Source organism: Chitinophaga rhizophila, assembly GCF_019492185.1.
Taxonomy (GTDB): domain Bacteria; phylum Bacteroidota; class Bacteroidia; order Chitinophagales; family Chitinophagaceae; genus Chitinophaga; species Chitinophaga rhizophila.
Map to the genome: position 1 here is coordinate 461,372 of NZ_JAICCF010000004.1, position 57,671 is coordinate 519,042.

A 57,671-nucleotide genomic window follows, 5' to 3' on the forward strand; every position below is an offset into this window, starting at 1 on the left:
CGGTAAAAGGCGTCATATTCATTCAGATCAAGGTCAGTATTAAATGTAATACCGTTATACCCTTTTCTGTTGATTGGATATGCAGACCCTTTCAATGCACACGAACTGATTCCGGCCATTGTAAGACCAAACGGATAATAATGCGTCTCTTCTAATAATGGCCCTGTGATATGCTTAACAGTCAGATTATCAAAATATACATCGTGCGCACTTTCATTATTGGTGTAGATGTAAATATATCCATTCTTTTGGATCCTCATTGCTGTTGAAACGATAACTTGCAACACATCCGGTGATTTAGCTATCTGATTGACACCTGCATTCTGATCCACAATATTAAGTTGCTCATCGAAAGCCGCATAACACAGGTATGCCCTGGGCTTGTTGTCCAGAGTCTGAGAAGCATCTTGTCTCTTCAGCAGTTCAGACAGCCCAGCTGCGAAACCTGATGATACAGGCTCAGTACTCAGGCCAAGAGCATCCTTACCTACACCAGTCGGAAGTCCGAAAGCACTAAATAGCGCCCCTATCATTACATCAGGGGTGACATGAGACAGTTTCGCTGCTCCTTGTTTATAAAATGCGTTTACACCTACACTTATGCTATCTCCTGCCATTACCCGCAGAACAAGCGAAGGCCCTATCTTTTGTCCGTTTTCAGCATTCAGCCTTGCGACGTAGTTATTTGAGTCGTTTTTTGCTCCGGCAGGATATCCGACGGGACGTACGGTACGAGTATTGTCAATATTACTAAAAAGGACTGTTTCCACAGCAGCAGTCGCAGGTTCCATTGTAGCCCTGTAGATAGCAATATCTTTTGATGAGCCTAAGACCATCCGTATATTGCCAAGGTTATCTTTCAGGAAATAGTCGAATGTATAGGTAACAGGTTGGCCTGGTCTATAAATGGGTCTGATACGGCCTTCCTCATGTATAATGAACTGTAAGCTATCGTTGTGATATTGGAAGCCATTAATGTAATGAGTGAGGCTTGAATAATTACGACGGACACTGGTGTCTGCTACCATTTTTGCCAGCAGCTCGCCTTTTCCGGCTGCATACAGGTAATGAATGGATGCTTTCTTACCTTTTGCGAACACTATAGCAGGTAATTGCTGATAGTTATACATCACGGTATCTATAGCCTTATTTTTGTCTTTGGCTATGTTTCCATTGGCATCGTACCAGTAATCCTGCACTGCCCTATTGTCTGCTTCTTTAAAATCGCCTAGTGTGCTGGAGGGATCGTTCCGCTTGTCAGTTACATAATTCAACCTGTTACTGTTAGGGAAGTATCCGTATTGAAGACTGTCTATCGTGCAAATATTAAGCCCGTCCAGCCCCACCTGTGTCATAGAAAGTATATTTCCTCCGAAATCGTAGGCTAGTCCGCCGACAGAAAAGTCAACCTTATCGTTAGTCCATTTAATGCTACCTTCATTCTGTTGTGTAAATCCAGCGTATTTTAACTGGTCCGCCTTGTCATAGCTAAATCCATAGGCACGCGCTACCTGATCTGACGCACTCTTCCACTTTACACCCGCAATATTGCCGGAAAACTCTGCATTGTCAAAACCTTGATCGTAACAATATTCCTGACCGAACCATGCAGACTTGCTATCGGTTTTATTGACATAGCTGCCATTAATTGACTTCAGCCAACCACGTATTGTATACTCATAATCAAGTGTTTCCAATTGTTCAGTGGGACTTGTAACATCCAGCCGCTTTTTATCTAACCGGCCCAGTTCATCATAGGTATTAACGGCTATAAGCCTCTGAAGGGCGGGATTGTCGTTAATACGGATCTTTATTGTATCAATCCTTCCCATGGCATCGTAGTGATTCATGGTCAGAACGGTCGTTTGCGGAGTAAGCTTACTTCTCAGATTAGTATGTCGATGATAAGTACTTAAGACTTTTCCACTGAAATCATACAAGGTATTGATAACATCCCTGCCGCCAGCGATGTTACCCGTATTGGTTTGAATAACCCTCCCTTCTTTATCATAATGCATAGTAGATGTGAGAAACTGATCAGTAGCTTCAACCCGGTAACGACGCCCTGTGATTCTGCCCTGAGTCTGCGAGCTTGCAGTTGCCGGCAATGGAATGGCATAAGGATTTGCGCCGCCTGTTACTTTACTTATGTCTGTCGTTACATAAGATTGGCTTTCGGGGAAAGTATAATTGTCATACCACGTATTTGTCAATACCCTGGTCTGCGAGCTGGGTACCAGGGATAGTACATCCCGCTGCCCCGGCATTAGTTCATTTACCTTAGCCTGCAATGTCGCCCTGCTATCCGTAAGATTGACCAGCGCTGTAACCTGTTCACGATTTACCGCGTCGTAAGAGATCACAAACCATTGACCCATACGTTTCATATTACCATCCCTCCGGGCTACCAATCGATCTCGACGATCATATACCAGTTCAATACTATCAGCGCCGGGCACCTTTTGTACGATGAGCCTCAAGCGACTATCATACGTGTAAATGAAACACAACTCTTCGACAATAGCAGCTGAGATAGCCCAGCTACTTTTAATCAGATCGACTGCTTTAGGTGGAATAATGAACTGTAAGTTTCCCACGTCATCATAAACGTAGTATGTACACAACCATCCCGTATGTGCAGGATCTGGCTTATTGGCAAGCTGCGTCTTCTTCAGTATGATACGCCCGTCCAGATCGCGATAAGTAACGGCTATAACTCCTGATTCAGTGCTTGACACTTCTTTGTATAAGGTACCAGGTGCATAGCTAGTCCTAGTCACGGGTAGCAACTCCTGCGCCGCACTCGTCCAGTAACGGACTGCGTCACCTTCACTATTCGTCGCATATTGCTGTGTTACAGGACGGTTTCCACCTTCTTTTGCCCAGCTGTTACCTACGCTCCACGATTGCAGCACCCGGTCTAATGGAGACGCCTCGTATAACGTTTGCGTGTAATAAATACTGTCAGCACCGGTGCCAGGCATCAACTGCGCATTCCTGTAAAACATCTGCTGCGCTTTAAAGGGAGCCGTCTTGAAGACCCCATTCTGATTCCCTGACTGTTGCGCATAGGGCAGATAATTGAATATCTCCCGGCCAAAATCATCATACACATAAGGCGTTACGACATCTTTACCATTCGGACTTCCCTTCCTGTTTATGGTCTGCAATATCCGCCCCAACCCATCAAAATACTGTGTTTCCAGCTTCACTTCACTGGCAGACCTACTGGGGTTTGTTATCCAATTGGTATCAGTCACAGGAGCTAAAGGCACCCAGGTCCGGATACTATTTATTCGGGAGGTAGTATAAGCAGGCGGTAAAATTACCGGCTTTGCAGAAGGAATGCGAGTATCTGCGGGACGATGTTGCGAGAATACGTTAACATATCCCAATACTAATAGACACGAAATGACGAGTATTGCACGCACTGAATGCGTACCAGGTAGACAAATAATGGTATTTAACTGCATATAGTAAGCAGAATGGTGCTAACAATAATTAAAAGTAAAAACGTAGGATCAATAGTATTGGCTGTTTTATATTTCAGACAATAGCATCCACTATTCCACTCTCCCTTTAAAAGGATTGATATATTGTAAGTATAAGCATTGCGGCTTTTAAGTAAACATGCTCAACCACTATCATAAAATGCACTAAGCACAGCTTATGCACTCCCATAAATGAAAAGCACGTAACAAGTATTGCCACGTGCAGCAACTGGCTGACAGGCAGCCGAACTATAGTCTTTAACAACATAACATATGTAGATTGGCGTTAACAACAAATTGGTGAACCAGTAACGGTATAACCACCACTATTGGATACTTATACAAAATTGCAATTCAATAGTCATCAGTATAGCCATGTCTGAGAACCGGAGCTCTCGTAGCCTGCAGTTCAACAGTTACTGGCTGACTTCATACCCTGGCTAACACACCACATGATCTGGTGCATCTATGCCGCCCGTCATTACCTTTTTACACATCAATCAAGTGAGCTTGAGCGTGGCTAGCGCCATTCCTCAACTCCAGATAAAAAAGTGCATCGTATACTGGAGACATAACATATCGCTAAAAGCATATACGTCTGTCCTCTACCATGGAATGCCAGAAGTTCATTTAATTGCTCTCTACTGGAAGAGCATAGGGGCATTCCTCGCAAGCCATATAAACTTCACGGTAATAAGAAGCAATTAAGATGGCTCAATAACCACCCGACGGTACTTTGAAAGCATCTCATAGCCTGCAAAAAAATTTAGGCAATAAATACTAACATTGCACGCAGGATGAAGGCAAGTAATGAAGCTCCGTTCCCCTAAGCACACGACGGCATTCAAAAACAACCCAAGCCCTGCAAAAACAGTCAGACGACAAACAACTAATATCGCAGGCAGTACAGTCACAAGCGATAAACGCTTTTTTGTTAACAAGCTACCGCTGTTTTAAAAGCACTCCATGCCCTGCAGAATGGATAAACTATAAACAACCAATATCGCACCCAACAGCCGCGAGACAGGTAAACAACTACTGGTACAAAACCGCATTAGGAGCAGATTTATACTAACAATAAATTAAAACAATCTGAAACCGGATTAACCTTATAAGTAATGATGTGGTGTCGTCATGGTAACAAATCAATGGTTTATAACAGTACAAAATTAAACAATCCTTTGAAGTAAACGGTTAATGCAAAGTTAACAAAATTAAAAACACCAATCAATATCCCGCATCATGGACGGAAACACTATTGAGTTATACAGTACATAGTACTCGCACCCACTAAAATTTATTTAAACTACTGACCTAGAGGTATAATAACACGAGATGAAAAGATGCTTGTGAAGGCATTTCAAGATCGCTACCCGCCCAAGACTGCATTGTAGATAGTTGCCTGATAAAGTATTGCCAACAATAAAAATACAGTCACAGGCTGCCTCCCATTTTTATCACCGCACTACTTAAAGAGTCAGCAGCAATAATGTCCTGCCCATCCAACATCTGCCGCGCATCCACCCAATATTACATACATCACAGGCCGCCTCCCATTTTTATCACCGCACTATTTATATAGTCCTAACCAGCACCAATAATATCCTGCCCATCCTACGCCTGCCATGCATACTTGCAATGTCATATCATTATCACCACACTACCTATATAGTCCTACCAGCAGCAATAATATCCTGCCCCTGCAACGCCTGCCGCGCATCCTCGCAATACCACATGCATCGTAGACATCTTCCATCATTATCACCGCACTATTTATATAGTCCTAACCAGCACCAATAATATCCTGCCCATCCTACGCCTGCCATGCATACTTGCAATGTCATATCATTATCACCGCACCACTTATTCCGTCCTACCAGCAGCAATAATATCCTGCCCCTGCAACGCCTGCCGCGCATCCTCGCAATGTCCCCTTATGATCACCGCACCACTTATACCGTCCTACCAGCAGCAATAATGTCCTTACCTTCCAGCACCTGTCGCGCGTATCCCTGCAATGTTACATGTATCATAGCCTGCGCCAACTCTTTCATAGTACAAAAACCTCCAGGAAAAAGCCGCCTCCCTAACGGGAACATCCAATTGATATACTTATAAAACGCATGTACATGCCGCTGCCCTTCTACCTTCCTGATAAATCCCGGCCTGAACGCATATACGGCCTTAAACGGTAACTGCATCAGATCATTCTCTGTCTTCCCTTTTACTCTCGCCCAATGCAGACGGCCACTCTCGCTTGTATCTGTTCCGCCGCCTGACACATAACAAAATGTCATGTCAGGGTTCTCCTCGCTAAGCACGCCCGCTACATGCATCGTCAATGTGTACGTCAGCCGGTAATAGGTATCCTTATTCATTCCAACTGACGATACTCCAAGACAGAAATAGCAGGCATTATACCCTGCCAACTGGCTCCTGATGGGTTCAATATCCTCAAAATCCCGGTGAATGATCTCTTTTAACTTTGAATGTACCACCCCGCATGGCTTGCGATTGATTACTAATACGGATGCTACCTTATCACTCGCAAGGCACTCCAGTAATACACCCTCGCCCACCATACCAGTGGATCCTGTAATTATAGCGTTGATTTTCATTATTAACAATATACTATATTATACGCCTTATCAGACGAATCAGGCCATTAAATATTGCATACAGCAGGAAAATACTCAACATGTCCTGACACGCTCGCGGACATCCATTTCCATATACCTATGTAACCAAAGGACAACAATACATGCTTACCTGTCTATCACCCCGGCAATATCCTCTACCTCCAACTGCCTTACTCGCACCCAATCAGCTATATCGCCCTCGAACATTATCAGCCTTGCAACCAGCACTAAAGTTCGCTAACACCTATTACTTTAACACCACCTCCCGGAAACAACATGTTGCAACTCCTTCTATCACCTGGGCAGAAATCAAACTTATAGCCCTCCCTCTAACAAATTCCCCTACCAACTCCTCCTCCGCACCGCCCATCACCTCTACACCTGCCCATAAGCTGAAACCCCACAATCTTTGTTATATTTGACTATGATCCCTGCCAAAACCACGAAGACTATCCTCTATTTCATCCTGTTCCTCCTCACTATTCCCCTCGGTCTCGCTACCAGGCGCTACACCCACTATTTTCCGTCAATTGTCAGTATATACGGTGGTGATGTATTATATGCCGCCTGCCTCTTCTTCCTCCTTCGTTTCCTTTTCCCCGCTACTGAATTACTGAAGATCGGTGTGATCTGCTACCTGGGCTGTATCGTTATAGAGCTGTTGCAACTATACAAAGCCCCTTGGATAGTAGCCCTCAGACATACCTTCCCCTTCGGCCTGATCCTCGGATTTGACTTCGCCCTTAGCGACTGCATCTGCTACCTGGCCGGATGTATTCTGGCGCTTGCCGTCGGGTGGGTACTGGAACGCCGGCTGCCTGCGCATTAAACGACTTTCATATATTCATCTAAATGCCTATTTTACCTGCTCTTCAACTTTGTTTAACTCATTGTTATGAAACTATTTAAAAGCAGCACGTTATTACTCCTATCGTCCATGGCTCTACTTCCATTACACGGCTGGTGCCAGGGCTTCCTCTCTGCCAAAGGCCCGAAGATCGTTAATGAAAAAGGTGAAAATGTACTATTGAGGGGTATCGGATTAGGTGGCTGGATGCTGCAGGAAGGCTATATGTTGCGCGTAAACGGTGCCGGACAACAACATAAAATCCGCGCGGGCATCGAAAGTCTGGTTGGAACCGCTAAGACAGCCGAATTTTACAACGCCTGGCTGGATAACCACACTACCAAAGCAGACATCGACTCTATGAAGGCATGGGGCTTCAACTCTGTTCGTTTGCCCATGCACTTTAATCTGTATACGTTGCCGTCAGATAAAGAGCCTGTTGCCGGACAAAACACCTGGCTGGAAAAAGGGTTTGCAATGACTGACAGCCTCCTGGCCTGGTGTAAGGCTAATGGCCTGTATCTCATATTGGACCTCCACGCTGCACCCGGCGGACAAGGCAATGACCTCAACATCTCAGACCGGGACGGGACCAAACCTTCCCTCTGGGAAAATGAAGCAGACCAGCAGAAAACAATCGCTCTCTGGCGGAAACTGGCCGACCGTTATAAAGATGAACCCTATATAGGCGCTTACGATATCATCAATGAGCCTAACTATGGCTTTGAAGACCCCGAAGGAGATAAAAACGGTCTTAAAGAACAAAACAACGTTCCCCTGAAGCGCCTGATGCAGGAGATTACCAAGGCGATCCGAGAGGTAGATACCCGTCATATCATCATCATTGAAGGCAACGGCTGGGGTAACAACTACAACGGCATACTGCCGCCCTGGGATAAAAACATGGTGCTTAGCTTCCATAAGTACTGGAACCTGAATGACACTAAATCCATACAGCACATCCTGGACTTCCGGCAGCGCTACAACATTCCCGTATGGCTGGGTGAAACCGGGGAAAACTCAAACGTCTGGTTCACGGAAGCTATCCGGCTGTTTGAGAAAAACAATATCGGATGGTCCTGGTGGCCCCTTAAGAAATTAGGTGCTAACAACCCACTGGAGATCCCTGCCAATGACAAATATATGCGGGTGATCGATTATATCAGTGGTAAAGGCAGTGCTCCCACTGCTGACGTGGCCTTCGACGGACTGATGGAAGTAGCCCTTGCCACTAATATCAGGCGTAATATCCTTCATCGTGATGTGATTGACGCCATGATCCGCCAGCCGTTCAGTAACAAAACACTCCCTTTTAAACCTAACCTGATCAACAATAAAGGCGAAATCAAAGCTGTCGATTATGACCTCGGCGCGTTACGGGCGGCATACTTCGATACAGACACCGCTAACTACCGCATCTCTAATCCTAAATGGACAGGTGGCAACAGCGGCAGGGTTTACCGCAATGATGGTGTCGATATTAAAGCTGATCCTAATGAAACGGATAGCTATTTCGTGACGGATATTGCTACCGGAGAATGGCTGCAATATACTACCAACATCCTGCTGAAAGGCCAATACAACATCTCAGTTATCGCGGCACCTGGAAAAACGGCCGGCAAACTGGCACTAAGCATAGGCGGTAAACCAATCGGGAAAGTGACTGTTACACCGGCAAAAGACAACAGTACTCAGACCTGGCAAACCTATACCATTAACAACATTCCACTGCAGAAAGGGTCGCAGGTAATGAAAGTAGTCGTAGAAAATGGTGGGATGGAACTGAAGAGTATCAGATTTGAAAAGATACCCGGACGCTGATAAGAACCGGGAATAAGGAATGAAGGTAGTGCGGCTCACTATCTCAAATAGCTGTTTATCCCTGAAATACAAATAGCTGTATTTCAGGGATAGATAGCTATTACCCAGGGGAACACCTCCTTATTCCTCATTCCCGACCTTTCATTGTTGCTGTTCCAGCGCCTTCAGTTCTTCCTCTGAGAATATCCGGGAGCGGATGTGAAATCTGACGCCCAGGGGTATCTCCAGGGAAAAACTGCTTCCCCGTCCCTTAATCACATCCAGTATCAGTTGCGTATGTTTCCAGTACGCAAACTGGTCGTTACTCATGTAAAATTTACAGCCGTCTACCTCCCCCAGACAAACATCTGAAGCGCCAACCTTAAATTCCCCTTCAGGGAAACACATAGGTTGAGATCCATCACAACAGCCCCCGCTCTGGTGAAACATCAGGGGGCCGTGTGTGTGACGGAGCTTGTTAATCAAGGATATGGCTTCGGGCGTCGCTACTATTCGATCCATAAGAATATTTGTATGTAACCTCCACTTACTGTACACCAGGGAAACAGCACCCTGTGAGGGCAATGGGCAAAATGAGCATTTGTGATAACCGCAACCGTCGATCCCGCTATCAGAAGAAACCAAGTTTCTGCTTTCCGTAGGAAATCAGCATATTCTTCGTTTGCCGGTAGTGATTCAACATCATCTTGTGTGTTTCCCTTCCAAAACCTGATTTCTTATAACCACCAAAAGGTGCATGGGCCGGATAGGCATGGTAGCAATTCACCCATACCCTGCCCGCTTTAATGGCACGCGGCACCTGATACAGTTCATGGGCGTCTCTTGTCCACACGCCTGCGCCCAGGCCATAAAGCGTGTCATTGGCAATCTCGATTGCTTCTTCAGTTGTTTTAAATGTGGTGACGCAGGCCACCGGACCAAAAATTTCTTCCTGGAAAACCCTCATTTTGTTATGGCCTTTTAGCAAAGTAGGCTGTACATAATAGCCATGCTCCAGGCCACTGTTCTGATGGTAAGCTTCTCCGCCGCATAATACCTGCGCTCCTTCCTGCTTACCAATATCCAGGTAACTCAGGATCTTCTGGTATTGGTCTTCAGATGCCTGTGCCCCCATCATGACTGTCGCGTCCAGCGGATTGCCCATCTTGATAGCTTTGGTACGCTGAATAACACGGTCGATGAAACGCTGATAGATATTTTCATGCACAAGGATACGGCTGGGACAGGTACATACTTCTCCCTGGTTCAGGGCAAATAACACTGCTCCCTCTACCGCTTTATCAAAAAAGTCATCGTCAGCATCGCCAACGCTCTCGAAGAAGATGTTCGGACTCTTACCACCCAGCTCCATGGTCACCGGAATCAGGTTTTCAGAAGCATACTGCATAATAAGCCTGCCGGTAGTTGTTTCTCCGGTGAAGGCCACTTTCTGTACTTTAGGCGAAGAAGCCAGGGGTTTGCCTGCTTCCACACCAAAACCTGTAACAATATTTAATACACCTTTCGGCAATACATGTCCGATCAGCTCCATCAGCACCATGATACTAGTGGGCGTCTGCTCTGCCGGTTTTACCACTACACAGCATCCTGCTGCCAATGCAGGAGCGATCTTCCAGGCGGCCATCAGCAATGGAAAGTTCCAGGGGATGATCTGCCCTACCACACCGATAGGTTCATGCAGGTTAATACTCACTGTATGCTCATCATGTTCACTGATCGTACCTTCTTCACTGCGGATCACGCCTGCAAAATACCGGAAGTGATCTACTACCAATGGCAGATCGGCGGCTTTGGTTTCACGTAGCGGCTTACCATTATCGATTGTCTCGACAACGGCAAGGTTGTCCAGATTATCTTCCACAATCTGTGCAATCTTCAGCAGCAGGTTACTACGGTAGGAAGCGGCTGTTTTACTCCAGGACTCAAAGGCAGCTTGTGCAGCCTCAATCGCCTTGTCAATATCCGCCGCGTTTCCCCGTGCAGCCTGTGTAAACGCCTTACCATCTATCGGAGATATGTTATCAAAGTATTCGCCTCCTGAAGGTGGCGTCCATTCACCGTTGATGAAATGGTCATACCTGGACTTGAATTGAGGGCGTGCTGCCAGCGTAGAAGCTGGAGCAGCAGATGTAGCAATGCTCATAATAGTGGAATTTGGTTTAACGTGAATAATACTGCTAAGGTCATGATCTCAGCACAAGACGCGGATATTTTTGTACTTATTTATAGCACGATCGTACCTTAATTTTGAGAACGGGGGAATTTTGGTTAACTTAATGAAAGCAAACTGATTACTCGTATGCAGATAAAGAATTATTTGCAAGAGATAGACCTCACAGTTCCACGTGAGCTACAGACGTTAGTCGAGAACAGACGCGTGTTCAATCTCCGCAATTGTGAACTCAATATCTTTGAGAGTTACGAGCAGGCCTACCAGGTTCCGCTTACCTTTAATGACCTCGTGATCACCAGTATGATCAGAGGGAAAAAGGTCATGCACCTCTCCGATAAACCCTCCTTTGACTACCTGCCCGGTGAGACGGTTATTGTATCTCCGCAGGAAAGAATGATTATCGACTTCCCGGAGGCCACTGCTGACAATCCCACACAGTGCATTGCGCTGGCCATTGATGAGACTTATATACGGGAAACGGTAGACTACCTCAATAGTTACTACAACAGTGGAGACGGCCACCAGAACTGGCGGCTCTCCTTCCAGCAGTATCATTTCGAGAATAACCATGAGATCACAGAACTCATCAATAAACTGATACGCATCTGCACCAGCCAGGATAAATCCAAGAATATATATGCAGATCTGCAACTAAAAGAACTCCTCATCCGCCTACTCCAAAGCCAGCAACTGGGGCAAGCCATTGAAAACAGTGTTACTGATGCCAATGGTAACCGACTGAGTTTTGTACTGAACTATATCAAAGAGCACCTCACAGAGAAGATACAGGTGGATGCGCTGAGCAGAAAGGCTTATTTAAGCAGAAATCTCTTCTTCAAATGGTTCAGGGAACAGTTTGGGATTACACCGGTGGAATACGTCAATAAAGAGCGCATTAAACTGGCAAAAGAGCTGTTAGTAAAGCCGCAAAGCTCCATCTACGATGTGAGTAAGCTCTGCGGCTTTACAGATGTAAATTATTTTATCCGGGTATTCCGGAAGCTGGAAGGCACTACGCCTAAAGTTTATCAGTCTTCAAGAGGCTGACAGGGCATTATTTCTTCCATTTGTTGTCTGCCGGCGTATAATCCATATAGATTACACCGTCCAATTGTACTGCTGCCAGATTCTTTGCTGCCGGTACATTCACCGTAATCTTCTTATTTCCATCCTTCCACACAGCTGGTGTCTGATGTATCTTGCTGATGCTGCCATCTGCGGCGGTGATCACGACATCAAACGGAATAGCAAAGCCTCCGTTGTTGATGATTGTCAACTCAGCCGTGTTGCCTTTGGTCTTTACATCTGCCAGCTGAAGATCGATGTAGTTGTTGCTGAAGAACCAGTTATTCCAGAACCAGTTCAGATTCTGACCGGAAGCTGTATTGAAAATGTTAAAGAAATCCCAGGGCATAGGATGTTTTCCATGCCAGGCATTCATATAAGCATGCAGTGATTTGCGGAACACCTGATCACCCAGCAGGTCTTTCAGTGCCAGGTAGGCCAGGGAAGGTTTGCCGTAAGCATTATTCCCATAACCAGCCCCACTTACCTGGTGCGATTGTGAGATGATAGGCTGATCTTCCTCTCCGGAAGGGTCGTTGATATAACTTCTCACGCGGAACAGCTGATAGAACTTATCGGCCGCCTCTTTACCCTTTTCGGCAATACCGATCAGGTATTCAAAGGTGGTTGCCCAGCCCTCGTCCATAAATGCGTAGCGGCTTTCGTTGATACCCATATAAAAGGGAAAATACGTGTGTGCAATCTCGTGGTCCTGCACCAGCTGTGCGAAGCCTAACTCATCTCCTACTGTTGCATCATTCACCATCATCGGGTATTCCATGTCTGCAAAGCCCTGGAAGGCGGTCATGGTAGGGAACGGATAAGGTATACCCGGCCAGTTGCGGGAGAACCAGTCCAGCGCATAGCGGGAAAAATCCACAGAATGATGAAAGTCGGCGGCACTATGATCGTAAGCGGCCTGAACACTGGAGCGTCTTCCGGTACTACTATCTACCACCACACTGGCGGCATCCCATACATAATGATTGCTGGTACCAAAGGTGACATCTGCGATATCTGCAGCGGTAAACTTCCAGGTATTCCAGTCTTTTTGCTGTGTTACCTGTCCGCCACTCATCTCCTCTTTCGTGGCGACATGCATTACCTTATCAGCCGTATAGGAGTCCTTCAGGCGTTTTGCAATAGCAGGCTGTAACACTTCCCCTGCATTCTGCAGTACACCGGTACCCCATACCACATAGTTTTTAGGAACGGTAACAGCGACGTTGTAATCATTAAAGTCACTGTAAAATTCTACCCGGTCCATGTGCTCTATTACGTCCCAGCCGTTGTAGTCGTCATACACGGATACTCTCGGGTAGGCGTAAGCCAGGAAGAAAGTGGTACTGTCTATCTTACCTTCTCTGCCACTCTGTTCTGACAGGGTATAGTGCCAGCTCACATGCAGGTCAATACTATCCTTTGCATTGAGCGGCTCAGGCAATTTTACAGCGCCCACAGTACCTATATCATTATCAAAATTCACCTCCGCGCCATTCACCAGGAAGGTATCTATGGTTACGCCTTCCGTCAGGAAATCTCTGCTGACATAACCGGACCGTGGCGCATTTACTTTGTGCAGATTACAGAGCAGGCGGATCACCAGGCTTTTTAACGTATCCGGACTATTGTTGATATAACGGATATTTTCCTGGCCATATACGACGCCGGAAGGTGCGTTAACCTTCAGTTGTATGTCATAGCGGCCTTTGTTCTGCCAGTAGCGCGCGCCCGGCATTCCGTTCCTGTTTCTTGTCTGATTGGTATAGGCTTTTTTAATGTTGCGGGGCATGTACAGCTCCTGTGCTGAAGCCGTACCGGCGTACCCCAGCAGCAGTGTCAGTGCGAGGAAGATCCTGGTCATAAGTCTTGTTTAGATATGCGGCAAATATACATCCCCCTTAGAACAGTAGTATGATTCAGGCATAATGATTGTACCACTCATCATAAAACTAATCCACATGAGTACTTTCACCATTGATCACAACAACGACCAGTTAACGGTAGAACAGGCAGATAAACGTCGTTTTAAAGTGCAGTTACCTGGTAAGACAATCGTATTGTTCCTGAAACAGGATAATGAAGGAGCTAACCACTGGTTCGAAGACGGTACAGATAATGAGACGCCGGAGACCAAAGAAATTGGTATGGCCATCGACAATTACCTGGCGAAAGAGGAAGGAAATTAACCAGTAATGGTTAAATTGCAGTACGAGCCATCTGAAGGTCAATATATTAATGCTATAAAGAATGGATGCTCAAATATAGACGAGCCATCATAATACAGCAAAGTATTATACGAATCAACAGACGTTGCAACCAGACAGGAACTGTTCAAGTCCACCTCTTGTTCGTCGCTAGGTCGTCGCTAGTTCGTCGCTTGTACTACCTGAACAGGAGAAGCCTTTCAATTTACTTTTACTTATAGGATCTTACGGTCATCCCGCGAATAATTCGTGCGATGACCGTAAGATCTTTTTTATGTCCTCTACCAACTCCGCGCCTCTTCCCCGGCGATATCCACTACACGCCTTCTGAGGCCGTGATATCTGAAAACGGCCATACTTTTTCCGCTTTCCAGGGACCATGCAGGTATCTCCATGTTTTCAAACCCGTTGCCTGCATCTCAAAAGGAACAAAGCTGGCCGATAAGTGCTCGTGTAACTGTTGTGCCTTGAAAGCCGTTACTTTGTTCTGCACGGTAATATGCGGACGTAAGGACTGCTTGTCCTGGCGGATCAGCCATGGTTCAAACGCCTGTTGTAAAGCATGATGTAAAGCCTGCAATTCGGGCGATTCAAGCCGGTAGGCCACCCCATTTCCAAAATGTACAACACCTGCTACTTTCAATGTAAATGCAGCGCGTTGCGCAGCTGTTGCCAGTGTCGCTGTGACTTCAGGCACGTCGGCAGGAAGGTGATGGAATAACGTGATATGAGCATCAAGGTAGTTGGCATGTGCAGGGAAATACTGCTGACGTAAATCATTAAAGTGTCGTTGATACACCTCCTCCATTTCCAGTGTTACTATCAGGATATTACTCATGGCCGTTTTTAATTTCTACTCAATATTAAACGATTCTGTGTAACAATTATACGTGCGAATCCGTTTCTGCTACAGCGTCATCAAAAGCCTGCGTGATAACACGTATAAGAAATTAACTTCGGTTACTCAAAAAATGAATATCGAGTTGCAAATTAATATTATTAAACACTTATTTTTGGATTGGCAACAAAGTCAGCAGAGAAAAAACATATCATGAGAAAAACTTACCATTAGCCGGTAAAAATGATCATGTTAACCCAAACCATTAGAGCACAGCAATAGCCGCTATATTTCATTACCTCAGGAACTGAAAATAGGCGCTTTCGCAATATCGCGTGCTGCCTGATAGAGCGCAACAGCGACGCGCATGGTTTGGTACGGCAACTGACCTGAATCACCACGATTGTGTATACACGATCCCCCGGTACTGCCTGTATTGTGCAGCACCGGCTTATGGTACGCTTCAAAAAGGGGGACACATTTAAAACCAGACTGTCCTGTTACCTCTCAACCAGGGTAACAGCTAAAAAACGAAACATGATTATACGCGTTGCCATATTTGACAACAATAAACGCTTTCGCAACAGTATCACGAAAATACTGCGTACTGCGCCTTCCATAGAGGTGACCGGCGTATATAGTGACACCAGCAATTGTGTGAATGATGTGCTGGCGTCTGCACCGGACATTGTGCTGATTGATATTGACATGCCCGAAACAAGTGGGATTGAAGCCATCAGACTGCTGAAAAAAGAAGTACCACATGTTCAGATACTGATACAGACCGTATTTGAAGATGATGACAGGGTGTTTGATTCTATCTGTGCCGGTGCATCCGGTTATATACTGAAAGATCATCTGAGTACAAGGCTGATCAGCGCAATACAGGAACTACAGACAGGCGGCTCGCCTATGAGCCCTTCTATTGCCCGTCGTGTACTTAACCTGCTGCAACGTAGTGTGATGCTGAAACCCGAAAGGAACATCGATAACTATAATCTTACCGCCCGTGAGAAAGAAGTACTGACGTGTATCGTCAATGGCATGAGTTATAAGATGGTCAGCAGTGAACTGAACATCAGCTATGAAACGGTGCGTAGTCACGTAAAAAAGATCTACGAGAAGCTACATGTAGCCTCTCTCACAGAGGCTGTGGCGCTGGCTATACATCAGGGTCTGGTGTGATGATCACTACCCGCGCCTCCCCGTTTTAGGTGATATGCTGACATATGAAGAAGGTCTACCTTTGCACGTGCATTTACAGATAGACCTTCAAACTTATCATAGATAAATACTAACAGGGATATAAAGAAATTAAAGGATCTGTTTACGTTAATTTATCTGGTGTAGCCCTGTTCTCAGGGCTCTTTCTTTTATATCATCTTTCTTAATATATCCTGTCCTCAATTAACGATCCGTTAACGCGCCCATAAAATCAATAACAGCTGCTATCTCTGCCGATGACAACTGTAAAGAGTCAGCAGATAACGTCTGTCCGGGTACCACAATGCCATAGCCGGCAGCGCCGCCTTTGTTATAGAACTCCATGACTTCCTCCAGCGTACGATAAGCCCCATTGTGCATGTACGGAGCAGTCAGGCTGATATTACGCAGCGTGGGCGTTTTAAATGCATACTTCAACTCATCCAGTTTAGTATGGATATACCTTCCCATATCCGGATCCAGTTCTTTCGCACCCGGAGCTTTCAATACACCCAGCACTTCTGACTCAGTAGTGGCAAATGAAGGTGCAGCTGTACCATTGAACAGTGGCATAAAGTGACAGGTGGCACAACGGGCTTTCCCAATGAACAGGTTCAGTCCCTTTTTCTGCTGAGCCGTCAGCGCCGTCTGCTCACCCCGCATATACCGGTCGAAATCTGAACGGAAAGGGTGTAATTCTCTTATATAAGCTGCGATCGCCCGCATGACATGCCTCGGTAGTATAGAATCCTGCATGTCGGGAAATGCGCCTTTAAATCGCGATTTCAGGGCAGTGTCCTGATTCAGCCAGGCAGATACCCGCTCTGGCGAAGAATGCATCTCGGCTTCGTTATGCAATACATCCAGTACCTGGTTCTCCAGCGTAGGCGAACGCATATCGTAAAACTGCGCCTGTTGCAGGCCGGCATATAATAAAGTCGGTGTATTACGCAGTACGGTGGCCCCTCCGTCCAGGGAAACGTTTTTAGGCAATCCGTCAGTGAACGCTTTCTCCGGCACATGACAACTGCTACAGTTACGCCGGCCATTACCGGCCAGCCTGTTATCGTAAAACAGCATCTCACCTAAAGCTACCTTGTCAGGCGTCGGTGCGGCATCAGCATTATGCACGAAGTAAGCTGTATTGAATGCGCCGCTGTCAAACAATGTACGTGCGGTATTTTTTAATGCCTGCGGATATTTGATTGGTTGCAGCCCTTCCGCATAGAACCAGTCGGTCATCGCAGCGGATAATGGATTCAGGTGCGACACCAGTAATTGGGCGTAGTCAAATCCGCCGTCAGGCGCAACCTTTCCGGTCGCTGCAATGGTGCTGTCGAAACGCAGCAGCAGACTGTCGGGCGCACCGGTCAGCTGCATCACATCCCTTACTGCCTGCAAAGCTACGCCTGTCTCTGTCAGCCCCCATCCCGACAAAGGCGTATCAAAGCCGGTAATTCCCTGCGTTGCGGTGCGGAACACCTCCATTTTACAGGCATCAAAAACATGGGCAGTATCAAAACGGGTATTCTCTACGGTATGTCTTAAGGGAATGAGGCTGGAAACAAGCCCTTTGGCTTCTTTCTGCAGCGCTTTGTGCAAGCTAGTATCATAGGGGAATAACAGTTCTTCGATGACCTGCAGCCCTGCAGGATCGGAAGCTTTGTTTTCTTCTACTTCTATTTCAGGTAGTGGCGGCCCGTTCAGTTGGCGGGACGTAGCGGGGGCATAATAGGCGCTGAACCATTCCAACTGTTTATACAGCCGCCTGCAGTCCCTGAAGACTGTTTTCAGTTCCGGCTCTGGCGCACGCGCAGCGACCAGTGCCTGCAGGTGTTCCGCCTCTGCCTCCAGTGAGTCAAGATGCAGTGTTAACCAGTTGTGGATAGTGTTGTCGAGAGTAGCTATGGATGATTGTCTGTTGGTACATGCCAGCCAGGTAAAGATGCTGGCGGCGGCTAAAAACACGAATTTCCTCATGTGCATACGCGGATGTAATAGGAAAAGTTTCCCTCCGTGAAGAGGGAAACTTTTTATAAAGGCCATGAAGCCAGATGATTATTTTTCAATACCAGTGATGATCACTGTCTGACCGCCTTCTTTATTCGTAGTGAGTCCACTACCGTCAGCGTTCACAAATTTGCTGTCTGTCCAGGTGTGCGGGTGGATATTTACCACGAATGTATTGGGCTTACCAACCAGGTCGGAAATGTCATACATTGCACCATATTCCCATGAACCCAGGCGGGTATCGTTACCTGGGTTATATTTGGCGTTGAAAGTAGCATCGTTACGGCGGTGATCCATTTCCAGCATAGGCTTCAGCGCCTTTGTAGCGATGTTGTACTGCCAGATGCGACCGTCATGTTTGTTATCTGCATAGTAAGAATCGCCATCTTCCTGCACGTATACAAAGTTTTGGGTAACGCATACGTTATCTGGATTCACCAGGCTGTTACCCGGATCAACGTTACCGTCAACCAGCGGCGTCAGCTTTCCTTTCAGCGGATTGGAAGCATCCAGTACCAGTTCATACAGGCGGCCCCACATGGTCAAACCCGCAACAGGCGTCTTCTTGTCTGACTGGCTTACACCGGTAGCAGTGAAGTACAGTTTACGATTATTTTCAACAGAACCTTTACCATAATCCAGGTCTTCCACACGAGCAAACTGGATAGCTTTCTGCGCGACTGTCTGGGCAGCCAGTTCAGCGCCGGTGCTGGTAGCTACATCTTCGTAAGCCACAAACTCCACATCGTACGCTTTACCAACTTCCATATCTGTCTCGACGATATTCTGGTCTACACGACGCAGCATATACAGTTTACCTTTTGACAAGTCGCCAACTACGTCAGACAGGTACAGGTTTACCTGACCTAAGCCCTGGCGGCTGCTTTCATCTTCGCCGATGAAGATGGCGGTTTTACCTGGAAATGCATTTTTAGATAATGGCACTGCGTTTTCTGCACTGCATTTACCTAATGCCGGTACTGTACGGTTTGTCTTTTTAAGGTCAGCTGATCCCATTGGATCAATGGCATGAATCATTGATTCGCCATCTGTCTCACCTGCTGTGAGGAACATCGGGCCAAAGCCATGTTCTGCAGGATCGGCCATGGTGGCGGAGCAGAGGCGCATACTACCACCCTGTGCATCTACGATATACTCGCCTTTTACAGGTTTCAGTTCTTTGTCGAGGAAGACACGGGAAACAGAGAAGAGGATCTCGTGATTGGTGATCATTACATAACCATCACCATTAGGGTTTTTAATCATGCCTGCACCGTCAGGTTGCGCGCCATATCTGAAGGCAGGAGAACCGGACAATGTATCATCACTGCTGATCAGCGGATAAATTTTCAGGTTATCAAAACCTGGTAATGCCTTTACCAGAGATGGTGTTACAGATTGTGTCTTAATGGGCAGTCCTGTCTCAGGAGGTGTAGAAGGGTTGTCATTGTTACTACAGCCAGCCATCAGTACCGCAGCCACCAGCGGACTGATTTGACTCATCAGAGAATTAAGCTTCATACGTGTTGATAGATTTGAGGCGCAATATCCAGCACGCATGTTGCGGCAATGTTAATCCCACGTTAAATCAATGTGAAGGAATGCGTCAGACCCTGGCTTTTTCAATGTCCGGCGTTTGATACATTGACTCAGGAATCTCTGCCAGGGCGGATGGGTGCAGCTTTTCACCCAGGCCGTAGTACTCCTGGAAACTCATGATCAGCGGACGCCATTTATCCGGATCGATTTTGTTTTTCCTGCCATCCATCAATATGCTTTCTTCGAGATATACCCGGGTAATCCTCATTTCCAGCGTCAATATTTTGCCGCGTTGCACAGGACTGTCTGCCGCCAACGCATACGTACCTTCCAGTACTGCTTCCAGTTGCACGGGGCATTCCAGTACCCTGGGAGCGGTAACCGTTTCTGCGGCCAGCGGCGTCATATCTGCCAGTTCAAACTTACCGGGCTCATAGCGGTAACCTTTTTGCTGCTTGCCCGTAGGGACAGGGTTACTGCCGGTAGTACGGGCCAGCCGGTTGACTGATTGTACCTGTGCTACAGATGGCAGATTAAGTACACAGGACCGGTTACGCAGTATGTTTTCAGTCGTTTTGGACAAGGCAGATAAACCCAGCATACAACGCCAGCCCAGCCAGAAAACAGACGACATAGGTGCCAGATTGAAGGTATTGTCTTCGTTAACAGTGCTGATCAGTACTACGGGCGTACCGAAGTAAAGAATGGAGGGTTCTGCTATTATATGCATGGTAAATCAATTTAGATAGCGCAAAAGTAGCCGTGCATAAAACAGTATTCAACCCGGTTCTTGCTGCGTTTCAGCTGCAATGGATTTGTTTATTTTTGTAGTACAATAATCAGCTGTTGCCCGCCGTTAATAATGTGCGGCTCAGACCATTGTGCGTACACGTACAGACCATAATCTTTGTTTAACCAGTATTAAATCCTCCATCTGCGGATCCATTACCGGTAAATCCGAACAAAACATACATACTATGAAAATCAGTCATTGCGTACTCGTAGCAATCAGCCTGCTGTTTGCTAACGGATGTACGAGGCAGACGCTTTCAGGCGATGCCGTAACACTCTCCAACACAAATGAACTTGCTGCAAATGCAAAGGCATCTCCTATCGGGGATGTGGTAGGAAAGATTACAGTAGGTTACCAGGGATGGTTTGCCTGTACAGGAGACGGCTCTCCTATTAATGCCTGGTGGCACTGGACACAGAATTGGGCGCAACTGCCGTCGGCAGCCAATAATGGCATTAAGTCATGGCCTGACGTAAGGGAATATACCAACACCTATACTACGGGATGGCCTGCACTAAACAATGGGCAGCCTGCCAGGTTATTCTCTTCCTTTTCTGACCAGACCATCAGCACCCACTTCAGCTGGATGCAGCAACATAATATTGATGTTGCCGCACTGCAACGCTTTAACCCTAACGGGCAGGAAGGTCCTGTAAGAGATGCTATTACAGCAAAGGTAAAAACAGCGGCAGAAGCTTACGGCCGTAAGTTCTACATTATGTATGATGTAAGTGGATGGACGAATATGCAGGCAGAGATCAAAACTGACTGGACCAGTAAAATGTCGGCATATACTTCGTCAGCCGCTTATGCTTATCAGAATGGCAAGCCAGTAGTTTGCATCTGGGGCTTTGGATTTAATGATGATAACCATCCATGGTCCGCAGCTGTCTGCCTGGATGTGATCAACTGGTTTAAAAGTCAGGGATGTTATGTAATTGGTGGTGTGCCTACCCACTGGCGCAATGAGAACAGCGACTCCAAGCCTGGTTTCATCAACACCTACAAGGCCTTCAATATGCTGTCTCCCTGGATGGTTGGGCGTATCAGTACAGTAAATGATGCAGATCATTTCTATACCAATGTAAATACCCCCGATCAGAGCTATTGCAATACCAACGGTATAGACTACCAGCCCTGCGTATTGCCAGGAGACCTGCAGGAAGGACAACGCGCTCACGGAGACTTTATGTGGCGGCAGTTGTATAACATGGTGAGGCTAGGTGTACAGGGCATCTATATCTCCATGTTTGATGAGTATAATGAGGGTAATCAGATTGCAAAGACAGCAGAAAACAGCAGCCAGATACCGGCAGGTTCCGGCTTCCGGACGTTGGATGAAGATGGAGTGGCGTGTTCGGCAGACTATTACCTGCGTCTTACCGGAGATGGTGGCCGCATGTTAAAGGGACAGATAGCACTTACAGCGGTACGTCCTACGCCAACAATGCCAGGAGGTACAGTTGTACCTATCGGACAGACGATTACCTTAAAAGGTTTTAATAACCGCTATGTGTGCAGCGAGGGCAATACCCAGCCTATGATCTGTGACCGTACCACCGCTCAGAGCTGGGAACAGTTTACCGTCGTTGACGCAGGTAATGGTAAAGTGGCACTACGCAACCAGGGTAATTATGTTTGTACAGAAAACGGCACACAACCTGTTATCTGTAACCGTACAGCGATCGGTCCGTGGGAACAGTTTGAATGGATCAGCAACGGCGATGGTACGGTTTCCCTACGCGGCAGTAACGGAGCATATCTATCTGCAGAAGATGGTATAGCGAGGATGACATGCAGCAAGGTAGCGGTAGGTGCAGCAGAACGATTTATTGTTAATCAGTAAGGAGTTTCCCCACATATTCTGCCACTCCCCTGTCCCGCACAGGTCTTTCCCCATAGCTCAGACATGTCAGTCCTGTTGTAAGCAGTAGCAGTTCCTTTTCCTGCAAGGCAGCAGGATTAGCCGGTTTTCCTACTGCCTGTTTGCTAATGAGGATACCACCTGGCCTGAGGGCCTGTATGACCTCCGGGAACAGCTTACGGTCAAAATGATAATACAGAACAATAAGGTCATAGGTTGCCGGCGGTAAGGTGTAACCAGACAGGTCGGCGCAGACCGTTTGTACCTGTAATGCCGACGATGCCGCACTCAGTTGCTCCATGGCCACGTCAGATATGTCTACCGCACAGACGTTCCAGCCAGCTTCCGCCAGATGACGGGTATGCCTGCCGGTTCCGGCCGCTAGATCCAGCGCGAGTCCTGGTGTCGGGAACTGCGGACCAACATATGTTTCATACATCGTAAGAAAAAAGGGATCTGGTGTTTCCAGTGAGGGTAATCCTTTCGTATATCGTTCATTCCAAAGCTGTCTGCTGTCCATACCTGTGCAAAATGGGTAAAGGTAAGGAATATAAAAAAAGGCGCCCCGGTATTACCGGAACGCCTTGCCTATTTTACTTTACACTTCTTCTTATTTCAGTAGCGTAACCTGTCCTTTGAGGATGATTACCGGACTACCGGCTTTGTTCTTGTAGCTCATCACCCAGATGTAGCTACCACTTTCTACCAGCTCTCCGAGGTAACGGCCATCCCAGCCCAGCCTGGAGTCTCTTCCGAAGTACACCTGTGTACCCCAGCGGTTGTAGATGTGTAACTGGTATTCGTACATCGGGCCTTTCACCGTTGGTCTGAATAGGTCATTCTTACCATCGCCATTCGGTGTGAAGGCAGTTGGTATAGACGGATCAGGCTCACAAGGTTTGAACGTAACGGCTATCTGGTCGGTGGCAGATCCGCAATCATTAAAAATGGTTACGGTATAGTAGCCGGTGCTGGTTACCTTAAAGGTATTCGCCGTGCTACCATCCTGCCAGCGCACCTGGTTGCCTATACCTGGTTCTACTTTTAGATCCAGCGTATTGTCAAGGCAGAGGGTAGTATCTCGGCCGAGGTCAAACGCAGGGATGCCGGAGACGATCACATCCACACTATCCATAGTGATCTGAGAACAGAACCTGTCCATTACAGAAACGGTGTATCTGCCTGGCTGGCTTACTTCCTTCACCGGATTGGTATCACCGTCATTCCACAGGTAGGATACTGCGTCGGTGTTGGTAGCATCAAGCACTACCAGGCCGCCTGTACAGATTTCGCGCTGAGGGCCGATGTTGATATTGAGGTGTGACTTCAGTGTAACTTTTACAGTGTCAGTAATGACGCAGCTGTTGCGGGTGACAGTCACCCAGTAATCACCAGGTCTTGATACCACAATAGAATTGCCGGTTTCACCATTGTTCCAGCTTACGCTGCCACCATCAGGATCGACTGTCAGCATAACAGTTTCGTCAGGGCAGATCTCCGTATCAGGTGTCAGTACAACTGCCGGAGCAGGAGCCACTGTTACATCTATTTCATCATGGGTAGTACAACCGTTCAGGCTGACGTCCACCATATAACGGCCGGCCATATATACATCGATAAACGGTGTAGTTTCTCCGGTAGACCATACGAAGCTAGCACCAGGAATGTCAGCCCCCAGTCTCAGGGTAGTGCCTTCACAGATGGTAGTATCTTTCATATCTATCACCGGCGGATTGTTTACACTCAGTTTGATCGAGTCTACCGTTGTACAGATACCGTTGGATACTGTTACGGAATAAGTACCCGGATTATTGACAGTAACAGTTGGCGTAAGCGCCCCGGTTGACCAGCGGATGTTGTAGCCTGCGTTGGCAGCACCTACATCCAGTGTAACTGATTCACCGTTACATACAGCGATATCATCGCCCAGTTCAACAAATGGTTTCAGTATGTAGTCGAGGTCATAGGTCACCGTGTCGGAAGAGCAACCGGTAACACCGTCAATAACGGCGAAGGTAGCCTGTGTAGCGCCTTTCAGGTCGAACACGTTGCTGCTTTGCGTCAGTGGTGTTGCTACCGCTGTAGCAGGTACTACGCCGATCAGTACAAATTTAGGTCTTGTCACCTTGTTCTTCAGCATGACCGCGAATCTGGTATTGGAAGAACAGTTAGATGGCATATTCGTTTCCAGTTCCGGCTTAGGGCATGGTTCAACGGTGATTGTCTGGATTCTTTCAGTAGCAGCGTTACCACATGCATCTGAGATGTTCCATCTTCTGGTGATGGTATACCCGTTACATTTATCTACTACGAATGGATCCTGTGTCATGGCTACCCGTTTAGGGAAGTTCACATCACAATTATCAACCGCGTAGAGAGTAGCAGGTACCGGTACTGCATCTGTACAGCTGATCGTTACGTCAGCCGGAGCAGGATCGATTACCGGGCCGGTAGTATCTGTAACGGTGATCACCTGACGCATTACCGTGGTATTATTACAAAGGTCGCGCGCCGTCCAGGTACGGATCAGTCGGTAGTTACCAGCGCAACCACCCTGGATCGTTTCGCGGGTCTGGGTATACCCGATCTTCACGGTACCGCAATTGTCGGTGGCTCTGAGGTTAGTCGGAGCAGTTGGAACCGCATCACAGCTAACCGTGGTATCAGCCGGAGGCAGTACTGCGAATACCGGTCTGGTCGTATCCTGAACGGTGACTACCTGTTGCATGGTAGCGGTGTTACCGCAGGCGTCACTGGCAGTCCAGGTACGGGTCAGTTTATAGCTGCTCAGGCAGGAAGTTGACAGCGACTGCCTGGATTCAGTCAGTCTTACTGTAACATTAGCCGTACAGTTATCAGTAGCTGTTACGTTGTCTACACCAGGAATGCTGTCACAATTGACAGTTATGGCCGCAGGGACGATAACAGAGAATCTTGGTTTAATTGTATCCTGTACGGTGATGGTCTGGGTTAATACGGTTCTGTTACCACAAAGGTCAGTCGCCGTCCAGGTGCGTACAATCTGGTAGTTGTCAGCACACTTACTGCCGGAGATTGCCTTACGGGTGTCTACCGGATTCACAGTAATCATACCAGGCGTACAGTTATCATTAGCAGTCATTACTTCGCCGGCAGGGACTTTGTCGCAGTCAACAGTGATATTCACCGGAGCAATACCATTGAATACCGGCGGCGTCATATCCCTTACGGTGATGATCTGCATTAAAGTATCGCTGTTATTGCCACAGGCATCCGTAGCCACCCATCTGCGTACGAGGAGGTAGTTGCTTGGGCAGCTTCCATCCTGTCGCTGTTCAATTGGGGCAATATTCATGGTGCCCGCGCAGTTATCAGTAGCCGTCAGATTAACCGGTAAAGGTATCGCGTCACAGCTTACCGTTACGTGAGCAGGAGCAGCGGAAGTAAACTTCGGCGCAGTCTGATCCGTTACCGTGATCACCTGTTGTGCCTGCGTACTGAGGCCGCAACGGTCGGTGGCAGTCCACGTGCGGGTAATGATCGTCGTACAAGTATTCAGAACGTTGGTAACATCATTATATGTGATGGTCAACGGTTCATTATCGTATGGCGCGTGGCTGAATACCGGCGTACCGAACCGGGTAGTGTAATCAACCCCGTTTTCACAATCAGCAGTGATTGGATCAGGAACGGAAATAACTACCGGCGGGATGTTCATGAGCGTCAGCATCACAGCGTTACTGATATTACCGGTACATGCACCGGACATTACCACCCGTCTGAACCAGGTATTACGGGTAATGCTGGTCGGCGTATAGTCAGGGGTAGTACCGCCTGTGCCAGTGGTTACATTTACAAAACCGGTCGTTGCATTGGTGGTGCTCATCTGCCACTGGTAGGTATAGTTACCAGTACCACCAGTGATGGTACCTCCCGACAGCGTAGCCGGAACGTCGCTGGCGCACAATACCTGGTCAGTAGTAATAGTATTACCCTGGATGGCCGGCTGATTGGTAAGCACCACATCATCAGGCGTAGAAGTACATGCCCCGTTGGAGATCGTCCAGCGAAGCGTGGCCGTACTACCCGCCGGTACATTCACCACAGTAGTAGCACTGTGAATGTTAACGATGGTCGCAGTACCGCTTACAATCGTCCAGGTACCGGTAGCACTTGCAGGAGCAGCGTTGTTGGCATTCATGATGAAATCAGGATCATCGCAATGTACCTGGCTGTCGCCCGCGTCAGCATTGTTAGGCATCACACTGTTAGTCAGTGTGATACTATCCACCGAGTTACAGGTACTGTTAGAGATCACCCATGCGATAGTAGCGGTATTACCTGCAGGTAATGTGATGACCGCATTCGGATTGCTCATATCACCCGCAGCTATGCTGACACCAGATCCCGCAGGGATGCTCCAGGCAGCAGTACCTGTTACCGGCGCATTGGCCGCCATATTGAACAGCGCATTTTCGCAATGCTGCTGATCAGGACCGGCAGTAGCAGTTGTAGGTCTAGGAATGCTTGTTAAAGAGATATCATCAGCACTTGTACAGGTTCCGTTGGAGATTGTCCAGCGTAAAACAGCCGTCGTACCTGATGGTAATATAATATGGGCAGTATCCATGTTGGCCTGTCCGGCAGCAATGGTAGCAGGACCACTTACTACAGACCATGTGCCGATAGCGCCCGTTACATTTGGTTTGTTGGCAGCCATGATGAAATCAAGGTCTGCACATTGAGACTGGTCAGGACCGGCAGCGGCAGCAGCAGGTAACTGACTATTGGTCAGCACGATCGTGTCGCTGGTAGTACAACCGCCGTTGGCGATAGTCCAGGTCAGCGTCAACCGGGTGCCTGCAGCAATTCTGATAGTCGCTAGCGGATTGGCCACCTGTGCTGGCGGGAATACGTAGGTGGAAGGCGAAATTACAGTCCATCGGCCGGTTCCACCTGCAGCACTGTTAGCCGCCAGGGTGAAATCTTCGATGTTACATTTTGACTGATCATCGCCAGCAACCGCCGGATTAGGAGCGACACTGTTGGTGAGCGTTACATCATCTGAAGTAGAACAGCCACCATTAGAGATGGTCCAGCGCAATACAACGATAGCGGCAGCGGGGATGGTAATGGTAGCAACCGGGTTATTCTGCATACCGGCAGGTAGTGTAAAGCCGGCAGGCGCGGAAACAACCGTCCAGCTACCAGCACCGGTAACCGGCGCATTAGCAGCAAGCGTAAATCTTGGATTATTACATTGTGAGATATCCGGACCAGCAGCAGCGGTAGTTGCACCTAACCCATTACTTAATGTAACATTATCTGTAGAGGTACAGGTTCCGTTGGTAGTAGTCCAGGTAGCAACAACAGTAGTACCGGCAGGAACGGTGATGACCGCGGCAGGATTGTTGGTTTGTCCGGCAGTAATGGTAGCCCTTGTGCCGGCAGGCAGCGTCCATACACCAGTACCCGTAGTTACCGGGGTTGCATTCATGGTAAATCGGTCATTACCACACTGTGCCTGATCGTTACCGGCATTTGCCGTTGTCGGCGGTACAGAATGAGTCAGTACCACAGCATCCGAAGAAGTACACAGACCATTGGTAACAGTCCAGGTAGCAGTTACCGTAGTACCCTGCGGTACATCGATAACGGCAGCAGGATTGTTTTGTTGTCCGGCAGCAATGGTAGCAGTACTACCAGCAGGCAGTGACCATACGCCTCTGCCTACAAGCGCAGGATTGGCGGCCATGGTAAACAGCCTGTTGCCGCATTGTCTGATATCAGGACCCGCAGCAGCGAGGGTCGGCTGAGCGTAGTTAATTAATATAACAGTATCCGTCACCACACAGGTACCGTTTGTAACGCGCCATACGGCAGCGATGGTATCACCTGCGTTGACGGTGATTGTTGCAGCAGGATTGTTAATCTGGCCCCCAGGGATGGTAGCACCCGCAGGTAATGACCATGCCCCGATGCCGGGAGCAGCAGGAGTAGCATTCATTACAAAGGCACTACTGTTACATTTAGCCTGATCCGGACCGGCATTGATAGCGGCCGGCATACCTGTAAAGGTCACGGTTGTGCTTACGCAGGCAGTAGTATCACATGCGCCCAGACTTTCTGCTCTTACATAGAAGGTAGTGGCAGCAGTTAATGGAACGGTGATGGTTGCACCGGTACCTATACGGGTGCCGGCTCCACAGCCACCGGCATACCACGCCCATACTGCATTCGGCGTCACGCCGTCAGTCTGCAGACCTAGGCTTCCGCCGTTTACCTGAAGCGTTACAGTACCGTTACCACAAACGCCGGCTGTGCTGGAAGAGATGCTGGTAGCTGGCGTCGGGCCAGATGCTACATTCACCGTAAATGGTACAGTAGAGTCACATCCTGCCTTGGCAGTTCTGTAGCTCAGGTTAAAGTTATATACACCCGGAGGAGCAGTTGCAGGAATATTGACCCTTAGCGGCCATGTCAGCGGCTGATCGGTTACTGCTACAAATCCTGGCATAGCAGGCGTAGCGGTAGTAATACTATATAAGGTCGGCGTTCCCTTGGTAGATAAAGTATCGAGCAGGAAGCTGCCTTTGCTGCTGCAAGCAATAACAGGGCTGGCCAGTCTGATAACAGGTTTGCCTATCTTATGCAGGACAACCTCATCGACGTTGGCCACACATCCACCGAGATTGGTGATGGTCCATGTCAGTACGATATCGCCTTGAGGGTCATGTGCTGTTACGGTGGTATTATAAGCAGTATCGTTATCGATAGTAGCGTTGCCGGAGATCAGTCTCCATTGGCCTCTTTCTGCCGCCGGACCGTAGGCTTCCGTTTCAGGAGCCGGCCGGCTGGCATTCATAGTAAAGATGTTGTCAGTACCACACTGCGTAGTATCCGGGCCAGCGTATGAATAGCTAGGGTCGGTGAGCAGGCTGAGGGTATCGAGCACCACGGTCTCACAGTTCGGATTAGCAGTACTTGCCAGCGTCCATGACAATACCACAGATACACCTGCTTTTTTGATCGTAACCCTGGTTCTCTCGGCAGTTGGCTGTAAAATCCTTACATAGTTGTCTACAACGTCATCAGTTACCGCAGGACCGAACATTTCTTCTACCGCCCAGATACCTCTTGCACCAGGAACCCTGTCAACCTCTATGGTGAAGTTACCACTTGGGTTAGCGCTTGCACACAATATTTTGGTATTAGGACGAAGCTGTGTAGTTACAGAGCCGGACGTATTAACAATGATCGGCGCAGATCTTACTTCACAGACATTACCGGGGTCACTTACAATAACCGTAAATACGGTATCTGCCGGGTCAGAGATCTGTAGCTGTGATACGTCAGTCATGCCGTCGTATTCAGGCATCGGATCCAGAATACCTCCGGCATCCGGACCTCTGTACCAATGAATATTGTAACCAGCCAGCGCACTGTTGATCTTCAGGTCAACAGATTCGCCGAGGCAGATTCTAGGATTGGATACGGATACGTCAACTGAAGGAGAACGTACAGTACTGATGAAGATACTGTTTTCATCCTGACAGGTATGTCCGTCAGCATAGTTCACATAACCGATAACGGTAATAGTAGTGTCTTTGTCTACTACGATGTTACGTGTAGTGCCTGAATGTCCTGGTAAGTCTTTCCAGGCGTAGGAGTCAAATCCGCCGGAGGCTTCCAGTTCAACGTCAGCGCCTTCACATACCTGGCTCCGGGTAAGGGTCAGGTTTGGCATAGGCAGGATGGTCAGCCTTACTTCCGAGGAGGGAGAGGCACAGGTAGCCTGATCGCTGCCCCGCTCATACACGATGGTACGGAAGAGGTAATCGGAGGCGACGCTGCGGGTACCTTTGAGTTCACCTTCACCAATGATCAGTTTATTCGCTGAGATAGTACCGAATGGTACAGGCAACCAGGTTTTACCTTCATCATCACTCATCTGCCATTCAAACACGGGGTCTACGAAGTAATCCAGTGGTGCATAGCTGGAAGAGAGGGTAATAGGCGCGCCTTCACACAATACTTCAGCCAGACTTTCACTGTCGCCATCTATCTCGGAGATAATGTTGGGGCTACAATAAGCAAATTCGATATCGTCAATGGCGATATCGTTTCCACAACCTCCCGGTTTATTATTAATAACGTATACATTAACGGCAGTGACGTCGGCCGGAACAACCAGCGTTCCACCATAGCGCTGCCAGGTTGGCCCGCGGGGGCCTAACATCATCGACACGGAACGAGTCTTGAACTCGTTCAGTACCCTTGCCGGGTTGTTGGCGTCAACGACTTTAAACGTTACGCCGGCATAGCCGTAATCACCGCATCCTTCCAGAGAGGCGACGGTGTTTACATTCAGCAGCCATGCGCTGAAGTTATATATTGAGCCGGCACAGAGTCCGGTAACATTCTTTGTATAAAACTGACGCGGATCCAGTGCGGAGTTGGCGACCAGCATTGCTCCGCGGTAGCCGCCGGTGTGGTCTGCCTTGTTCGCCCAATTGGACTTTGCGTTGGTGGGGTTATGCGTAATAATATAGTGATCTTCAGGCACATCCCCATTTGGACGGTAGGTGTAATTAACAACACCATCAACAGGATAAGGACGGCGATTCACGCCATCCGCCATTGAGCCAAAATCTTCAATAAAACCCGCCATTGTTGCAGAGCCGTCGCCGCAGGTTGTGATAGTACAGTTTTCTGCTATCAGCGTCTTAGTAGTAACGATAGTCCTTTCCACACTGTCAGCGCCTTTATATGCCTGAGTAACACGAAACGTGTAGGTACCAGGAATCAGGAACTGTAAAGTCAGCAGGTTGGTGTTATTGAGCTTGGAGGGCTTGTCTGCAGCGGGGTTCTCTGAATAGAGTACCTCATAGTCAGCATCAGTATTATTAGGGGTTGTGATTTGCCAGACCGCCTTTTTGGTAACACTAATATTGTTACCGGTCAGCCGGGCATTCATACTCGCAAACTTCAACTGATTGGCCGTTGCGTTGGTGGTGGACATACATACCGTGTCCGGTACATTTACATACACTGTCTGGGCCTGCACCATTCCGAATGCACAGCCTAGCAACAGGCATAATAGTATTAGAAGCTTTTTCATCAATAGGGATTTCGTGAATAGTCTGCAACAAATAAAACCAGCGGCGCTATTTGCTAGCTGACGGACATATTTTTAACGTTTGAAAAAGCCCCTCTTTCGCCCCTCCCCATAGGTGACAGGAATTGTAGAAAGTGTTTCATAGGCATAAGTAGTATAGCTAAAAAATATTACTATTTTAAGATTAAAAGTATAAATAATATGAGGATATTAAAAATGCGTACTATAATATAATATAGGAGATACCTCAGTATAAAAAGCGGACTCTGGCAATGGAATCTGATAGTCAGCCGGTTAACCAATCCACCCATCGTGAAACGGCCATATCAAAAGTTATCCACATCCTGGGTTATCCACATTCCTGTACTGCAGCGCGTCATAGCGGCTACTTTACATGAAAGGCGGCTAACTGATTTATATTCAATTACCATGATGACAAATACCCCTGAACGCCAGTTTTTGGTACAAACGTGAACCGGGGAGTGCTTGCTGTTGTTTTTCTTGGGGTTAGCATATGCTGCTGACATAGGGCTGTCACTGGCCGTGACTTTCTTTGTATTGTTATTCTCATCACTCACCATTTAAACTATCTGGACATGACACAGGAACTGGTAAGCACGAAAGCGGTTATTACTCCACAGGAAATGCTGGATCACTGGCAGGGACACCGTAAACTTACCCGACGGGTAATAGAGGCATTCCCGGAAAAAGACCTATTTAATTTCTCGGTAGCTGGTATGCGTCCGTTCTCAGAGCTGGCACTTGAAATGATCAGTATGGGCATGCCTGGCATTGATGGAATACTGACCGGCAAATGGTCTACCGACTTCTCATTCTATGAAAATGGCAAAGGGCCGCAAACGAAAGCGGAGCTCCTGGCTTTATGGGATGAGCTGACAGAGAAACTGAATCGATTATGGCCACAGATACCTATAGAACGTTTCCACGAAGTAGATCTGGCGTTTGGCCGATGGGAAGGCACTATCCAGTTTACACTGTTCTACTTTGTAGACAATGAGATTCATCACAGGGGTCAGGGATATGTATACCTTCGCGCTTTGGGTATAGAACCGCCTCCTTTCTGGGACAGGGCATAACGCCTGTCTTGTTCTCACCTTATTAATGTCTGATCTGCCCATCAGCTTCCATAGGATATAGGATTACATTTGAATCATTGCATCACACAAAAATAACTGGTATGGCTTCACTTAATCCTTATCTGATTTTTAATGGCAACTGCGAAGAGGCTTTCAATTTCTACAAGTCTGTATTTGGAGGGGCGTTCCACACCATCTCCAAATTCAATGAAATGCCAGGGCCAGACCTGTCGCCAGCGGATGGTAATAAAATCATGCACATTGCACTACCAATAGGCGATAAGGACATTCTGATGGGCAGTGACTGCGGACCCGGTATGGAACACGTTGCGACCGGCGACAACATGTCTATTTCCATTTCTACTTATTCTGAAGAGGAAACCCGGAATATCTTCGATGGACTGGCAGCAGGTGGTAACATCACAATGCCGCTGGAAAAAACATTCTGGTCTCCGCTATTTGGAATGGTAAAAGACAAGTTCAGCGTCAACTGGATGATCAGCTATGACACCGGCGAAGCAAGCTAGATACTGCGCTACAATGATAAGAGCCTTTACGTCCTTTGGGGGGCATGAAGGCTCTTATCATTAGAGTATTGTAGCAACGACTTATTTCAATATACCGGCCGGTATACGTCCGTCGGCAGTATTGAACTGTAAACCAAGTAAGCGGGCAATAATAGGCGCGACATCCATCAGATCCATTACCTGCAGTGTTTTACCCTGCGCAATACCAGGACCATAGGCAACGAAGCCTGTCTGTATATCATGGAAGTCTGGGTAATAGCCATGGGTTCCACCTTTCGCTTCTTTTACAATAGCCCCTTTGACACTACCGCTGATGGTAACGCCGGGTACGGCAGCCAGCGCCAGCGCGGCGTTAGGATCTGCTCCAATCGAGTCCAGCTGCGGGCGCTCTATTACCCTGAACATCTTCCGCTGGTCTGCCGGCAGGTTAGCCAATAGTTCCTTTACTTTAGCAGCAGAAGCATGGTCATTTTTATCCTTGAGGTGTAGAAAGGCAGCACCGCCTGAGGTATGAAAACGCGCCTTCCAGTCGGCCTTGTCAATGTTTTTGATCAGACCTGCAGCCGCCAGTAACACATTAGGTGCAAAGGCCTGGCTGACATTAACGAAACCATGGTCGCCGGTTACAATGATAGCAGTACTGTCCTGTATACCGGCTCTGATCAGTGCTTCCAGTATTGTACCGATAGCCCTGTCTGCCCCTGCTACTGCTTTCCTTACCAGAAAGCCATCTCTACCCTCCACATGCTCGTAGTGATCTGTACATGGCAGGTGTATGGTGGTAAAGGCAGGTTTATATTTAGTTAGGATATAGGCGCTCATCCTGGCTATGTTTTCGTCCATGAGCATCTCCTGACGGACCATTGCAAAGTCATCAGGCCCCAGCTTACCCGTTGCATGTTCCTGCACTTCTTCCCATAACGAGGCCGGGCGGCTTGCAGCAGCGGAAGCACCCCTCCTGTCTTTGCCTTTGTTCAGCGCCCAGATGTCAGGAATGTTGTAATCTATGGGTGCATCCACAGTTACCGGCCAGATGACATTTGCATTTGTCTTTCCGGCGGCATGTACCGCGTCATACAGCGTGGGAACCTTGATAGCGTCATAATACCAATACCATTTGCCACTAGCTTTCCCCTCTTCAAAAGGAGCATTATAGTAAATACCATGCTTAGCAGGCTTTACGCCCGTAATAATAGTTGTGTGATCGGGAAAGGTTACACTTGGAAACACACAGTTCACGCCGTCGGCAGATACGCCACTGTCTTTCATCATGCGGAGGTTGTTCATACCCCAGGAGGCATCCTGGTAGAAATCCGGACGGAAGCCGTCTATGGTAATCAATACAACATGATTGACCTGCTGGGCAACGGATGATAAGGTGAGTAGCAGTCCGCCTGCCATTGTATAAAAACGCTTCATTATACTGTTGTTGTTTTATAGAAAAACCGGAAAATGAAACCTCTACCGTCAGGCAGGCGGGTTAAGAAATTGTTACCTCAGGGCAACACATGGTTTGCAAATATGTTATGCAAAAGGATAAGCAGATTGCGTAGCGTGATCTACCAGCTCCTGATTCTACGTAAATCGAGTGCCGCAAGTATATGCATATCTATAAACCGGCGACCTCAACGAACTAGTTTCACAGATCATTAACAGGAAGTTAACGAATTAATCAAAAAAATATATTAAACTAGCACACTGAGGACACACAACATTGTTATCTAGTGTCAATGAGAATAATCCCTTTACTAATACCAGAGACTGTGAAAAATGACAGACAAATTCTTCGATAAAGAATGGACAAACTACCTTCGATCTTATGGTTTCCCCGGCAGCCCGCATAATAACTTCCACCAGATAGCGAATAATGCTTTCAACCTGCTACCCGGTACGGAGGCTGTGTATCTTAACAAGGCACTCTCCGAGCAGAAAGCCTATACCGGTATAGCGCCGGTACGGGTCATTCCATATGAGTATGACTGCCTCTATGACGGGGCACTGCAACTGCTACTAAACGATCAGTATAACGAACAGCAACTGCTGACTGTTTATATGAACGTGATCAGTTTTTATAAGGAAAGACAGTTACAGTCTCCGGCAGGCACGACACAGCCAGCGGCAACCCAGGTTTACAATGGTATTGATATCATTGACATCAGCAGCGAAGGAAGCCGGATTGATTACAGTGAGCAACCTACGGTAACCGGACCTGCCATGCCGGCCGGAAACACACCCAGCTACTACGAAGAAAACGCCAAACTTGGACACCGGTTTAAAGATAAGCTATACCTTAATGTAAGGGAAGCGGAATGGCTGAATAAGTTCTGGAATCCTGATAACATATTCCTGTCTGTCGAAGGTTGTTGCATTGCGGTGATCAGGTTATACCTGGCTTGCATGAAAGTGATAGACAAGGAATGTAAACAGCACAACAGCACTGTTGAAGATAGCGTCGCCTCCCTGACAACCAAGGTATTGAAAATCGCTTATAAGGGTGGCGATAGTACTGAATCTGCCTACTACAAAGAACGTATAGAGAGCGATATTTACCTTACTATATTCAAAAGGGCAGAAAACGCAGTACGTGAGAAATACGCGCAAAAGCGCAAACTAAATGAAGACTTTCCCTATAACAAATGCAGCCGCTTATTTGAAGACCAGATTGGCAAGTTACTAGCGGAGGCAATCATCAGTAAGGAGAAAGCTGTTCCACCGGCGGACAGGGTAACGGAAATTCAGCTGAATGCACAAAATAACACCAGGTGGAAGCAGTTCTTCCAGCAAATAGAAGAAAGGGTAAATAAGGATAACTACGCGGCTTGCGTGGGGGATGTAATACAACTGGCGGCATTGAATATCAATAACCCCCAAAAAGAAAACATCTTCTTTGACGCATCCAAGCTGTTTGCTGCATATGACCGGGAAGACGCTGTCAGGTTCTACCTCAAATACCTGCATGCCGACCTCCGCTCTGAGAACGCCGATCGTAAACAGCTGCCAAAAACCATTCATAAAAGCCTCTTTAAGACAGAACAGGAGAAACAGTCGTTTGAACTCGTGGCAAATAACCTGATACAGACGCTTAATCTGAAGGCTGCACTCGAAGAAGTACCCGGCATCTTCCTTAAAAAACGGCGTACAGTCCAACTGGATGCTGCTGCAATCGAAGCTGTCAGATCGGCACATAGTGAGACGGTCAGCCATCTCAACAGACTGCTTCAGGACGAAGAGCCGGAAGACGAGATCACCCTTGCTCCTGCTGCCGCCTCTATTACCCTGCTACCGCCTGTAGTAGAGATCAGAACAGGCAATGAGATGGTATTTGCAGCCGGCATCGCACTGAATACGCAGCAACAGGAATTGCTGTCCCTGTTCCGGGACAATGCCTGCAGCCTGTCGGCTGACGCTGTCTCGTCATTCGCAAAAGAACGAAAACTATTCAAGGATCAGCTGATCGAGAGTATTAACGACTCCTGTTATGAAGTACTGGATGATCTGCTGATTGAAGAATATGACGATACGTATACCATCACCGAAACCTATTTTCAAACCATTACAGTATGATAGAAAACATTAAACCCCGCGAAGCTACATCCATCATTAATTCCCTTTTAGGAGGTGTTGTGCCCAAGATCGGCGTACAACATATTACTGTAGGCCGTTCGGCAGAAATACAGGCATTCATTACCGCACTGGAAGATGTGAAGAACGGACATAGTATGGTCAAGTTCTGGATAGGCGATTTCGGATCGGGCAAGTCCTTTATGATGCACCTGTTGAATACCGTAGCTATGAAGCAGAAGTTTGTTGTAGCTAACGCCGATTTCACCCCTCAGAACCGCCTTTATGCCAATGATGGCAAATCATTAGCGCTATATACAGCTATTATAGACAACCTGGCTATACAAACGAAACCAGAAGGCGGTGCCCTCTCTACCCTGCTGGAAAAGTGGATAGAACAGGTTATTACTAAAGCAGCACAGGAAAATAACATCCCGATTGCAGAAATAAGGGACGAAAAGCATGAGAAACTCATTCAGGATTATATCATGCGTACGATTAATGAACTAACCGATGTGGGCGGCTTCGACTTCGGACTTGTTATCATGAAATACTACCAGGGATATATAAAGGACGATGTACAACTTCGTAAGAACGCATTGCGGTGGCTGAAAGGAGAATACCACACCAAAACCGAAGCGCGTCAGGATCTGGGTGTAAGAGACATCATCGGTGATGACAACTTCTATGACATGCTGAAGAATTTCTGCAAGTTATTTGTCAGCATTGGCTATAGCGGCTTTATGATCAACCTGGACGAAGCTATCAACCTATACAAAATCCCGACGGCAGCTATGCGGGAAAAGAACTATGAAAAGATCCTGAGCATCTATAATGACTGCTTCCAGGGGAAAGTGACCAACCTGTTCTTCAACTTTGCGGGCACCCGGGAATTTCTTGAGAATGAGCGAAGAGGGCTGTTCAGTTACCAGGCACTTAAGTCCAGGCTGGTTACCAATAAGTTTGAATCGCAGGAGATCCGCGACTTCGCCCAGCCAGTAATCCGTCTCATGCCACTGAATGCCACGGAGATATTCGTGCTGCTCCAGCATTTAAAAAAGGTATTTGACCTGAACTACAAAACGAATATTGACATTACAAACGAAGATATCCAGCTCTTTATGGAGGAACTGTTTAACCGGCCGGGTGCCAGTGAATTTCTCACGCCCCGGGAAGTAATCAGGGACTTCCTGAATATACTGAGCATACTGCGTCAGAACCCCGGACTGGACAAAGCGAAACTCTTTGCGGATGTAGAGGTTACAGATGAAAGACCAATGGAGGAAGACCTGGAAAACATCAAGGAGATATGAGCGAATTTTCCCTACTCTCAGAACCCATCAGGCGATATATCAATGACAAGCGATGGGAAGCACTACGCCCTATCCAGTCTGCTGCTATCAAGCGTATAATGGGCACTGAAGATCACTATATCCTGGTATCGAGGACAGCTTCCGGGAAAACAGAAGCTGCCTTCCTGCCTATTCTCTCTAAAGTCAATTTTAAGGATGAAGGTGTACAGGTATTATATATCTCGCCGCTGATAGCGCTGATCAACGATCAGTTTGCGCGGGTGGAAGACCTTTGCCGGTATATGGATGTGACAGTCACCAGATGGCACGGAGAAGCCAATATAACGGCCAAAAAGCGCCTCCTGAAGCAGCCGGAAGGCATCTTACTGATCACGCCTGAGTCTATCGAATCCTTATTTTGCAACCGGCCTGAGAATGCCCGCGCATTGTTCTCAAAGCTGAAGTTTATTGTCATAGATGAGATACACACCTTCCTGGGCAGCGACCGGGGGATGCATCTGCGATCACTGCTCTCCCGCATCGGGGAACTCGCCACAGGCCCTAAGCCGCGTATTGTAGGCCTGTCAGCCACGGTAGGCGATTACGAAGAAGCGAAACGATTTACGGGAGATCCCGCTAATACAAAAGTACTTATTGATCCAACCGCCAAAGGTATCAAAGCCTATTTTAAGTTTAGCAAGGGCAATGAGGTCGCCTATCAGCCGGATTTCATCGCCGAGTTATACCGCCATGTTCACGACAGAAAAGTACTGATCTTTCCCAATACCAGGGGCAACGCTGAAGAACTGGCCGTGAAGCTGAAGAAGATGGCCGAAAGAAAGAAAGGGCATCCTTACTATTTCTCCCACCATTCGGCTGTCGATAAAGACCTCCGGGAGTATGTGGAGGAATTTGTTAAAAACAATAAACGCCACAACTTCTGTATTGCCTGTACCTCTACCCTCGAACTGGGTATTGATATTGGTACAGTGGAGACCGTCATACAGGTAGATGCAACCCACTCTATTGCTTCTCTGATCCAGCGGGTAGGCCGAAGCGGAAGAAAGGAAGGTGAGGAAAGCAAGCTACTGTTATACGCTACCGAAAACTGGTCTATGCTACAATCATTCGCCTGCTGGGAACTGTTTAAAGAGCAGTTTGTAGAGCCGGTGTATGGCCAGATCAAACCTTATGACCTCCTCTTTCATCAAACGCTGTCTATACTAAAGGAAACCAATGGACTGCCAAGACAGCTATTGGTGCAAAAGCTGCATAATAATGCGGTATTCACCGCGTTCACGGGGGCGGAACTTGACTTTCTCCTGGATGATATGATCAAACGGGACTTCATAGAAGACCTGCGCAGAGAGCTCATTGTAGGTGTGGAGGGAGAAAAGCTTACCTCTTCCAGAGACTTCTACTCAATGTTTGCCTCTCCTGTCATGCTGAAGGTAATACATGCAGGTAATACAATCGGCGAACTGGAAGTAGATCCTGCTATCGTTATCGGTGACAACGTCCTACTGGCAGCAAGAATCTGGAAAATAACAGACATAGATTTCAATACAAAGAAAGTATATGTGACGCCAGCTAACGATGGAAAGAAGCCCAAATTCAGCAGCGGCACAGGCGACGTACACCCCAGGATCAGGAACAAAATGCTGGAGATACTGGCGACAGAATTTACCAGTGACGAGGCAGATTCCAGCGCCATAGAAAGCATTAACGAGGTCAGGTCTATGTTCAGGGAGTTCCGCCTCAATGGGCAGTCTGCAGTACGGCCCGTGATCGTAAAAAGCGATACCATCGACATCTATACTTTCACCGGCACAAAGATCAATCGTACCCTGCACTTTCTCATACAAACACTTGGAAATAAGGTTATTATGGATGACAAAACCAGCCGGATCAGTATTGAAGGTAAAGCCATTAACCTGCAGGAGCTGGTAAACAATATCCGATACCAGTTGCCGGCTATCAGGGAACACGTCAGGGCAACGATGGAAACATCTAATCCGCCCTTCCCTGTCAATAAATGGGGCGTCTGGCTGCCGATTGATCTACAGGTGGAATACGTACTTAATAATGTCTTCGACGTTCCTGGTACGGCAGCTTTTCTGGAAGAACTACAACTCGTAACGCCTATTCACGAAGACACCTTCGTAAAGGAATAAAACAGGTAATGCGGCAGCCACTGTTCGCAAAACAGATGGCCAGCCGCATTCTCTATAGCTTGAAAAATATCTGCCTTTTATACAGCCAATAACACAATCCCCACTCCAGCCCCCATGTAACGAAAGCGGCCGCTATCTGCCAGGGTATAAATATCCTGACAATACCATTCAACCACTGAGCGCCGACTGTTTCAAAGAAGACATAGATGAATATGGCATTCATCCCTACCACTACCGCAATCCAGGTATAACGCTGATGATCCCTGATGTCAATCCACCAGTACAGTGCCGCCAGTATCAGCAATACCCAGCCCGCAGATGCCAGTACAAAGCCTGCCGTACTAATACGCTTGATGATCGGAGATATGGCTGTAATGTCCAGGCCGAAACCGAGCAGTAAACCTAACACTCCCGCCAGCGCAAGTACAAGTATCTTCCGGTTGCTACCGGAAGCAGACATTAACAACTTTCCTGCTGTCACTCCCCATATAGTATGCGCCGCCGTCGGGATAACATTGATGGCCACCCACCCATCTTCGTTGATCTTTCCCATCAGCAATGTATCCATGTACGCGCCGAAATTATGGTACTCGACAAACGGCTGATCAAACCCCGGCATTAAGACCGTACGGTAGAGTATATCATTCAGTATAATTAATCCTACCCCTGCCAGGATCTGCACAGTGTACGACCGACCGATCACCAGGTAGGCAATAATACCGGTTACCGACAATTGCGTAAGCACATTCCAGAGCTCCCACACCAGCTTACCTGCATAAATACAGTGCAGCCCTGTTCCCAGCAGGAACAACTTCAGACTACGCCAGGCGATATGCCGGAAATTGGCTGACCAGCTGACGCCCTTACTAAGCTTACTCCTGTAGGAAATGTACATCGCTGTACCTGCCATAAACATAAACGCTGGCTGCACCAGATCCCAGCATCTTAGCCCATGCCAGGGGTGATGAAAGAATTGCCGGATGAAAGCGTTATCGTACCACTCGTGCAATGACTCATATACCCGGCAGCTCTCGCCCGCCAGTAAGATCATGATAAAACCGCGCATAACATCCAAAGAAAGCAAGCGATTGGTGCGTTTTTCCATCTTTTTGTCTACTTAAAACTAACTAATGCTTATATCCTGGTTCCTGATCTACCATGCTTACTCAAAGGCAATCTGTACAATCTTGCCTCCATCGGGCATATTACCCAACGTGGCCGACCAGTCTCCTTTCGTAGCCTGTATACCTATACGCAAGGCGGTCGTAGCGGCCAGACCTTTCAACTTGCTTCGTGATAACCGCAGCTCGAACTTCAGTACATTACCTTCCTGCTGCTTTGCGCCCACGGTATAAAACTCAGTAACGCCGGATACATCGAAGGTGAAGGCGTTCTGATCGCCTTTATGATAGAAAGCATCAAACCAGTCGCTCAGCACTGCGCCTTCCAGTAGTACATCATAACCTCCCCCTGGAAAGCCGCCGGTAAGCAATCCGGTGCCGGCATTATTATCAGTATCCATGTAGAAGTCATAAATATCTGCGTTAGCGACCTTTGAATTTACTTCCAGATACACATATACATATGAGGCGTCATAGTCGAATTTAGCCCGGCGGAAGTAGGTTTCTCCCGCTCCGGAAACCGTTTCATAGTCTGTCACCGCCTCCCAGTCGGCCAGTGAATTATCATCCATCTTCACGGGTGAGGATTTAGCTATATACACCACCGTCGATCCTTCGGTCACCTTGCCTTCCGGGGTCGTGGCGTACAGTGTGGGCACGTACTTGCCTTTGCCAGGATAGGTATGCACCGGACTTTCCTCTTCCGAGGTAGTGCCGTCTCCAAAGTCCCACCTGTAAGAGGCTGCACCTGCCGTTTTATTGGTGAAAGTAACATCATTGCCATTGATGCTGACCTCAAAGAAAAGGTCTGCGTCAGGGGTAACTTTATCATCGCTGCACCCACTGAATAGTGCAGCTGCTATCATGCTGAAAAAGAGATATCTGATATGCATAATCATCAGGCATTTAAGAGTAGATTAAGGATTCTGCGCACACAGTTTGTTAGTCTGTATCTCATCAATCGGAATATAGTAGATCACCCGCTTGTGATCTGGCGGAAGGACCATATTACCGTATCCGGCGGGGCGCTTACTCAGGTCTATATCCGACTCTTTTAAACCTGGCAAATGGTATCCCCAATAGGTACGGTTGAGTGACTGCTTGTTCCTGTATACGTCAAATGCGCGGTGCCCCTCAAAGGCCAGTTCTATCCTTCTTTCCTTCAGTACTGTTTCCAGCAGGGTTTTACCGGCGGGTAACTGTCCGTTATATAAAGCGTTCTCGAGGCCACGGTTCTTCCTGATCATGTCCAGATCGTTCAGTGCGGAGGAGGTATTACCCGCTTTCGCTGCTGCCTCTGCCCTGTTCAAGTACATTTCTGCCAGCCGGAAAAGGATGGGAGAACTCAACGTCGGACTACCACCCTGACCCGAAAACTTGAGGATGTAGTATGTTTCTATACCGTTCTTCTTCTGTAAGTTACCGCTTCCGTCTTTCAGCGGTTGTATATAAGACCAACGGGCATCCTGCGGGTATGCTGACATGGTATCACGCAGTGACTGCGAAGCAAACTCCTCACCCCAGCCTGAGTTGCCGTCAGAATAGATCATAGAAGCGATCGAACCTCCTTTGCCATAGTCATCTACTGTTGTAAATGCGATGCAGAATATTGTCTCCTTACTGCCGGTTGCATTTGCAAACATGGACCTGAAGCCTGCTGCTGTCTCCAGTCCGAACCTGCCTGTATTGATCACCTTATCACTGTAATAGATAGTGCTGTCGTTATTGCCCTTATACAAATACGCTCTGGATAGTAATGCCCAGGCAGCTTCCTGAGAAGCATACTGTACTCCACGCTGTTGCTGCATCAGTGATGCGCCCTTCTCTGCGTCTGCGATGACCGAGGCATATACTTCGGCTACGGAAGACCTGGCCTTGGCGGATGGGTCACTTGTAGAGGTACGCAGGATAATACCATCTGCGGAAGGATCCTGGGTATATGGACGCCCATAGAACTTTACCAGGTTGAAGTGGCAAAATGCCCGCAGGAAGTAACACTCCCCGATCAATTGCCTGATAGTGGCATCGGGATTGGGTATGGCTTCCGCTGCTTCTATCACGGTATTGACATCATTGATGATCTTGTAGGATATATACCAGAAGTAACGGCTATTGGTCTGCGTAGGGGTATGATTCAACGAGAAGCTATAATACAATGGGTCTGTCGTGGTCTGTCCACAGACAATATCATCGCTGGCAAAGTCGCTCATCTGGAAATACTGGCGCAGGTACATATTGTTCAGGTCTGTCGTTCCGTTAAATTCCACATGATCCTTAAAGAGCGCATATGCGCCGCTTAACGCCTGCTTCAGTCCCTGCGTCGTCTGCGTCAGCGTTCCTGTGGTCAGTGAATCGCTGGGGTTGATATCCTTCAGACAACTACCAAACAGCAAGGGAAACGCGAGTATTATGAACAGAAATCTTGTTGTCATATGCTGATAGTTTACTAGAACCTGATATTTATGTTAAAGAGAAACTGGCGATTGTTGGGATACTTAAAGTCTGATACGCCAGGCATGACATAGCTACCGGAAGTAATGGTTGTGGCAGGATCCTGTCCAAGGAACCTGGTGAAGGTATACACATTGTCTGCGGTAAGCGACAGCGTCACACCATCCATATGCCAGCGGCTCATTAAACCCTTTGGCAGCCGGTAGGATAAGGAGATGTTCCTGATAGCCAGAAAGTCGCCATCCTTCAGGTAACGGGTAGAGGTTTCGGTGGAATTGGCGGCGTTCTGCGGACTAGGCTCTGTTGCTTCATCGCCAGGATGTGACCAGATTTTATAGTCATCCGGTAGCTGGATCTGATTATAGTACGGCTCATTGCCGTCATTCATTACAAACCGGAGGCTGTTACTGAACACTTTATTGCCTGTCAGATAATAGGCATTGACGCTGAGGGACAGATTTTTATATGTCCATTGCGTAGTAAACCCACCCTGTAACTTGGGCAAGGCAGATCCGACTTCCTGGTAGGTAGCGCTGGCATAGTCTGATGTAGCTGACCGGGATATCTCTTTTCCGCTGGCATCCCGGTTGATGACCTCCCATTGCGGCGCACCGGTTTCCTGGTTTACACCCAGCCATTTGGGCATATAAAACTCGTACAGATTACCCTCGTTCCGGTATATCTGTGAGATGCTCCAGGTGGGCTGGGTACGGGTAATATCACTGGGCAGCTCTCTGAGTTTGTTGGTGTTATAATTGATATTAAAGTCGGTTGTCCACTCGAAATCCTGGGTTTTGATATTCACTGTACTGATACCCAGTTCAATACCGTTGTTGATCACTTTACCAACGTTCTCCCACCTTTGTTCAAAGCCGACAGAAAGCGGTTGTGGCACCTGTAGCAGCAGATTGTCTGTTACGTTATTATAGGCGTCAATTGTCAGGTTGATCCTGTTGAACAGACCTATGTCAACGCCGGCGTTGAACTGTCTTTTACTCTCCCAGGTCAGGTTCGGACTGGGTAACTGAGAAGGTGTTGCTGCGGTGCCACCATTATATTGGCTGCTCAGTGCATACAGGCCCAGGTAGCGGGATGAACCAATATCCTGGGTACCAGTCACGCCATAGCTTGCCCGTACCTTCAGGTTGCTGAACAGCTTACTGTGCAGCAGGAAGTCTTCATTGCTGATCTGCCACGCAGCAGATACTGCCGGGAAAGATCCGTACCGTTTGCTGGCGGGAAAGGCAGTAGAACCATCTACACGGTATGATCCTGTCAGGAAGTACTTATCCTTGTAGCCATAGCTGACCTGGGAGATAAACGACTGAATAATCGCCTGGTCATAAGAGCCGGTGACCAGCTGGTTGTTGGATATTACATTCAGCACAGATAGTCCTTCAGGCAACCCTTTACCAGAGGCTCCCAGTATCTCCGTCTTACTGTTCTCAATAGCAATACCTGCCAGACCACTGATGGTATGATCACCGGCGCGGAAATTGAACTTCAGCAGGTCATTGGATATGACGCCATAAGAGAGTGTACTCAGTTCGTTCAGGAAGCCTGTACTGAAGTACTGTCCTGCCACTACAGGCGAATAGTAGTCGGACCCCTTGTTATAGCTTACAGCGGCCCTGTTGCTACTGGTGAAAGTTAACCAGTCTGTGATATTGATATTCAGTCCCAGATCATAGTTTACGTCAAAGTTCTTATATGGATGGTTGGAATTACGGATGGTATGGATAGGGTTGACTTTATCCCTCGACCACCATTTAAAAGGTACATTCCCATCTACAAAGACGGGGTTGCGGTTCTGATCATAGGGGTTATCCCATGGCATATTGAGGTAGGCATAATACACATCCTCATAGTTATAGCTGTTACCGGTGGCACCGCTGATATTGATATTATTGTTAACATGCACCTTTTTCGAGAAGTGGTAAGTGGCATTACCCCGCAGGTTGATGCGCTGGTAACCGGTATTCATAAAGGTACCCCGTTCATTATAGTAGGAAATACCGGTATAGTACTCGCTCTTCTCTGTGGTACCGCTGGCGGATACATACACGTTCTGCATCGGCGCGGTACCAAACATGGTGGTAAGCCAGTTATAGTCCTGGCCTTGCAAAGCCTTCGGCCGTTCTCCGTAAAACTTCAGAATATCGATCTTATAGGAGTTGTCGTTGGTACCTGGGATGTAGTCCCGGTAGAACTCTTTATGCCGGTTATACAGCTCACTGCCGTTCATCATCTGCATACGTCCGAAGTCGGGTGTACGGAAGCCGGTAGTTACCTTGGCTTCAAAGCGGGTCTTACCCAGTTTAGCCTTTTTAGTGGTAACAATAATGACCCCGGCATTGGCTTGCGAGCCATACATAGCGGTAGCGCCGGCATCTTTCAGTACGGTGATGCTCTCTACGTCATTCGGGTCGTAATTACCGCCAATGATACCATCTACCACGAATAGCGGTGTTTGTGAAGCATTCACAGACGATACACCCCGCAAACGAAGTTCGGCGGCTGTACCTGGTACACCGGAGCTATTGACCACCTGCAGGCCGGCCACTTTACCCTGTAACATACTACCCACGTCGTTGGTGGTAACGTCTTTGAGTTTCTCTGCTGATACAACGCTAACGGCGCTGGTCAGCTCACTCTTCTTTTTATCACTGTATCCTACTACTACCACCTCATTGAAGTTGCGGGTATCTTCTTCCAGTGAAAGGCTGATGTTATCCGTTGCAGCGATTTCCCGGGTAGTAAACCCGACATTGCTGATGACCAGCACATCCTGGCGGTGTACCCCGGCCAGGCTGAAACGGCCTTGTGCATCGGTCTGTGTGCCTTTACGGGTACCTTTTACCAGTATGGTAGCACCAGGTAAGGGACCACCGCCCGCAGCACTGATAAGCCCAGTGACAGTAATGACAGTATCTGGCGGGACGGCGGGACGGTCAGCGGCGGCAGACACTCTTTTAATGACAAAATTCTTCCCTTCCAGGGTATAAGCAATCTGCTGGCCGCGCAGACAGATGTCCAGCACTTCCTGTACGGCGGCATCCCTGACGTGGAAGGTAACAGGTAAGGTGTTAGCCAGCACCCTTTCAGAATAGACAATGGATACGCCGGTCTGGGTAATGATCTCGGCAAATACATCGCGAAGGGGCATATTCCTGGCTGTAAGCGTCACTTTCTGGGAGTATCCTGCTGCACTGACATGCAGGATAGTTACCAGCAGGAGGAACGAGGTAAGTTTCATGACCAGGCAAATTTTGGTTGATAGCCCGCGCGTCAGGCGGGCCTGTACATAACAGTCGAATTGCATACTTTTGCAGTGTTTGGTAGTACTTAAATGGTCTTACAGCGATTATTGAGGATGCCAGCTCACTTGCCGGAGGTGTTGCGAGCATCTCCGGCTTATCACCGCATCTTCCTGGTTGATACTGATTATGGTAATACGATTACTTTCCGACCTTCTATCCTGAAATGATTCAATCCGTTTCCTTCCAGCAATGCCAGTACATCTGCCAGTTGCAGATCCCTACCTATACCACCCCCATATAACTCTGTGGCAGGACTGGTGTTATACACGATGTCTACATCATACCATCGGGCTACTTCCCTGAGAATAGCGGGTAGTGCCATATCATTGAAAACAAACATGCCGTTCTTCCATGCGGTCACTTTTCTGAGGTCTGCCGCACGGACTGCCAGCTGCTGATCCTGGTTGTTCGCTACTGCTTGTTGTCCCGGCTGTAGCAATTGTTGTACACTACCTTTGTTGACCCGGATACTACCGGTAAGCAGTGTGGTGTTAACTGATTGTTCGTCTCTGTAAGCCATGATATCGAACGTGGTACCCAGTACCTGTACTTCTATATCATGTACTTTCACTTTAAATGGGTGCTGCGCATCGGGCGCTACTTCAAAATATCCCTGCCCGTCCAGTTCCACTATGCGTTCCTTGCCGGAGAATACGGTAGGATACCGCAACATAGAAGCGGAGTTTAGCCATACTTTAGTCCCATCCGGCAATACGAGCCTGAATTGTCCTCCTCTTGGCGTAGTCAGCTTATTATAGTGTATACTGCCGTCGGTTGGCTGACCGGCATATAACAATTGCCCGTTGCTTTGCCGGATGGCTACCTTCCCCTGACTGATCACCTGATTACCTGCGCTGTCCAGGGTAACGGTAGAACCATCTGCCAGGGTCAGCACGGCTTTATTGCCTGCAGGTAATATGGGCGGCGCTGGTGCAGATTGTACCGTTGTAATCTGCGCGGTTTTCTTTTCCGCGGATAACCACCAATAGCCTGCACCTGCCAATAATAGCACGGAGGCAGCCACAGCTATCTTTCTGAATGGCAGCGATCTCCGGATAGGAACAACCGGTTTGATATGGAGGTATGCCTGTTCATAGTCGATATCCGGTGCAGGATGGGCCGTATGCCAGATCTCTTCGAGCAGGTCCCCCGGGATGTCGGGCCCGTTCTCCTGCCCGATCATCGCAAACAGTTCCTCCAGCTCTTCGCGGCTGCAGGTCTTGTTGACATAACGTGCTAACAGATAAGCGATTCTTTGTTGATGATCAGGCATATAATCATAAAGACGAACGTGAACAAAAGGAGGACCGTGAAAATGGAAAAAATATTTTCAGTAACCCGAAAGAACCAACAGCAGCAGCAGCAATTCTGAGTGCCGGGACAGGAACTGGCGCAGAAAACGCAGTGTTTCTACCTGTACATTCTTTACCCTGCTTTTGGATAACTGCAGGCGACTGGCGATGGTGGCATGGTCCAAACCCTCGTGCCGGCTCAACCGGAAGATGGTACGTTGCTGGTCGGTTAGCCTGGACAAAGCGGTATTAATCAGCTGCTGGCTTTCCCGGGCATCCAGTTGAAGCTCCAGGGTATCAGCTGCTTCTGAGATATTAGCCCATACCTGTTCGACCAGCTTTTGCTGCCGGGCAATTTTACGGAGGTGATCCAGGGTTTTATTACGGGCCAGAATAAAGATATAACTGGCAGGGTTAACCACTACCGGCAGCTGTTCCCTGCTGGTCCAAAGCTTCAAGAAGGTCTCCTGCAATATATCTTCCGCATCTACTGCCGAGTGGGTCAGGTGAAACACAAAAGCAGCTACCTGCCTGCTATGCCGGTCATATAGCTGACGGAAGGCGGCTTCATCACCCTGCCTCATTTTCTCTAACAATGCTGTATCGGTATCTGGCTGCATGCGTAAAAACCGCTGTTTCCCTTTAGCTACGGTAAAATGTTATCCATCTAAAAATACAAAAAAACTATACTTATCCTTCTTATCTTGCACACAGATTCATCTTTATACCAATACCATATCCCTATGTACGCTGCCGGTACTTTCTACAAGGCCTCAGGATTAATAAAACCCAACCGATTACTGTTAGCAATATTTGGCGGCATTTCACTCTCTGTCCTGATTGGCTGGTTGTTTTATACGCTCACTTCCCTCCTGTCTTTTGTCTATCTGAACTTCCTGCTGCTTTTTGCCGTCGTAGTAGTAAGTGTTGCAGCATATACCATGTTATCGGTAGTAAGCAAAAACAGGCATCCGGTGGTCAATATGTTCCTGTATATAGTGTGCTGTTACCTGGCCTGGTCGTCGCAGTGGAGCTTCTTCAATATGAGGTGGAACTATGGTTATTCTTTTCTCGAAGGCACCTTTAATCCTGCCGCTACTTTTCAGATCATCGCGCGGCGGATGGTGCAGATCGATACAGAAAACTTTAATCGTACAGCAGGTAGATATCCTTTCAGTGGAAGTGCGGCGGCCTTCTTTTATGTGACGGAGTTCATTGCATTTATGTCACCCCTTATCTTCATCACCGAGCAAAAAAGATATTACTGCGAAGGCTGTGATGTATTTCATCAGCGCAAAGATGCTTATGTAACAGCAACAGCCGCTTTCCTGTCAAAACAGGAAGGCGATGCTACAACGCATCTGTACCGCTTCCTGCCGGATGTAAGCTATTACAGCAGGCTGGCGCCTACCACTAAAAAGGCAAGAGAGATCATCCGGGTAACTATACATTATTGTCCAAAATGCCTGGACAACAATATAATCTGTGTATCAACGTTTGAACAACAACCAGGTGCCCGCAATAAAAATATGGCAGCACTGGACCATGAGAATAAAATTACTGACGGGATGTATATTGAAAAGGATCTTGCACAGGTTTTAATCCGTAAATTCGCATAAGCTTCCAACCCAATAAATTCAAAAACGGTCCGCAGTTGCGGACCGTTTTCTTACCAGCTACTTCATATGTATCATAAAGCTGTTTCGTCTGCGCCTATATCCACTCTGTTATTCTGCTTACGTGACTGCTTATCTATATCCAGCTCTCCGGATGCAGGCACAAAAGCAGGATTACCGGCATTGATACAGGCCGAGCCACTTGCCAGGTGAAGATTCAGCGAACCTGCTGCGCTGCTTACAAAGGAAGGTATACCATAGGTGGATTGTGCATCCAGTCCGGTACCGCTCTGAAACGCGGCCAACGAACCGTAAGTAGTACCATTAATACCACCCCAGTCAAACGTAATTGTGTTGGCTGTACCAGACTGCGTATAATACCTGTTATAGTTCATAGCAAGGTTGGTAGTAGTATAACCCAATAAGGCAATGACAACTATGTTGCTGGCAGACTGCACAATGTTATTTGAGATGGTTACCTGATCCGTGTTCTGTAGACTGATCTCGCCTCCCCAGCCACCGTTGGTATAGTTCTTAAATAAGGTGTTGTTAGACGCAGTAGTCCATGTTACTTTGCTACCCGCTGCATTAGACCCTATTACCAATCCTGCTTCCTTGTTGTTGTAAATGAAGTTACTCCTGATATTAATTCCTTCAGCCGTGCGGTTGGCGTTCTCACATCCAACGGTAATACCTGCCCCATTATTGAAGCTGGTATTGCCTTCAACATTGATCCACTTACCGCCATCCACATAAATACCGCCGCTGGTCGCCACCGGTGAAATACAGTTATATACCACATTGCCTTTGACGTTACCATTACGGGCAAAGTTGACACTATCGGGCGCGCCCGTCCAGCTATAGTGACCTGTCATATCAATACCGATATTCCGGATATGGTGGACGATGTTATTCTCAATAAGGAAGTTATTGACGTTACCAGACAGGGTCATAGCCTCACTGAAACCGGTATTGCAGGCATACACCTGGTTGCTGCCGAAGTAGATGCCGGAATAGGCCGTGGCAGTAGTCCCCACCACTACCAGCGGGTTGGCATTGTTAGAAGCAGTAGGTACGGCGGTGGAATCGGTTGTCCAGCCGATGTTATAAATGCGGCAGGAAGTGACCTGTACATCCGTACCGGAGCCGCTTACGTAGATACCTGCTGCGAAGCTCCTGATGTTATTGGCAATACGTATGTTATTGACCCTTACATGGCTTTTACTACTGATGCTGATCATAGCGTTCTGCGCATCATTGGTAGCGCCGACGCCATCCAGTATTACCGTACCGCCACTATAGTTGGTCAGTGTGATCGGCTCTGTGGACGAAGCGCCGGAATGCGGCCAGCTGAGACGTTCTTTATACGTTCCTGCCGCTACATAAATAGTACTGCCCGCACCTTCGGCGGTTTTGTTAAGAGCTGCCTGGATAGTTTTCAGGGCAGCAGTGGCAGACGTACCGGTGTTGGCATCATTACCGGAAGCGCCGTTTACATAATAATTCGTGATGGCCAGCAATTGCTCGGGAGTTGCTGTATCCGCGGGTTGTTCAACCTCTTTCTTCGTGCAGGAGAACAGCGTGGCCAGTAAAAGGCATACGATGGCATTCTTCATAGTGGTTTGTTTTGTTATGAGGGAAATTTTCAATCGTAAAGACGAACCTCGTATAACTAAAGGACCGTGGCGCAGCCATAATTATTTGAAAATAAAACGAATAACAAAAAACTACTATCTACATAAATTTAATTTTCAGCATAATTAGGAAGATTCAGGAAAAATGGCATAGTTTTGTATGCAGTACTGTATAAATTGATAAACCATAAAAAGTCTGGCTATGAAAAAGTTATTTTTGAGTTTAGCTGCCGTGACGGTGCTATTCGCTTGTAATAACAAACCGTCGCAGGAAGAAGCTATAGAAGCTGCTAAACAGGCAGCTGTAGATTCTGTAAATAATGTAAACGCTATAAATGTGGCAAAACAACAAGCTATCGACTCAATGAAAGCTGTTGAAAAGCTGCGTGCTAAGAACGCTCCTTCTACTGTCAATCATAGTAATAGTAACAGTGCAGATAACAGCGCTCCTGCTGCCTCTACTGCTACCGCTACTACCGAGAAGAAAAAAGGCTGGAGCCATACTGCTAAAGGCGCTGTAGTGGGCGCTGGTACCGGTGCGGTAACAGGTGCTATCATCAACAAGAATGACCGTGTCAAAGGTGCGGCTATCGGTACCGTAGTAGGTGCTGGTGCGGGTGCTGGCGTCGGTGCTATCGTTGATGGTGTCAAAAAGAGGAAAGAAGCTAACAAACAGTAATTGTTGGCGGAACATAACATTTTGCACAAAGCCGGACGTATTATACGTCCGGCTTTGCTGCTTATAGTCCCTCCCCCTACCTACATGGCACACTATTCGTTTCGATTCCTGCAACTAAACTGTTGTTATGAAACGGGTAATGTTTTTAGTACTCATCTCTTTATGTGTCTCAATGGCTGCCAACGCCCAGACACGTTATGTAAAAGTACCTGCCGGTTACCTCATGGTCTTACGCCAGGGTGACGATCTTTTTACTCAACTTGAAGCTTTTATGCTGAAAGAAAAAGCGCCCGCTGTCAATTTTACCGGGATGGGCTTCGTCAATGCCAGGTTTGGCTTCTTCAATCAGCAAACAAAAGAATACGATCCCAGATCATTTGATAATGTGGAGCTGGCCAGCATGCAGGGAACGATTGGCTGGCAGCAGGATTCGGTGTCTATCCATGCGCACGGAGTAGTAACCGATAAAACATTCCAGGCTTACGGCGGTCACCTGCTGGGTGCGACTGTCAGCACCGGCTCTTTGGAGATCATGATTACTGTACACGATAAACGGTTTGAACGGGCTAAAGAAGAAAGTATCGGAGCCAATGTGCTGCAACTGAAGGATTAACTGCAGTTTCTGTTGCACTTTGTTATACCGCTGGCGGCTGACAAACTCCCGGCGGGATAATCCTGTCTCCGCCTCCCGCGCGGGTTCCAGTAAAAAATATAGACAAACTTCACCCGTCAGCGCCTCGGATTTGCGGTTTATTCAACCGTTATCGAAGGTGATTTAGTAATGTGTAGATGCTGCCCCTCTCCTGCCTGAATATCCGTTAACCACCCCTCGGCTACGCCTCAGCAGGTTGTGGTAATTTTGCTTATTACCAAATCCAGTTACCATGGCAAAACAACAATCACTGATCATCTTTACCGGCAGACTCGGTAACCAGATCGGTTATAACCGGAAAGGCAAATATTTCTTACGTAGCCGGTCCAACGGTATTCAGCAAACTGCCGCCAGCAGAAAGGCGGCGTTGCGTTTCGGAAGAGCAAGCAGGAAGGGCGCGCTGATACGTAATGCAGTATATAATGCGTTGGACATACCCTGTGACGGGGCACATGTCAACCGGCTGAATAAGTGCCTGATTCCGGCAGCAGGCGCTGATATTAACCAGACAAAAGGCTTCCGCTTCAACCAGGATGCAGGAACCGGGCAGTTCTTTCAACTTGCACCGACAGTAACCCGTGATGGCCGGATCAGCATCGCGCCACAGCATCTGCCGGCTATCAAAGGCATTACCGGGCTGGAAGTGAAGATCATTGCTGTGAGGATACATTGTGCCGCACATGTTACGACCGGCGTACAGACGACGACCTTGTTTCTTCAGCCGGGAGCAGGCTTTGAGGGAACGTCTTTTTCTGTGCAGGTACCTGGCAATGGCAAGCTGTTGGTCATACTTCAGATAAGGGCCTTACAAAGCGGCATAGCAGTGCTAAACAGCAGGTACCTGGCAGCAGATATCATCGGTGTACTGGATACACCTGTTGTACTGCCAGCAATACAGGATACAAACTATCTTCCAGCACCGGCATACGGGGTACCGGTGGCAGTAGCTGTACCGGCTGACAAGGATATGCCGGTAACAGTTATCCAGCGGGAATAACCGGCTCAGTGCCTGCAAACTGTATCCTGGTAAGTATCAATATCCATTAAACACTGACATACGGTATCGGCTGTCCACACAGCCCACCCGCTTAACGCCGCCACTCCTGAGCGCGGCTATACCTGTATGTACAATAGTAACTTACCCATAACTACGCCGAGGTTCACCATCCGCTAAGACATCTCCGCCACAAGTCCACCTTTTCTTCTCCCTGGCTATAGCCAGATAAGGGGCTTTCCCTGAGCCGGCAAGCTATCTATGCCTCCACTACCTTGTCCCAGTCAACAAAGCTATTCAGGTCGTTACTGAAGAGAGACCTATCACCATGAAACAGGAAGACGTGTGCGTATGCCTGCAGCTGGAATCCGTTCTGCTCATCAACTACATAATAGCAGGTTCCAAAATGTTCATCCGGCATCTGCCCCACCCGCAGATCTATTCCCTGGATATCAAACGGCCCGTTCATATGCCGTACGCCGCCCAGCATGATATATGTTTCTACCGGGTCTTTAATGTCTTTCCATACACGGATACACAGGCGGCGGAAGGTGGTGCTGAACAGCCAGATCATGGCCTCGCCTCCCTTACATTGCTGTAAGTGTTCATTGATTCGATCAATGTCTTTGATGATAGTTACCATAAGATGAAAAATAGGCGATTCATCTTTCTTTGTCAATATGCTTAACATTAACTTAAACAACCCTGGATGGCTTTCCGGCCCTGAATACCAGTATACCACCTGCCAGTACAAGTCCCAGCAAAGCAGCAATAAAGAGTGGCCATCCCCAGCCGGTGAGTATGACACCGGTACCGGTACCAATAAACGAAGAACCTGCGTAGTAGAACAGCCAGTATAGGGAGGTGGCCGTACTCTTTCCCTCCCTGGCCTCCTGCGATATCAGGCGGCTGGCCAGCGTATGTGTAGCGAAGAAACTGAAAGTGAAGATCCCTAAGCCGGCAGCGATACCCGGCAACTGTGGTATCAACATTAATAGTAAGCCGGCCGCCATCACGGGGATAAATGCCCGGATAAGTTTTGCCGGTGGTATTCTGTCAGATACCCGTCCCGCAAACATGGTACCCAGCACGCCAATGGTGTACATCAGAAAGATGCCGGCAATGACGTAGTGAGGAAGTGAAAACGGTGGACTTTCCAGCCGGAAGCCGGTATAATTATACACGCTGACAAAACATCCCATCAGCAGCGAAGCGGCAAAGTAGATCAGTACCATAACAGGCTGCCGGAAAAAACTGCTCATTTGCTGCCATTTCTGTCCGACGTTGACGGGCAAAGCTACAAAGTGCTTCGAGGCGGGCAGCCGTTTTATAAAAAACAATCCCAGTATCAGACTGGAAGTACCTATAAATGCCGCTGCCCAGCGCCAGTCTGCCCAACCTGCAATTAACATCACCACAATACGGCCTGCCATGCCGCCAATGGCATTTCCGCTGAGATACAGACTAATAGCCAGGCCCAGTGAAGCGCCGTCTACCTCTTCTGAAAGATATGCCAGTGCAACGGCGGTTACACCTGATAATAGTGCTCCTTTTACAAAGTTAACGGCTATCAGCAACTCAAACTGATGAATGAATACAGATAACAACGTCAATACTGCGGAAGCCAGCATGGCAAAACCCATCAGGTGCTTGCGGGGAATGGCATCGGCTTTAAAAGAGAAAATAAACAATCCTGCGGCCATGCCCATGGTAGATGCAGACACTGCCCAGCTGCTATGTGCGGGCGTTACGCCAAATTCTTTGCATAGTAAGGGCAATACTGGCTGGAAAAGATATAACTGGGCAAAAACAGAAAGCCCGGAAAGAAAGATGCTGTTTTTGATACGGCGGAAACGAACGCTTCCCCTGGCCGCTTTGTTAATTGTCGGTGTCACTGTTGTCGATGCCTTTGCTGATGATCCATTCACCCTGCAAAGGTCCGCACATTAAGGGAATTTAAAAATGATATTTTCCGGCATTTTAATGCATTATCATCAGGAAACAGTGTTTGGTGTGCCGGCAACAATTCGGTGACCACCGCCGGCAGGAACTGCACACCGGATATACAGCATGCGTCATTAGGACAGTACAGGACAGTTAACGGAAGACTTTTTTTATATTCAGCCATTCATATAGCAAACTACAAACTCCACGTCATGAAGAAATCAGGTCTCATCAGCTTTCTATGCTGCCTTTTATTAATGGATGCCATCAGTCAGACCCGGGTGGGGTCGCTCCTTTGTGAAAACCGTGTCAATCCAGAGGGGGTTGATGTACCACACCCCGTATTCAGCTGGCAACTGAGCGGCGACCGCAGAAACATCCGTCAGTCAGCATATGAGGTGCGGGTCGGCAATACCCCGCAGACGCTTAGCCAGGGAAAGCAACTGGTCTGGCAAAGCGGCAAGGTATCCTCTGATCAGTCAGTACATATCCCTTACAACGGCAATGCGTTGTTGTCAGGCAGCAAATATTACTGGCAGGTAAGAATATGGGATGATAATGGCAAGGCGTCTGCATGGAGCACGCCGGCCAGCTGGCAGATGGCATTGTTACAACCGGCAGACTGGAAAGCCAGCTGGATAGAACCAGGATTTGCCCCGGACAGTGTACACAGACCGAGCCCGTTATTCCGTAAAACCTTTCAGACTTCCCGGAAGATAGCATCAGCAACCGCCTATATTACCTCCCGTGGCCTTTACGAGGCCCATATAAACGGGAAACGTGTGGGTGATGCCTACCTCACGCCCGGATGGACAAGTTACCGTAAAAGGCTGCAATATCAGCAATATGATGTAACTGACCTGCTACGTCAGGGCGACAATGCTATCGGCGTTACATTGGGCGTAGGCTGGTATGCCGGTTACCTGGCCTGGCAGGATAGTAAAAATCACTTCGGTTCCAGGATCGGACTGCTCTTCCAGCTGAACATCCGCTACACCGACGGCAGTGAGGAAGTGATCACCTCGGATAACAGCTGGAAATCTTCCCTCGGCAGCATCCGCTATTCCGAGATCTATCATGGAGAAACCGTTGACGCCAGACAGGAAAAGCCGGGATGGAATAATACCGGATATAATGACAGCGGGTGGTCAGGCGTACAACTCAGCGCAGATACCAGCAAAGCAAACCTGATTGCTACGATCAATGAGCCTGTCAGGAAACATGAAACGTTTAAGCCAGTGAAGATCTTCACGACACCCGCCGGAGAGAAAGTGATGGATTTCGGACAGAACCTCGTGGGATGGGTGCATGTGCGCGTGCAGGGGAAAGCAGGAGACAGTATTGTGCTGCAACATGCCGAAGTGCTGGATAAAGCAGGCAACTTCTATACAGAAAACCTGCGTGTGGCCAGGCAGCGGAACGTGTACATCTTCAAAGGAGATGGTGTGGAACAGTTCGAGCCGCACTTCACCTTTCAGGGCTTCCGGTTTGTGAAGATCACCGGCTTCACAGGTGAACTGACACCGGAAAACTTTACCGCATACGCCCTCTATTCAGACATGCCGGTGACCGGTAACTTCAGCAGCTCGCATCCGCTGCTTAACCAGTTGCAGCATAATATACAATGGGGACAAAGGGGTAATTTCCTGGATGTACCAACTGATTGTCCGCAACGTGATGAGCGCCTGGGATGGACAGGCGACGCACAGGCATTTTCGAGAACAGCCGCC

Annotated in this window: 37 protein-coding genes (2 of these 37 running past the window's edge); 16 read left to right on the top strand and 21 right to left on the bottom strand. The window is 47.9% G+C overall.

What is annotated here, in order from left to right; genetic code table 11:
- Together K1Y79_RS21940 and K1Y79_RS21945 are read right to left on the bottom strand one after the other, a co-directional pair.
- A protein-coding gene (locus tag K1Y79_RS21940) for a DUF6443 domain-containing protein (protein ID WP_220252339.1) crosses the window boundary here: on the bottom strand, positions 1–3,275 show its 5' portion. It extends 811 nt beyond the left edge of the window; the window shows 3,275 of its 4,086 coding nt (coding positions 1–3,275); its start codon is at positions 3,273–3,275; the stop codon falls past the left edge of the window.
- 2,168 nt (positions 3,276–5,443) lie between these two features.
- Positions 5,444–6,109 (bottom strand): Rossmann-fold NAD(P)-binding domain-containing protein, encoded by a 666-nt coding sequence (locus K1Y79_RS21945; protein ID WP_220252340.1) that lies wholly within the window; start codon positions 6,107–6,109, stop codon positions 5,444–5,446.
- A 445-nt stretch (positions 6,110–6,554) separates the two neighbouring features.
- Between K1Y79_RS21945 and K1Y79_RS21950 the strand changes: the two genes are divergently transcribed.
- Both K1Y79_RS21950 and K1Y79_RS21955 read left to right on the top strand, forming a co-directional pair.
- The gene (locus tag K1Y79_RS21950) at positions 6,555–6,959 is read left to right on the top strand and encodes a ribosomal maturation YjgA family protein (protein ID WP_220252341.1); all 405 of its coding nucleotides are present in this window, start codon (positions 6,555–6,557) and stop codon (positions 6,957–6,959) included.
- Between the two features lie 66 nt (positions 6,960–7,025).
- The gene (locus K1Y79_RS21955; protein WP_220252342.1) at positions 7,026–8,798 is read left to right on the top strand and encodes a cellulase family glycosylhydrolase; all 1,773 of its coding nucleotides are present in this window, start codon (positions 7,026–7,028) and stop codon (positions 8,796–8,798) included.
- Positions 8,799–8,939: 141 nt separating this feature from the next.
- On the opposite strand, the gene K1Y79_RS21960 is transcribed toward K1Y79_RS21955, so the two are convergent.
- Both K1Y79_RS21960 and K1Y79_RS21965 read right to left on the bottom strand, forming a co-directional pair.
- A complete protein-coding gene (locus tag K1Y79_RS21960; RefSeq protein WP_220252343.1) occupies positions 8,940–9,299 on the bottom strand; it encodes a DUF779 domain-containing protein in 360 nt (119 codons plus the stop codon).
- A gap of 109 nt (positions 9,300–9,408) precedes the next feature.
- Positions 9,409–10,941: an aldehyde dehydrogenase family protein gene (locus K1Y79_RS21965; RefSeq protein ID WP_220252344.1), complete on the bottom strand. Its 1,533-nt coding sequence runs from the start codon at positions 10,939–10,941 to the stop codon at positions 9,409–9,411.
- 156 nt (positions 10,942–11,097) lie between these two features.
- Here K1Y79_RS21965 and K1Y79_RS21970 point away from each other — a divergent pair, with 156 nt between their 5' ends.
- Positions 11,098–12,018: an AraC family transcriptional regulator gene (locus K1Y79_RS21970; RefSeq protein ID WP_220252345.1), complete on the top strand. Its 921-nt coding sequence runs from the start codon at positions 11,098–11,100 to the stop codon at positions 12,016–12,018.
- A gap of 7 nt (positions 12,019–12,025) precedes the next feature.
- On the opposite strand, the gene K1Y79_RS21975 is transcribed toward K1Y79_RS21970, so the two are convergent.
- The gene (locus tag K1Y79_RS21975; protein ID WP_220252346.1) at positions 12,026–13,900 is read right to left on the bottom strand and encodes a M1 family metallopeptidase; all 1,875 of its coding nucleotides are present in this window, start codon (positions 13,898–13,900) and stop codon (positions 12,026–12,028) included.
- Between the two features lie 97 nt (positions 13,901–13,997).
- Between K1Y79_RS21975 and K1Y79_RS21980 the strand changes: the two genes are divergently transcribed.
- Positions 13,998–14,225: a hypothetical protein gene (locus K1Y79_RS21980; RefSeq protein ID WP_220252347.1), complete on the top strand. Its 228-nt coding sequence runs from the start codon at positions 13,998–14,000 to the stop codon at positions 14,223–14,225.
- 334 nt (positions 14,226–14,559) lie between these two features.
- On the opposite strand, the gene K1Y79_RS21985 is transcribed toward K1Y79_RS21980, so the two are convergent.
- Positions 14,560–15,081 carry a 2'-5' RNA ligase family protein gene (locus tag K1Y79_RS21985; protein WP_220252348.1) on the bottom strand — a complete coding sequence of 174 codons (522 nt, stop codon included), beginning with the start codon at positions 15,079–15,081 and terminating at the stop codon, positions 14,560–14,562.
- Between the two features lie 537 nt (positions 15,082–15,618).
- On the opposite strand from K1Y79_RS21985, the gene K1Y79_RS21990 reads away from it, so the two are divergent.
- The gene (locus K1Y79_RS21990; protein ID WP_220252349.1) at positions 15,619–16,266 is read left to right on the top strand and encodes a response regulator; all 648 of its coding nucleotides are present in this window, start codon (positions 15,619–15,621) and stop codon (positions 16,264–16,266) included.
- Between the two features lie 222 nt (positions 16,267–16,488).
- Here the strand turns inward: K1Y79_RS21990 and K1Y79_RS21995 are convergent, their stop codons facing one another.
- The 3 genes from K1Y79_RS21995 to K1Y79_RS22005 all read right to left on the bottom strand — a co-directional run bounded on the left by K1Y79_RS21995 (position 16,489) and on the right by K1Y79_RS22005 (position 20,563).
- A complete protein-coding gene (locus K1Y79_RS21995; RefSeq protein WP_220252350.1) occupies positions 16,489–18,264 on the bottom strand; it encodes a cytochrome-c peroxidase in 1,776 nt (591 codons plus the stop codon).
- A gap of 78 nt (positions 18,265–18,342) precedes the next feature.
- Complete coding sequence (locus tag K1Y79_RS22000) at positions 18,343–19,815, bottom strand: PhoX family protein (RefSeq protein WP_236059769.1); 1,473 nt, start codon at positions 19,813–19,815, stop codon at positions 18,343–18,345.
- An 85-nt stretch (positions 19,816–19,900) separates the two neighbouring features.
- Positions 19,901–20,563 carry a flavin reductase family protein gene (locus K1Y79_RS22005; protein ID WP_220252352.1) on the bottom strand — a complete coding sequence of 221 codons (663 nt, stop codon included), beginning with the start codon at positions 20,561–20,563 and terminating at the stop codon, positions 19,901–19,903.
- A 247-nt stretch (positions 20,564–20,810) separates the two neighbouring features.
- On the opposite strand from K1Y79_RS22005, the gene K1Y79_RS22010 reads away from it, so the two are divergent.
- Complete coding sequence (locus K1Y79_RS22010; protein ID WP_220252353.1) at positions 20,811–22,472, top strand: lectin; 1,662 nt, start codon at positions 20,811–20,813, stop codon at positions 22,470–22,472.
- Here the strand turns inward: K1Y79_RS22010 and K1Y79_RS22015 are convergent.
- Together K1Y79_RS22015 and K1Y79_RS22020 are read right to left on the bottom strand one after the other, a co-directional pair.
- On the bottom strand, positions 22,462–23,010 hold the full coding sequence (locus K1Y79_RS22015; RefSeq protein ID WP_220252354.1) for a class I SAM-dependent methyltransferase: 549 nt from the start codon (positions 23,008–23,010) through the stop codon (positions 22,462–22,464). The two genes, K1Y79_RS22010 and K1Y79_RS22015, sit on opposite strands and share 11 nt — an antisense overlap.
- A 90-nt stretch (positions 23,011–23,100) precedes the next feature.
- Positions 23,101–31,590, bottom strand: coding sequence for a gliding motility-associated C-terminal domain-containing protein (locus K1Y79_RS22020; RefSeq protein ID WP_220252355.1), 8,490 nt, complete (start codon positions 31,588–31,590; stop codon positions 23,101–23,103).
- Positions 31,591–32,183: 593 nt separating this feature from the next.
- Between K1Y79_RS22020 and K1Y79_RS22025 the strand changes: the two genes are divergently transcribed.
- Together K1Y79_RS22025 and K1Y79_RS22030 are read left to right on the top strand one after the other, a co-directional pair.
- On the top strand, positions 32,184–32,684 hold the full coding sequence (locus K1Y79_RS22025; protein ID WP_220252356.1) for a DinB family protein: 501 nt from the start codon (positions 32,184–32,186) through the stop codon (positions 32,682–32,684).
- 101 nt (positions 32,685–32,785) lie between these two features.
- Positions 32,786–33,211 (top strand): VOC family protein, encoded by a 426-nt coding sequence (locus K1Y79_RS22030; protein ID WP_220252357.1) that lies wholly within the window; start codon positions 32,786–32,788, stop codon positions 33,209–33,211.
- 81 nt (positions 33,212–33,292) lie between these two features.
- Here K1Y79_RS22030 and K1Y79_RS22035 read toward each other — a convergent pair whose 3' ends face one another.
- Positions 33,293–34,630, bottom strand: coding sequence for an alkaline phosphatase family protein (locus K1Y79_RS22035; protein ID WP_220252358.1), 1,338 nt, complete (start codon positions 34,628–34,630; stop codon positions 33,293–33,295).
- A gap of 351 nt (positions 34,631–34,981) precedes the next feature.
- Here K1Y79_RS22035 and K1Y79_RS22040 point away from each other — a divergent pair, with 351 nt between their 5' ends.
- The 3 genes from K1Y79_RS22040 to K1Y79_RS22050 are packed head-to-tail and all read left to right on the top strand — an operon-like array spanning position 34,982 to position 40,238.
- A complete protein-coding gene (locus K1Y79_RS22040) occupies positions 34,982–36,775 on the top strand; it encodes a tellurite resistance TerB C-terminal domain-containing protein (RefSeq protein ID WP_220252359.1) in 1,794 nt (597 codons plus the stop codon).
- Positions 36,772–38,085: an ATP-binding protein gene (locus K1Y79_RS22045; protein WP_220252360.1), complete on the top strand. Its 1,314-nt coding sequence runs from the start codon at positions 36,772–36,774 to the stop codon at positions 38,083–38,085. Before K1Y79_RS22040 ends, K1Y79_RS22045 begins: the two co-directional genes overlap by 4 nt.
- The gene (locus tag K1Y79_RS22050; RefSeq protein ID WP_220252361.1) at positions 38,082–40,238 is read left to right on the top strand and encodes a DEAD/DEAH box helicase; all 2,157 of its coding nucleotides are present in this window, start codon (positions 38,082–38,084) and stop codon (positions 40,236–40,238) included. The genes K1Y79_RS22045 and K1Y79_RS22050 overlap by 4 nt, the downstream gene beginning before the upstream one ends.
- 52 nt (positions 40,239–40,290) lie before the next feature.
- Here the strand turns inward: K1Y79_RS22050 and K1Y79_RS22055 are convergent, their stop codons facing one another.
- From K1Y79_RS22055 to K1Y79_RS22080, 6 genes are all read right to left on the bottom strand, one after another.
- On the bottom strand, positions 40,291–41,343 hold the full coding sequence (locus tag K1Y79_RS22055) for an acyltransferase family protein (protein WP_220252362.1): 1,053 nt from the start codon (positions 41,341–41,343) through the stop codon (positions 40,291–40,293).
- Positions 41,344–41,400: 57 nt separating this feature from the next.
- Positions 41,401–42,252 carry a PKD domain-containing protein gene (locus tag K1Y79_RS22060; RefSeq protein ID WP_220252363.1) on the bottom strand — a complete coding sequence of 284 codons (852 nt, stop codon included), beginning with the start codon at positions 42,250–42,252 and terminating at the stop codon, positions 41,401–41,403.
- 24 nt (positions 42,253–42,276) lie between these two features.
- Complete coding sequence (locus K1Y79_RS22065; protein WP_220252364.1) at positions 42,277–43,791, bottom strand: RagB/SusD family nutrient uptake outer membrane protein; 1,515 nt, start codon at positions 43,789–43,791, stop codon at positions 42,277–42,279.
- Between the two features lie 14 nt (positions 43,792–43,805).
- Positions 43,806–47,066: a SusC/RagA family TonB-linked outer membrane protein gene (locus K1Y79_RS22070; RefSeq protein ID WP_220252365.1), complete on the bottom strand. Its 3,261-nt coding sequence runs from the start codon at positions 47,064–47,066 to the stop codon at positions 43,806–43,808.
- 188 nt (positions 47,067–47,254) lie between these two features.
- Positions 47,255–48,403 (bottom strand): FecR family protein, encoded by a 1,149-nt coding sequence (locus K1Y79_RS22075; protein WP_220252366.1) that lies wholly within the window; start codon positions 48,401–48,403, stop codon positions 47,255–47,257.
- Between the two features lie 57 nt (positions 48,404–48,460).
- Positions 48,461–49,042, bottom strand: a complete 582-nt coding sequence (locus tag K1Y79_RS22080) for an RNA polymerase sigma factor (protein ID WP_220252367.1) — start codon at positions 49,040–49,042, stop codon at positions 48,461–48,463.
- A gap of 123 nt (positions 49,043–49,165) precedes the next feature.
- On the opposite strand from K1Y79_RS22080, the gene K1Y79_RS22085 reads away from it, so the two are divergent.
- Positions 49,166–50,041, top strand: coding sequence for a hypothetical protein (locus K1Y79_RS22085; RefSeq protein ID WP_220252368.1), 876 nt, complete (start codon positions 49,166–49,168; stop codon positions 50,039–50,041).
- Between the two features lie 71 nt (positions 50,042–50,112).
- Here the strand turns inward: K1Y79_RS22085 and K1Y79_RS22090 are convergent, their stop codons facing one another.
- Positions 50,113–51,654: a right-handed parallel beta-helix repeat-containing protein gene (locus K1Y79_RS22090; protein ID WP_220252369.1), complete on the bottom strand. Its 1,542-nt coding sequence runs from the start codon at positions 51,652–51,654 to the stop codon at positions 50,113–50,115.
- Positions 51,655–51,874: 220 nt separating this feature from the next.
- Here K1Y79_RS22090 and K1Y79_RS22095 point away from each other — a divergent pair, with 220 nt between their 5' ends.
- From K1Y79_RS22095 to K1Y79_RS22105, 3 genes are all read left to right on the top strand, one after another.
- Complete coding sequence (locus K1Y79_RS22095) at positions 51,875–52,351, top strand: YMGG-like glycine zipper-containing protein (RefSeq protein ID WP_220252370.1); 477 nt, start codon at positions 51,875–51,877, stop codon at positions 52,349–52,351.
- Between the two features lie 127 nt (positions 52,352–52,478).
- Positions 52,479–52,964, top strand: a complete 486-nt coding sequence (locus tag K1Y79_RS22100; RefSeq protein WP_220252371.1) for a PPC domain-containing DNA-binding protein — start codon at positions 52,479–52,481, stop codon at positions 52,962–52,964.
- Positions 52,965–53,235: 271 nt separating this feature from the next.
- A complete protein-coding gene (locus K1Y79_RS22105) occupies positions 53,236–54,000 on the top strand; it encodes a hypothetical protein (protein WP_220252372.1) in 765 nt (254 codons plus the stop codon).
- A gap of 256 nt (positions 54,001–54,256) precedes the next feature.
- On the opposite strand, the gene K1Y79_RS22110 is transcribed toward K1Y79_RS22105, so the two are convergent.
- Positions 54,257–54,640 (bottom strand): hypothetical protein, encoded by a 384-nt coding sequence (locus K1Y79_RS22110; RefSeq protein ID WP_220252373.1) that lies wholly within the window; start codon positions 54,638–54,640, stop codon positions 54,257–54,259.
- A gap of 52 nt (positions 54,641–54,692) precedes the next feature.
- Positions 54,693–55,892, bottom strand: a complete 1,200-nt coding sequence (locus K1Y79_RS22115) for an MFS transporter (RefSeq protein ID WP_317197499.1) — start codon at positions 55,890–55,892, stop codon at positions 54,693–54,695.
- A gap of 261 nt (positions 55,893–56,153) precedes the next feature.
- Here K1Y79_RS22115 and K1Y79_RS22120 point away from each other — a divergent pair, with 261 nt between their 5' ends.
- Positions 56,154–57,671 carry the 5' portion of a glycoside hydrolase family 78 protein gene (locus K1Y79_RS22120; RefSeq protein WP_220252375.1) on the top strand. 1,212 nt of this gene lie beyond the right edge of the window, so only the first 1,518 of its 2,730 coding nucleotides appear in the window; it begins with the start codon at positions 56,154–56,156; the stop codon falls past the right edge of the window.

Excerpts from the sequence above, each read along its gene's own strand:
- K1Y79_RS21945 (WP_220252340.1), bottom strand. The coding sequence starts at position 6,109 with ATGAAAATCAACGCTATAATTACAGGATCCACTGGTATGGTGGGCGAG.
- K1Y79_RS21950 (WP_220252341.1), top strand. The coding sequence starts at position 6,555 with ATGATCCCTGCCAAAACCACGAAGACTATCCTCTATTTCATCCTGTTC.
- K1Y79_RS21955 (WP_220252342.1), top strand. The coding sequence starts at position 7,026 with ATGAAACTATTTAAAAGCAGCACGTTATTACTCCTATCGTCCATGGCT.
- K1Y79_RS21960 (WP_220252343.1), bottom strand. The coding sequence starts at position 9,299 with ATGGATCGAATAGTAGCGACGCCCGAAGCCATATCCTTGATTAACAAG.
- K1Y79_RS21965 (WP_220252344.1), bottom strand. The coding sequence starts at position 10,941 with ATGAGCATTGCTACATCTGCTGCTCCAGCTTCTACGCTGGCAGCACGC.
- K1Y79_RS21970 (WP_220252345.1), top strand. The coding sequence starts at position 11,098 with ATGCAGATAAAGAATTATTTGCAAGAGATAGACCTCACAGTTCCACGT.
- K1Y79_RS21975 (WP_220252346.1), bottom strand. The coding sequence starts at position 13,900 with ATGACCAGGATCTTCCTCGCACTGACACTGCTGCTGGGGTACGCCGGT.
- K1Y79_RS21980 (WP_220252347.1), top strand. The coding sequence starts at position 13,998 with ATGAGTACTTTCACCATTGATCACAACAACGACCAGTTAACGGTAGAA.
- K1Y79_RS21985 (WP_220252348.1), bottom strand. The coding sequence starts at position 15,081 with ATGAGTAATATCCTGATAGTAACACTGGAAATGGAGGAGGTGTATCAA.
- K1Y79_RS21990 (WP_220252349.1), top strand. The coding sequence starts at position 15,619 with ATGATTATACGCGTTGCCATATTTGACAACAATAAACGCTTTCGCAAC.
- K1Y79_RS21995 (WP_220252350.1), bottom strand. The coding sequence starts at position 18,264 with ATGAGGAAATTCGTGTTTTTAGCCGCCGCCAGCATCTTTACCTGGCTG.
- K1Y79_RS22000 (WP_236059769.1), bottom strand. The coding sequence starts at position 19,815 with ATGAAGCTTAATTCTCTGATGAGTCAAATCAGTCCGCTGGTGGCTGCG.
- K1Y79_RS22005 (WP_220252352.1), bottom strand. The coding sequence starts at position 20,563 with ATGCATATAATAGCAGAACCCTCCATTCTTTACTTCGGTACGCCCGTA.
- K1Y79_RS22010 (WP_220252353.1), top strand. The coding sequence starts at position 20,811 with ATGAAAATCAGTCATTGCGTACTCGTAGCAATCAGCCTGCTGTTTGCT.
- K1Y79_RS22015 (WP_220252354.1), bottom strand. The coding sequence starts at position 23,010 with ATGGACAGCAGACAGCTTTGGAATGAACGATATACGAAAGGATTACCC.
- K1Y79_RS22020 (WP_220252355.1), bottom strand. The coding sequence starts at position 31,590 with ATGAAAAAGCTTCTAATACTATTATGCCTGTTGCTAGGCTGTGCATTC.
- K1Y79_RS22025 (WP_220252356.1), top strand. The coding sequence starts at position 32,184 with ATGACACAGGAACTGGTAAGCACGAAAGCGGTTATTACTCCACAGGAA.
- K1Y79_RS22030 (WP_220252357.1), top strand. The coding sequence starts at position 32,786 with ATGGCTTCACTTAATCCTTATCTGATTTTTAATGGCAACTGCGAAGAG.
- K1Y79_RS22035 (WP_220252358.1), bottom strand. The coding sequence starts at position 34,630 with ATGAAGCGTTTTTATACAATGGCAGGCGGACTGCTACTCACCTTATCA.
- K1Y79_RS22040 (WP_220252359.1), top strand. The coding sequence starts at position 34,982 with ATGACAGACAAATTCTTCGATAAAGAATGGACAAACTACCTTCGATCT.
- K1Y79_RS22045 (WP_220252360.1), top strand. The coding sequence starts at position 36,772 with ATGATAGAAAACATTAAACCCCGCGAAGCTACATCCATCATTAATTCC.
- K1Y79_RS22050 (WP_220252361.1), top strand. The coding sequence starts at position 38,082 with ATGAGCGAATTTTCCCTACTCTCAGAACCCATCAGGCGATATATCAAT.
- K1Y79_RS22055 (WP_220252362.1), bottom strand. The coding sequence starts at position 41,343 with ATGGAAAAACGCACCAATCGCTTGCTTTCTTTGGATGTTATGCGCGGT.
- K1Y79_RS22060 (WP_220252363.1), bottom strand. The coding sequence starts at position 42,252 with ATGCATATCAGATATCTCTTTTTCAGCATGATAGCAGCTGCACTATTC.
- K1Y79_RS22065 (WP_220252364.1), bottom strand. The coding sequence starts at position 43,791 with ATGACAACAAGATTTCTGTTCATAATACTCGCGTTTCCCTTGCTGTTT.
- K1Y79_RS22070 (WP_220252365.1), bottom strand. The coding sequence starts at position 47,066 with ATGAAACTTACCTCGTTCCTCCTGCTGGTAACTATCCTGCATGTCAGT.
- K1Y79_RS22075 (WP_220252366.1), bottom strand. The coding sequence starts at position 48,403 with ATGCCTGATCATCAACAAAGAATCGCTTATCTGTTAGCACGTTATGTC.
- K1Y79_RS22080 (WP_220252367.1), bottom strand. The coding sequence starts at position 49,042 with ATGCAGCCAGATACCGATACAGCATTGTTAGAGAAAATGAGGCAGGGT.
- K1Y79_RS22085 (WP_220252368.1), top strand. The coding sequence starts at position 49,166 with ATGTACGCTGCCGGTACTTTCTACAAGGCCTCAGGATTAATAAAACCC.
- K1Y79_RS22090 (WP_220252369.1), bottom strand. The coding sequence starts at position 51,654 with ATGAAGAATGCCATCGTATGCCTTTTACTGGCCACGCTGTTCTCCTGC.
- K1Y79_RS22095 (WP_220252370.1), top strand. The coding sequence starts at position 51,875 with ATGAAAAAGTTATTTTTGAGTTTAGCTGCCGTGACGGTGCTATTCGCT.
- K1Y79_RS22100 (WP_220252371.1), top strand. The coding sequence starts at position 52,479 with ATGAAACGGGTAATGTTTTTAGTACTCATCTCTTTATGTGTCTCAATG.
- K1Y79_RS22105 (WP_220252372.1), top strand. The coding sequence starts at position 53,236 with ATGGCAAAACAACAATCACTGATCATCTTTACCGGCAGACTCGGTAAC.
- K1Y79_RS22110 (WP_220252373.1), bottom strand. The coding sequence starts at position 54,640 with ATGGTAACTATCATCAAAGACATTGATCGAATCAATGAACACTTACAG.